This is a genomic window from Bradyrhizobium sp. CCBAU 11434, assembly GCF_028128895.1.
In the GTDB taxonomy this organism is placed as follows: domain Bacteria; phylum Pseudomonadota; class Alphaproteobacteria; order Rhizobiales; family Xanthobacteraceae; genus Bradyrhizobium; species Bradyrhizobium zhengyangense.
In genome coordinates this window covers 519045-576114 of sequence record NZ_LBJX01000011.1, presented here as the reverse complement: position 1 = coordinate 576114, position 57070 = coordinate 519045, and the positions used below count along the sequence as shown (strand labels likewise).

At 62.5% G+C, this 57070-nt stretch carries 53 protein-coding genes and 3 pseudogenes (2 of these 56 only partly in view); 20 read left to right on the top strand and 36 right to left on the bottom strand.

Features of this window, described 5'->3' with window-relative positions:
* From gor to rpiA, 3 genes are all read right to left on the bottom strand, one after another.
* Nucleotides 1-997, bottom strand: the 5' portion of a protein-coding gene (gor, locus tag XI06_RS10155) for a glutathione-disulfide reductase (protein ID WP_237858824.1). The gene continues 392 nt to the left of window position 1, outside the view; the window shows 997 of its 1389 coding nt (coding positions 1-997); its start codon is at nt 995-997; its stop codon lies off the left edge, out of view.
* Nucleotides 998-1077: 80 nt separating this feature from the next.
* Entirely contained in the window at nt 1078-1590 is a 513-nt protein-coding gene (locus XI06_RS10150; RefSeq protein WP_237858825.1) for a DUF2059 domain-containing protein, read from the bottom strand.
* A gap of 21 nt (nt 1591-1611) precedes the next feature.
* Entirely contained in the window at nt 1612-2310 is a 699-nt protein-coding gene (gene rpiA / locus XI06_RS10145; RefSeq protein WP_237869642.1) for a ribose-5-phosphate isomerase RpiA, read from the bottom strand.
* Between the two features lie 166 nt (nt 2311-2476).
* On the opposite strand from rpiA, the gene XI06_RS10140 reads away from it, so the two are divergent.
* The 6 genes from XI06_RS10140 to XI06_RS10115 all read left to right on the top strand — a co-directional run bounded on the left by XI06_RS10140 (nt 2477) and on the right by XI06_RS10115 (nt 8792).
* Nucleotides 2477-3166: an HAD-IA family hydrolase gene (locus tag XI06_RS10140; protein WP_237858827.1), complete on the top strand. Its 690-nt coding sequence runs from the start codon at nt 2477-2479 to the stop codon at nt 3164-3166.
* A 156-nt stretch (nt 3167-3322) separates the two neighbouring features.
* The gene (locus XI06_RS10135) at nt 3323-3805 is read left to right on the top strand and encodes a hypothetical protein (protein WP_271605453.1); all 483 of its coding nucleotides are present in this window, start codon (nt 3323-3325) and stop codon (nt 3803-3805) included.
* Nucleotides 3806-3926: 121 nt separating this feature from the next.
* Nucleotides 3927-4961 carry a GTP 3',8-cyclase MoaA gene (gene moaA, locus XI06_RS10130; RefSeq protein ID WP_271605226.1) on the top strand — a complete coding sequence of 345 codons (1035 nt, stop codon included), beginning with the start codon at nt 3927-3929 and terminating at the stop codon, nt 4959-4961.
* Between the two features lie 296 nt (nt 4962-5257).
* Nucleotides 5258-5797, top strand: a complete 540-nt coding sequence (locus XI06_RS10125) for a TRAP transporter small permease subunit (protein ID WP_128952461.1) — start codon at nt 5258-5260, stop codon at nt 5795-5797.
* A complete protein-coding gene (locus XI06_RS10120; RefSeq protein ID WP_237858829.1) occupies nt 5794-7395 on the top strand; it encodes a TRAP transporter large permease in 1602 nt (533 codons plus the stop codon). The genes XI06_RS10125 and XI06_RS10120 overlap by 4 nt, the downstream gene beginning before the upstream one ends.
* Nucleotides 7396-7505: 110 nt before the next feature.
* A complete protein-coding gene (locus tag XI06_RS10115) occupies nt 7506-8792 on the top strand; it encodes a M20/M25/M40 family metallo-hydrolase (protein WP_271605225.1) in 1287 nt (428 codons plus the stop codon).
* A gap of 3 nt (nt 8793-8795) precedes the next feature.
* On the opposite strand, the gene XI06_RS10110 is transcribed toward XI06_RS10115, so the two are convergent.
* Nucleotides 8796-10178 (bottom strand): sensor histidine kinase, encoded by a 1383-nt coding sequence (locus tag XI06_RS10110; protein WP_271605224.1) that lies wholly within the window; start codon nt 10176-10178, stop codon nt 8796-8798.
* Between the two features lies 1 nt (nt 10179).
* Entirely contained in the window at nt 10180-10854 is a 675-nt protein-coding gene (locus tag XI06_RS10105) for a response regulator transcription factor (RefSeq protein ID WP_237858833.1), read from the bottom strand.
* A 286-nt stretch (nt 10855-11140) separates the two neighbouring features.
* Here XI06_RS10105 and XI06_RS10100 point away from each other — a divergent pair, with 286 nt between their 5' ends.
* Entirely contained in the window at nt 11141-12130 is a 990-nt protein-coding gene (locus XI06_RS10100) for an alpha/beta hydrolase family protein (RefSeq protein ID WP_271605223.1), read from the top strand.
* Between the two features lie 226 nt (nt 12131-12356).
* On the opposite strand, the gene XI06_RS10095 is transcribed toward XI06_RS10100, so the two are convergent.
* The 4 genes from XI06_RS10095 to XI06_RS10080 form a co-directional block, all read right to left on the bottom strand.
* Nucleotides 12357-13445: a TRAP transporter substrate-binding protein gene (locus XI06_RS10095; RefSeq protein ID WP_237858835.1), complete on the bottom strand. Its 1089-nt coding sequence runs from the start codon at nt 13443-13445 to the stop codon at nt 12357-12359.
* A gap of 783 nt (nt 13446-14228) precedes the next feature.
* The gene (locus tag XI06_RS10090; protein WP_237869653.1) at nt 14229-15320 is read right to left on the bottom strand and encodes a TRAP transporter substrate-binding protein; all 1092 of its coding nucleotides are present in this window, start codon (nt 15318-15320) and stop codon (nt 14229-14231) included.
* Between the two features lie 194 nt (nt 15321-15514).
* Nucleotides 15515-16657 (bottom strand): Mrp/NBP35 family ATP-binding protein, encoded by a 1143-nt coding sequence (locus XI06_RS10085; protein WP_237858837.1) that lies wholly within the window; start codon nt 16655-16657, stop codon nt 15515-15517.
* A gap of 108 nt (nt 16658-16765) precedes the next feature.
* Nucleotides 16766-17203 (bottom strand): VOC family protein, encoded by a 438-nt coding sequence (locus tag XI06_RS10080; protein ID WP_237858839.1) that lies wholly within the window; start codon nt 17201-17203, stop codon nt 16766-16768.
* A 165-nt stretch (nt 17204-17368) separates the two neighbouring features.
* Here XI06_RS10080 and XI06_RS10075 point away from each other — a divergent pair.
* From XI06_RS10075 to XI06_RS10050, 6 genes and pseudogenes are all read left to right on the top strand, one after another.
* Nucleotides 17369-18265: pseudogene (locus XI06_RS10075) on the top strand (NAD(P)-dependent oxidoreductase); the annotation flags it as partial.
* Between the two features lie 192 nt (nt 18266-18457).
* Nucleotides 18458-19696 (top strand): cation:proton antiporter, encoded by a 1239-nt coding sequence (locus tag XI06_RS10070; protein ID WP_237858843.1) that lies wholly within the window; start codon nt 18458-18460, stop codon nt 19694-19696.
* 124 nt (nt 19697-19820) lie between these two features.
* Complete coding sequence (locus XI06_RS10065) at nt 19821-19976, top strand: hypothetical protein (protein ID WP_237858845.1); 156 nt, start codon at nt 19821-19823, stop codon at nt 19974-19976.
* 266 nt (nt 19977-20242) lie between these two features.
* Nucleotides 20243-21838: a sensor histidine kinase gene (locus tag XI06_RS10060; protein ID WP_237858847.1), complete on the top strand. Its 1596-nt coding sequence runs from the start codon at nt 20243-20245 to the stop codon at nt 21836-21838.
* A 45-nt stretch (nt 21839-21883) separates the two neighbouring features.
* Nucleotides 21884-22087 (top strand): DUF1289 domain-containing protein, encoded by a 204-nt coding sequence (locus tag XI06_RS10055; RefSeq protein WP_237858849.1) that lies wholly within the window; start codon nt 21884-21886, stop codon nt 22085-22087.
* Nucleotides 22088-22115: 28 nt separating this feature from the next.
* On the top strand, nt 22116-22670 hold the full coding sequence (locus XI06_RS10050; protein WP_237869662.1) for a TIGR02281 family clan AA aspartic protease: 555 nt from the start codon (nt 22116-22118) through the stop codon (nt 22668-22670).
* Between the two features lie 4 nt (nt 22671-22674).
* Here XI06_RS10050 and dusA read toward each other — a convergent pair whose 3' ends face one another.
* On the bottom strand, nt 22675-23670 hold the full coding sequence (gene dusA, locus XI06_RS10045; protein ID WP_271605222.1) for a tRNA dihydrouridine(20/20a) synthase DusA: 996 nt from the start codon (nt 23668-23670) through the stop codon (nt 22675-22677).
* Between the two features lie 425 nt (nt 23671-24095).
* Between dusA and XI06_RS10040 the strand changes: the two are divergent.
* Nucleotides 24096-24572 (top strand): annotated as a pseudogene (locus XI06_RS10040) (FAD-binding oxidoreductase); the annotation flags it as partial.
* A 284-nt stretch (nt 24573-24856) separates the two neighbouring features.
* The gene (locus tag XI06_RS10035) at nt 24857-25534 is read left to right on the top strand and encodes an FAD-binding oxidoreductase (RefSeq protein ID WP_271605452.1); all 678 of its coding nucleotides are present in this window, start codon (nt 24857-24859) and stop codon (nt 25532-25534) included.
* Nucleotides 25535-25751: 217 nt separating this feature from the next.
* Here the strand turns inward: XI06_RS10035 and XI06_RS10030 are convergent, their stop codons facing one another.
* The 9 genes from XI06_RS10030 to XI06_RS09990 form a co-directional block, all read right to left on the bottom strand.
* A complete protein-coding gene (locus XI06_RS10030; RefSeq protein ID WP_271605221.1) occupies nt 25752-27074 on the bottom strand; it encodes an NAD(P)/FAD-dependent oxidoreductase in 1323 nt (440 codons plus the stop codon).
* A gap of 170 nt (nt 27075-27244) precedes the next feature.
* Nucleotides 27245-28708, bottom strand: coding sequence for an aldehyde dehydrogenase family protein (locus tag XI06_RS10025; RefSeq protein ID WP_271605220.1), 1464 nt, complete (start codon nt 28706-28708; stop codon nt 27245-27247).
* A 22-nt stretch (nt 28709-28730) separates the two neighbouring features.
* The gene (locus XI06_RS10020; protein WP_271605219.1) at nt 28731-29924 is read right to left on the bottom strand and encodes an alanine racemase; all 1194 of its coding nucleotides are present in this window, start codon (nt 29922-29924) and stop codon (nt 28731-28733) included.
* 12 nt (nt 29925-29936) lie between these two features.
* On the bottom strand, nt 29937-30806 hold the full coding sequence (locus tag XI06_RS10015) for a GNAT family N-acetyltransferase (protein WP_271605218.1): 870 nt from the start codon (nt 30804-30806) through the stop codon (nt 29937-29939).
* A 172-nt stretch (nt 30807-30978) separates the two neighbouring features.
* Nucleotides 30979-32289: an NAD(P)/FAD-dependent oxidoreductase gene (locus XI06_RS10010; protein ID WP_271605217.1), complete on the bottom strand. Its 1311-nt coding sequence runs from the start codon at nt 32287-32289 to the stop codon at nt 30979-30981.
* A gap of 44 nt (nt 32290-32333) precedes the next feature.
* Entirely contained in the window at nt 32334-33212 is an 879-nt protein-coding gene (locus XI06_RS10005; RefSeq protein WP_271605216.1) for an ABC transporter permease, read from the bottom strand.
* Nucleotides 33213-33250: 38 nt separating this feature from the next.
* Nucleotides 33251-34201, bottom strand: coding sequence for an ABC transporter permease (locus XI06_RS10000; protein WP_271605215.1), 951 nt, complete (start codon nt 34199-34201; stop codon nt 33251-33253).
* 72 nt (nt 34202-34273) lie between these two features.
* On the bottom strand, nt 34274-35938 hold the full coding sequence (locus tag XI06_RS09995; RefSeq protein WP_271605214.1) for a peptide ABC transporter substrate-binding protein: 1665 nt from the start codon (nt 35936-35938) through the stop codon (nt 34274-34276).
* A gap of 9 nt (nt 35939-35947) precedes the next feature.
* Nucleotides 35948-37636, bottom strand: coding sequence for an ABC transporter ATP-binding protein (locus tag XI06_RS09990; RefSeq protein WP_271605213.1), 1689 nt, complete (start codon nt 37634-37636; stop codon nt 35948-35950).
* Nucleotides 37637-38274: 638 nt separating this feature from the next.
* On the opposite strand from XI06_RS09990, the gene XI06_RS09985 reads away from it, so the two are divergent.
* A complete protein-coding gene (locus XI06_RS09985; protein WP_271605212.1) occupies nt 38275-39600 on the top strand; it encodes an NAD(P)/FAD-dependent oxidoreductase in 1326 nt (441 codons plus the stop codon).
* A gap of 104 nt (nt 39601-39704) precedes the next feature.
* Nucleotides 39705-40181 (top strand): Lrp/AsnC family transcriptional regulator, encoded by a 477-nt coding sequence (locus XI06_RS09980; protein WP_084805038.1) that lies wholly within the window; start codon nt 39705-39707, stop codon nt 40179-40181.
* A 15-nt stretch (nt 40182-40196) separates the two neighbouring features.
* Here XI06_RS09980 and XI06_RS09975 read toward each other — a convergent pair whose 3' ends face one another.
* Nucleotides 40197-41573 (bottom strand): aspartate aminotransferase family protein, encoded by a 1377-nt coding sequence (locus tag XI06_RS09975; protein ID WP_271605211.1) that lies wholly within the window; start codon nt 41571-41573, stop codon nt 40197-40199.
* Nucleotides 41574-41919: 346 nt separating this feature from the next.
* Here XI06_RS09975 and XI06_RS09970 point away from each other — a divergent pair, with 346 nt between their 5' ends.
* Entirely contained in the window at nt 41920-42609 is a 690-nt protein-coding gene (locus XI06_RS09970) for a haloacid dehalogenase type II (RefSeq protein ID WP_271605210.1), read from the top strand.
* 135 nt (nt 42610-42744) lie between these two features.
* On the opposite strand, the gene XI06_RS09965 is transcribed toward XI06_RS09970, so the two are convergent.
* The 3 genes from XI06_RS09965 to XI06_RS09955 all read right to left on the bottom strand — a co-directional run bounded on the left by XI06_RS09965 (nt 42745) and on the right by XI06_RS09955 (nt 45702).
* On the bottom strand, nt 42745-44202 hold the full coding sequence (locus XI06_RS09965; RefSeq protein WP_271605209.1) for an NAD-dependent succinate-semialdehyde dehydrogenase: 1458 nt from the start codon (nt 44200-44202) through the stop codon (nt 42745-42747).
* A 206-nt stretch (nt 44203-44408) separates the two neighbouring features.
* The gene (locus XI06_RS09960) at nt 44409-44765 is read right to left on the bottom strand and encodes a cupin domain-containing protein (protein WP_271605208.1); all 357 of its coding nucleotides are present in this window, start codon (nt 44763-44765) and stop codon (nt 44409-44411) included.
* Nucleotides 44766-44778: 13 nt separating this feature from the next.
* Complete coding sequence (locus XI06_RS09955; RefSeq protein WP_271605207.1) at nt 44779-45702, bottom strand: 2-hydroxyacid dehydrogenase; 924 nt, start codon at nt 45700-45702, stop codon at nt 44779-44781.
* 327 nt (nt 45703-46029) lie between these two features.
* Between XI06_RS09955 and XI06_RS09950 the strand changes: the two genes are divergently transcribed.
* Complete coding sequence (locus XI06_RS09950) at nt 46030-46908, top strand: GNAT family N-acetyltransferase (RefSeq protein ID WP_271605206.1); 879 nt, start codon at nt 46030-46032, stop codon at nt 46906-46908.
* Between the two features lie 95 nt (nt 46909-47003).
* Here the strand turns inward: XI06_RS09950 and XI06_RS09945 are convergent, their stop codons facing one another.
* Nucleotides 47004-47387 (bottom strand): Crp/Fnr family transcriptional regulator, encoded by a 384-nt coding sequence (locus XI06_RS09945; protein ID WP_271605205.1) that lies wholly within the window; start codon nt 47385-47387, stop codon nt 47004-47006.
* A gap of 67 nt (nt 47388-47454) precedes the next feature.
* Here XI06_RS09945 and XI06_RS09940 point away from each other — a divergent pair.
* Nucleotides 47455-47607 (top strand): annotated as a pseudogene (locus XI06_RS09940) (LysR family transcriptional regulator); the annotation flags it as partial.
* Nucleotides 47608-47820: 213 nt separating this feature from the next.
* Here XI06_RS09940 and XI06_RS09935 read toward each other — a convergent pair.
* The 12 genes from XI06_RS09935 to XI06_RS09880 all read right to left on the bottom strand — a co-directional run.
* Entirely contained in the window at nt 47821-48864 is a 1044-nt protein-coding gene (locus XI06_RS09935) for a Gfo/Idh/MocA family protein (RefSeq protein WP_271605204.1), read from the bottom strand.
* Nucleotides 48865-48870: 6 nt separating this feature from the next.
* Nucleotides 48871-49320, bottom strand: coding sequence for a type II 3-dehydroquinate dehydratase (gene aroQ, locus XI06_RS09930; RefSeq protein WP_271605203.1), 450 nt, complete (start codon nt 49318-49320; stop codon nt 48871-48873).
* A 14-nt stretch (nt 49321-49334) separates the two neighbouring features.
* Complete coding sequence (locus tag XI06_RS09925) at nt 49335-50081, bottom strand: amino acid ABC transporter ATP-binding protein (protein WP_271605202.1); 747 nt, start codon at nt 50079-50081, stop codon at nt 49335-49337.
* 61 nt (nt 50082-50142) lie between these two features.
* Nucleotides 50143-50970, bottom strand: a complete 828-nt coding sequence (locus tag XI06_RS09920; RefSeq protein ID WP_271605201.1) for a transporter substrate-binding domain-containing protein — start codon at nt 50968-50970, stop codon at nt 50143-50145.
* A 51-nt stretch (nt 50971-51021) separates the two neighbouring features.
* Complete coding sequence (locus XI06_RS09915) at nt 51022-51678, bottom strand: amino acid ABC transporter permease (RefSeq protein ID WP_271605200.1); 657 nt, start codon at nt 51676-51678, stop codon at nt 51022-51024.
* An 11-nt stretch (nt 51679-51689) separates the two neighbouring features.
* Entirely contained in the window at nt 51690-52358 is a 669-nt protein-coding gene (locus tag XI06_RS09910; RefSeq protein WP_271605199.1) for an amino acid ABC transporter permease, read from the bottom strand.
* A gap of 51 nt (nt 52359-52409) precedes the next feature.
* Entirely contained in the window at nt 52410-53264 is an 855-nt protein-coding gene (locus tag XI06_RS09905) for a shikimate dehydrogenase (protein WP_271605198.1), read from the bottom strand.
* 15 nt (nt 53265-53279) lie between these two features.
* Complete coding sequence (aroE, locus tag XI06_RS09900) at nt 53280-54107, bottom strand: shikimate dehydrogenase (RefSeq protein WP_271605197.1); 828 nt, start codon at nt 54105-54107, stop codon at nt 53280-53282.
* 9 nt (nt 54108-54116) lie between these two features.
* Nucleotides 54117-55337 (bottom strand): CaiB/BaiF CoA transferase family protein, encoded by a 1221-nt coding sequence (locus XI06_RS09895; protein WP_271605196.1) that lies wholly within the window; start codon nt 55335-55337, stop codon nt 54117-54119.
* Nucleotides 55334-55804: a MaoC family dehydratase gene (locus XI06_RS09890; RefSeq protein WP_011089134.1), complete on the bottom strand. Its 471-nt coding sequence runs from the start codon at nt 55802-55804 to the stop codon at nt 55334-55336. The genes XI06_RS09895 and XI06_RS09890 overlap by 4 nt, the downstream gene beginning before the upstream one ends.
* 14 nt (nt 55805-55818) lie before the next feature.
* The gene (locus XI06_RS09885; protein WP_271605195.1) at nt 55819-56205 is read right to left on the bottom strand and encodes a VOC family protein; all 387 of its coding nucleotides are present in this window, start codon (nt 56203-56205) and stop codon (nt 55819-55821) included.
* Between the two features lie 4 nt (nt 56206-56209).
* Nucleotides 56210-57070: the 3' portion of a ketopantoate reductase family protein gene (locus XI06_RS09880; RefSeq protein WP_271605194.1), read on the bottom strand. The gene runs 84 nt beyond the window's last position; 861 of the gene's 945 nt are visible here — the last part of the coding sequence; its start codon lies off the right edge, out of view; it ends in the stop codon at nt 56210-56212.

Genomic DNA, 57070 nt, shown 5'->3' with positions numbered 1-57070 from the left:
CGCGCTTGCCGAACACGGTGTCGGCGAAGGCATGGCCCTCCCGGATCGCGACCGGCGTCAGGTTGAAGCGATGGGTGACGTCGCCGATCGCATAGATGCTGTCGACCGAGCTCCTGGAGAAATGATCGACCGCGATGCCACCGTTCTTCGGGTTGATGGCGACACCAGCGTTCTCGAGGCCAAGATTGGCCACGTTGGGATGGCGGCCGATCGCGAACATCACCTGATCGGACGCGAGGCTCGAGCCGTTCGACAGATGCGTGGTGAATTCCTCTCCGTGACGATCGACCTTCGTCACCGTGCAGCCGGTGAGAATGGTGATGCCCTGCTTTTCCATTTCGCTGCGGACATGGGCACGCACGTCTTCGTCGAAGCCGCGCAGGATGTTGTCGCCGCGATAGATCACCGTGACGTCGGAGCCGAAGCCGGCAAAAATGCCGGCGAATTCCAGCGCGATGTAGCCGCCGCCCTGGATCACGATCCGCTTCGGCAGCTTCTTGAGGTGAAACGCCTCGTTGGACGAGATCACATGCTCGATGCCGGGAATCGAGGCGCCATGATTGGGCGCACCGCCGGTGGCGATCAGAATGTATTTCGCGGTGATCTTCTTGTCGTCCGCGAGCAGGCGGACGGTGTGCTTGTCCTCGATCACGGCGCGGCTCTTGACGATTTGCGCGCCCGACTTCTCGACATTGGTCGTGTAGGCCGCTTCCAGCCGCGCGATCTCCTTGTCCTTGTTGGCGATCAGCGTCGGCCAGTCGAAGCTCGCGGGCGGAACGGTCCAGCCGAAGCCGGCGGCATCTTCCAGTTCGTGACGAAAATGCGAGCCGATCACGAACAGCTTCTTCGGCACGCAGCCGCGGATCACGCAGGTGCCACCCATGCGGTACTCTTCCGCGATCATGACGCGCGCGCCGTACCCGGCCGCGATGCGGGCGGCACGCACGCCGCCCGAACCGCCACCGATGACAAAGAGGTCGACGTCGAATTCAGCCATTATCCACCCCGACCTCTTCAACCCAAACCGCGACGCGCGTTTGGGGCTTCCTGATCAGCTATCCTCTCAGATAGGTGCTGTCAGATATCCTTGCCACGCTTTTTCATCTCGGCACGGAAGGCGCTGGCGACGACCTCCGAGAAGTGCTGCGCCCACTCGTTCATGACCTGCATGCTGAGGTTGATGGCCTTGGGTTCGGCGGTGAGCAGCTTCTGGCCGAGCGGCGACTTGTAGAAGGTGACGAGATCCTTGAGCTCCTGCTCGGTGAACATGCCGGCATAGACCCCCACCATGCCGTCGCCGATCTCCTGCTCGCGGCCGGCCAGCTGCTTGGCGATAACAGGAGCGAGCTCGTTGAGATCCTTCTGGTAGTTCAGGTTCTGTCCGATCAGCGTGGCCTTGACCTTTTCGACCATGCCGGGCACGGCGCCGGCGTACATCGCGCTGGCGTTCTTCAGCGTCAAAATCTCTTTTGCCGCGGCAATGGCCCCCGGGGTCAGCGGCGGCTGCGCCGCCTGCTGTTGCGCGGTCGCGGGCACGGCCCCCAGCGCCAGCGCGAAGGCGAGGCACACGATCATCAAAACGCTCTTCATTCCTAGTCTCCTTTTGGCGGCTTATCGCCGTTCAATCACGCGGATTCCCTCGCCACCCGCCAAAACAGCCGAGCTGGCCAAGCCGATGAACAACCCATGCTCGACCACGCCGGGGATCGCGCTCAGCGCCTTGGCGAGGCTCGCCGGATCGGCAATACGTCCGAGCTGGGCATCGACGATCCAGTGGCCGCCATCGGTGACGAAAACGTGGCCATCTTTGGCCCTGCGGACCGCCATTTGCCCGGAAACGCCGCATTCCGCAAATGCCTTCTCGATGCCGCGGCGGGTGGCCCCGAGGCCAAACGGGATCACCTCGACCGGCAGCGGAAAGCGACCGAGCGTCGGCACCCATTTGGTGTCGTCGGCAATCACGATCATGCGATCCGACGCGGCCGCCACGATCTTCTCGCGCAGCAATGCCCCGCCGCCGCCCTTGATCAGATTAAGCTCTGGATCGATCTCGTCGGCGCCGTCGACGGTGATATCGAGATGGTCGATCTCGTCAAGCGTGGTCAACGGCACACCACAGCGCTCCGCATCCGCCCGGGTCGCTTCCGAGGTCGGCACGCCGATCACATTGAGCCCGGCGGCAACGCGCTCTCCCAGCAGCTCGACGAAATGCTTGGCGGTCGAGCCGGTCCCGAGCCCAAGCTGCATCCCGTCACGCACCTCCTCCAGCGCGCGCGCCGCAGCCTGCCGCTTCAACTGGTCCATATTCACGTTTGCGCCTGCCTCTCAAAGTCAGGTGTGCCGCGGATAGAGTCGCTTGCGGCGGCCTATGTAGCCTCGTTTTCCCCGGGAGAACAGGGCCCGGAAATAGGCCTATAAGCTGATCTTATGGCCCTGCCCCTTGCGTCGGCCCGGGCGGATCGATAGCGCTTTTTGCATGACCTCCAAAGACAAGACCGGCCCCTACACCCTCGTCTTCGATCTCGACGGCACGCTCGTGGATACGGCGCCGGACCTGATCACGGCACTGAACTACGTGCTCGACCGCGAAGGCCTGCCGCCGGTGCCGATGGCCTCGGCCCGTAACATGATCGGCGCCGGCGCCCGGAAGCTGATCGAGCGGGGCCTGGAGGCCGAGGGGCGGATGGTCACGCCTGCCGACATGGACCGGATGACGGCCGATTTCATCGCCTATTACGGCGACCATATTGCCGTCGAATCCCGCCCCTTCGAGGGGCTGCTTGACGCGCTCGACCTGTTCGCCGCGCAGGGCCATCGGCTGGCAGTCTGCACCAACAAGCTGGAATGGCTGTCGAAGCGGCTTTTGGACCAGCTCGACCTGAGCCGCCGCTTCGCGGCAATCTGCGGTGCGGATACGTTCGGCGTTCAGAAGCCAGATCCGACCATTTTTCGCGAGACCGTGGCGCGGGCGGGCGGCGAGGTCAAAGCCAGCATCATGGTAGGGGATGCCGGAACCGACGTCGGCGTGGCCCGGCGCGCCGGTGTGCCCGTCATCGGGGTCAGCTTCGGCTATACGGACGTGCCCATCGTCGACCTCAAGCCGGACCGGCTGATCCATCACATGCGTGACCTGCCGGCCGCCGCCCACAGCCTGATGACCGCCTAGCGCCCGGCAAGGACCTGAGACAGCTCGACTATCCCAGGGAATCCCGCATTAACCATCTATTAACTATGCATTGTCCGCCGGTTGCTTGCCCGGAACGACGCTCCTAAGGTCCGCGCGGGGTTATGTGGCGGTTCGTCGCAGAAGAAGTGGATGGTCATGCGTCGTGTCATCGCGATTGCGTTAGCGGGAGCGAGCCTAGGTGGCTGCTCCTCAATGTCTTGGGACATGTTCAAATCGGCGCCGCCGACTCTCCAGGTCCGGCTCGAATCCAATCCCCCGGGGGCCGATGCGACGACCTCGCTGGGTGGGGGCTGCAAGACCCCCTGCTCCGTCTCGATTCCGGCCCCTGACGCGCCATTCACGGTCACCTTCGCGCTGCCCAAATATCAGCCGACCACCGTGCCGGTGAACGTGATCAAGAATCCCGGCGATCTCACCACGTCGGCTACGGTCTCCACCGACCCGAACCCGGTCTTCGCGGAACTTCCCCCGGCAGTGCCGCCGAAGCCCGTGAGGAAGAAGCCGCACCGGCCGAAGAAGCCGAAGCCGGCCGCAGCCGCGCCCGCCGCGGCGCCCGCCGATGCTGCACCGCCCGCAGCCGGTTCGGCGTTCCCCGATCCGAACGCGGGCAAGCGCTGATCTTCCGTGCACTGCACGATTGTCCTCGTGGCATACCATGCTTAGATTGGCCGCAGAGCACCGCTGAAGCAAAGGTGCGCCCGTCGCCGTAAGTGACAAGGCATTTGGCAAGGCATTTGGTATGAACGGACCTGTCGCGACCCCAAGCGCTGCGCTGTCGAGCGCGATGACCGATCCGTTCGGTCGCACCATCTCTTATCTGCGCGTCTCCGTCACCGATCGCTGCGACCTGCGCTGCTTCTATTGCATGTCGGAAGACATGACGTTCCTGCCCAAGGCGGACCTGCTGACGCTGGAGGAACTCGACCGGCTCTGCTCCGCCTTCATCGCCAAGGGCGTGAAGAAGCTGCGGCTCACCGGCGGCGAGCCGCTGGTCCGTCGCAACGTGATGACACTGGTGCGCTCGCTGTCGCGCCATCTGGCGAGCGGTGCGCTCGGCGAGCTCACGCTGACCACCAACGGCACGCAACTGGCAAAACATGCGCAGGAGCTTGCCGATTGCGGCGTCCGCCGCATCAACGTCTCGCTCGATACGCTCGATCCCAAGAAATTTCGTGAGATCACGCGCTGGGGCGAGATCGACAAGGTGCTGGAAGGCATCGAAGCGGCGCGCGCTGCAGGACTTGCCGTGAAGATCAACGCGGTCGCGCTGAAGAATCTCAACGAGGACGAGCTCCCCGAGCTGATGCGCTGGGCCCATGGCAAGAACATGGGCCTCACCCTGATCGAGGTGATGCCGATGGGAGAGATCGGCGCGGGCCGCATCGACCAATATCTGCCGCTCTCGCTGGTGCGCGCACGGCTCGCCCAGCAATTCACGCTGGCGGATCTGGCCGAGAGCACCGGCGGGCCGGCGCGCTATGTCAGCGTTGCCGAGACCGGCGGCAAGCTCGGCTTCATCACGCCGATGACCCACAATTTCTGCGAATCCTGCAACCGGGTGCGCATCACCTGCACCGGCACGCTGCACACCTGCCTCGGCCACGAGGACGCGTCCGATTTGCGCAAACCTCTGCGTGCATCCAGCGACGACACCCTGCTTGCAGCCAGCATCGACCGCGCCATCGGGCTGAAGCCCAAGGGCCACGATTTCATCATCGACCGCCGCCACGACCGCCCCAGCGTCTCCAGGCATATGAGCGTCACCGGCGGCTGAGGATTCGCCGCCTGCCGGCTCGCTTAACCTTTTGACCGGTCGTCAATTTGTCCATTTTCCGATTGACGGCGCACAAGCCCGCTGATTTGGTGCGACCGCCTTTGCTTGCCCGGCAGCCATAAGCCGGCCCGCCCCTTTGGCGGTCGCGGTCAAGACAGCAAGGCACGAGGGGAGGACTGACGCCGCAATCGCTTTCGGACTGCGATCCGTGGGGTCGCGTGCTTTTCGCACGCCGGCCGGGCGTTGCGTGCTGAAGCCTCCCGTGAAGTGTTGGGCCGCGACGGAGAGAAGGTAAAATGCGTCCATTGCTGGCGATGAGCAACGCCATCGACGCCCTCAATGAAAAGATTGGGTACGTCTGTAACCTGCTCGTGCTCTTCGCATGCTTGGTCAGCGCGGCCAATGCCATGATCCGCTACGCGTTCAGCTACTCGTCCAACGGCTGGCTGGAGCTGCAATGGTACATGTTCGCGATCCTGGTGATGTTCGGATCGTCCTATACCTTCAAGCGCAACGAGCATGTGCGGGTCGAGATCTTCTATCTGACCCTGTCCGAACGCGGCCAACTCTGGCTCGACCTGATCGGCACGCTGTTCTTCCTGATCCCTTCCTGCCTCCTGCTCGCCTATCTGTCCTGGCCGTTCTTCATGCAGGCCTATGACGTCGGCGAAATGTCGGGCAATGCCGGCGGCCTGGTCCGCTGGCCCATCAAGTTCGTGATCCCCGCCGGCTTTGTGATGCTGGCGCTGCAGGGGGTCTCCGAAGTCATCAAGCGTATCGCGGCTCTCCAGGGCTATGTGACGATCGACGCCAAGTACGAGAGGCCGACCCAATGATTACGCTGGAGATGATGCCGCCGTTGATGTTCGGCGGCCTGGTTCTGGCGATGCTGATCGGCTTCCCCGTCGCGTTCACGCTTGCGGCAGTCGGCCTCTCCTTCGGCTTCCTCGCCATCCATCTCGGATTCTTCGACCTCAACTTCCTGCAGGCGATTCCGGGCCGCGTGTTCGGCAGCGTGCTCTCCAACGAGCTGCTACTCGCGATCCCGTTCTTCACCTTCATGGGCGCCATATTGGAGAGATGTGGCCTCGCCGAAGACATGCTGGACTCGATGGGCCAGCTGTTCGGCCCGGTGCGCGGCGGCCTCGGCTATTCCGTCATCATCGTCGGCTTCATCCTCGGCGCCATCACCGGCACGGTGGCGGCGCAGGTCATCGCCATGGCGCTGATCTCGATGCCGGTGATGATCCGCTACGGCTACAACATGCGCTACATCACCGGCGTGCTGGCTGCCTCCGGCACCATCACGCAACTTGTGCCGCCGTCACTGGTGCTGATCGTGCTCGCCGACCAGCTCGGCAAATCGGTCGGCGACATGTATCTCGGCGCCTGGGGCCCTTCGGTGTTCCAGATCATGCTGTTCGCCGGCTACACCTTCATCCTCGGCCTGATCAAGCCGGGGCATGTGCCGCCGGTGCCGAAGGAGGCGCGCACGCTGACCGGCTGGGCGCTGTGGAAGAAATGCCTGATGGGCATCATCCCCTCGGCCGTGCTGATCTTCGTCGTGCTCGGCACCATGATGATGGGCTTGGCCACGCCGACCGAGGCCGGCGCCATGGGCGCGGTCGGTGCCATCGTGCTCGCCGCGATCCACCACAAGGATTTCACCTCGACCGACCGCAAGGTGCTGATCATCGGCGTGATCGCCGCCGGCATCGGCACCATCATCGCGATGCTGTTCACCGAGAACATGATCTTCAAGATCGCCTTCGCCGTGACCTATCTCGCGGTCGCCTGGATCTGCATCCAGGCCGCCCGCATCCCCGAGCTGCGCGACCTGATCAAGCAGGGCTATGAGTCCACCATGCGCCTCACCTGCATGGTCACCTTCATCCTGATCGGTTCGACCTGCTTCTCGGTGGTGTTCCTCGGCGTCTCCGGCGGCGTCTGGCTGGAACACCTCCTGACTTCGCTGCCAGGCGGCGTCTGGGGCTTCCTGATCTTCATCAACCTCTTCATCTTCTTCCTGGCGTTCTTCCTCGACTTCTTCGAGATCGCCTTCATCATCCTGCCGATGATCGCGCCGATTGCGCAGAAGATCCTGGGGCCCGTCGTCGGCGACGGACCGGCGCTGATCTGGTTCGGCGTCATGCTCTGCGTCAACATGCAGACCTCGTTCCTGCATCCGCCGTTCGGCTTCGCGCTGTTCTACCTGCGCGGCGTTGCACCGAAGGAAGTGAAGAGCTCGGACATCTATTGGGGCGCGATGCCCTGGATCGGCCTGCAGATGATCATGGTGCTGATCGTGATCGCCTTCCCGATCACGGTGACGGGCCTCCTGGACAAGCCGGTCAGCGTCGACCTCGACAAGGTCAAGATCGAGGTGCCGCAGATCGACCTGCCACCGCTGGATCTCGGCCCGCCGCAGAAGTAGCGGACACATCGCTCACCGTCATGCTCCGCCAACGCGGAGCATGACGCGCGTGACACGTGCAGCAAACACGGGCATACCGGACGTTCCTTCCACTTCCGGGAATGCCGCGCATGTTCCGATCGTACCCTGCTCCCCTCGCCGGTTCGTTGGTTGCCTCTCTCTGGCTCGCCTGTGCCGCGGGCCTGGCGCATGCGGAACCGATGGCCGACATCCAGGCGCTGGCGCAGAAGGAGCAGCAGCCGCTGCTCGACACGCTGCGCGATCTCGTCAACATCGAAACCGGCAGCAGGGACATCGAGGGCCTGAACGTGATCGCAGGCCGCGTCGCCGATCAGCTCAAGCAGCTCGGCGGCGAGGTGGAGATCCTGCAACCCACCGACATCTATCGGCTCGACGACACGCCCGAGAAGATCGGCCCTGCCGTGCACGCCATCTTCAAGGGCACCGGCACCAAAAAGATCATGCTGATCGCCCACATGGACACGGTGTATCTGAAGGGCATGCTGAAGGACCAGCCGTTCCGCATCGACGGCGACAAAGCCTATGGCCTCGGCATCGCCGACGACAAGCAGGGCGTCGCGCTCATTCTCCACACCGTCGCGATGCTGCAGAAGCTGAACTTCAAGGATTACGGCACGCTCACGGTGCTCACCAACAGCGACGAGGAAATTTCCTCACCCGGCTGGCGCAGCACCATCACCAAATTCGCCGCCGATCAGGACGTGGTGTTCTCGTTCGAAGGCGGCGGCACCGATGGCGCGGTGCGGCTTGCCACCAGCGGCATCGGCTCGGCCTATCTGACCGTAACAGGCAAGTCGTCGCATGCCGGCGCCAGGCCCGAGGGCGGCATCAACGCGCTGTACGAGCTCTCGCACCAGGTGCTGCAGATGAAGGACCTGTCCAGGCCCGAGCAGGGCCTGAAGCTGAACTGGACCGTCTCAAAGGCCGGCACCAATCGCAACGTGATCCCGGCCGAAGCCACGGCGCAGGCCGATGCACGCGCGCTCAAGGTCTCCGATTTCGACGAGCTGGAAAAGATTCTCCAGGAAAAGATCAAGAATCGCCTGCTGCCGGACTCAAAGGTTGCGCTGAAATTCGAAGTGCGCCGCCCGCCGCTCGAGGCCAACGACGCCTCGCGTCGCGTGGCGGCCTACGGCAAGACGATCTATCAGGAGCTCGGACTATCCATGAACGTTGCCGAGAAGGCGACGGGCGGCGGCACCGACGCCGCCTTTGCCGCACTCAAGACCAAGGGCGCCGTGGTCGAAGGCATGGGCCTGTCAGGCTTCGGCGCGCATTCCAATGACGCCGAATATGTGAGGCTCGACAGCATCGGGCCGCGCCTCTATTTGACCACGCGAATGATCATGGATCTGTCGACAGGGAAGCTGAAATAGCGGTCAGCTTCGGCCAAGGGCGGAGGCATCCTTCTCCGCCAGGCGGAACCGCAGCGTGAACTCGGCACCACCGCCGGGGAGATTGTCCACCGCAACTGTTGCGGCGTGATCGTCGGCAACGCCGCGCACGATCGAAAGGCCGAGGCCCGCACCGTCGCTGCGCTGGCGATCCCTGCGCCAGAAGCGCTGGAAGATCAGCTCACGCTCCTCTTCGGTCACGCCGGGGCCGCAATCGCGCACGCGCACCGAACCGTCGTCGCCCACCTCGACGTCGACGGACGTCTCCTTCGCGGTGAACTTGATGGCGTTTTCGGCGAGGTTGAAGACCGCGCGCTGAAGCATCTCGGAATTGCCGTGGATGAACACGGGCGCCTCGGCGCCTTTGAGCGCGATGTCCTTGTGCTGCGCAATCGCCAGGGGCGCGATCGCACCGACCACCTCGGCGCAGACGGCGCGCAAGTCGGCGGTCTCGCCGGGATCGAGCACCAGCGTGTCGAGCTCGGCGATCTCCAGGAGCTGGGCGACGATCCGGCTCATGCCTTCGATATCGTCATGCAGGAGTTGCCTGACCGCACTGTTGCCGAGCGTCTCGATCCGCGTGCGCAGGATCGCGAGCGGCGTGCGCAGCTGATGGGCTGCGTCGGCCGTGAACCGGCGCTGCACGCGAAAGCCGTCCTCGAGGCGGTCGAGCGCCTGGTTGACGGCGGTGACGAGCGGCATGATCTCGCGCGGAATCTGCTCCGTCGGCAGACGGACGTCCGTGCGTGACGGGCCGATATTGCTGGCCTCTTCCGAGGCCTTCCAGAGCGGCGCGACCGCGCGGCGGAAGATGAAGATGTCGATGGCGAGCAGGATCAGAAGAATGGGAATGGTGATCCACCCGACCCGGCGGAAGAAGTTGGACACGATGTCGTCGGTGATGACGTCGCGATGGGACAGGTCTTCCCCGACCCTGATGTGGAAGGTGGAGCTGTCGATCGTCTGCGTCACTTCGGCACCCGAGATCGTGTCCGACCTCGCATCACCGGTCTTCTTGTGCGAGGAGAACAGCAGGTGGCCGTCGTCATCGCGGATATCGTACTGATAGCGGCCATAGGCTTCCGAATAGAGGCCTCGCAGACTCTCCGGCAGATTGAACGTCACCTTGCCGTCGGGCCGGACAACGATGCGTTCGGCGAGCGTCTCGGCCTGGGTCCGCATCGCCGCTCGATGCAACTGGTCGATCTCGGAGTTCAGCAGCCAGAACAGGACCAGCGGCAGGAAGATCGCCACCACCGCGACCGCGATGATGTGCAAGAACACGATGCGCGAGATCAGCGATTTGAACGACGGCGCCCGGATTTTGGATCCGGTCAGGGACCTGATCTGGAATCCGAGCCGGGCCACGTTATTTCTCCTCGGCCATCATGTAGCCGACGCCACGAATGGTGTGGATCACGACTTTGGCGCCATGTTCGGTGAGCTGCTTGCGCAGCCGGGAGACATAGACCTCCACCGCGTTGGAGGCGACCTCGCCCTCGATCCCGAAGATGTGATCTTCGACGTTCTTCTTCGGCACCACCCGCCCCTGCCGGCGCAGCAGTATCTCCAGCACGGAGGTCTCGCGCGAGGAGATGATCCGCGGCTTGTCGTCGACGAAGATCTGGCGGCTCTCGGTGTCGTAGACGAGATTGGCAAGCCGCAATGAACGGCCGAGCAATTGCCCCGGACGGCGCAAGATCGCCTCCAGCCGCGCCACCAGCTCCTCCATCGCGAACGGCTTTGCCAGATAGTCGTCGGCGCCGCTGCGCAGGCCGTTGACGCGGTCCTGCAAGCCGCCGCGCGCGGTCAGCACCAGCACCGGCAGCGGCTCCATCTGCCGTCGCAGCTCGCGCAGCACCGACAGGCCGTCGCCGTCGGGCAGGCCGAGGTCCAGGATCATCGCGGCATAGCTGACATTGTGCACCGCCTCGCGAGCCTCCTCGGCACTACCGACGATATCGCTCTCATAGCCGGCCGCTGCCAGCCCGTTGGCAACGAGCCGCGACAACTCGGCGTTGTCCTCGACGATCAGAAGGCGCATGCAGTGAATCCAAACTTCCGGCATTTCCGACCGCGCGTACGCGGCGATTGCCGATCTCTTCCACCAATCGGCAGATTGGGCCAGCGAAAAATGGCGCTCGCGAGGTGGACGCGCTCCTGCCGACCCGTGCTCGGCCAGATCACCCTGGTTTGGCCGGCGCAGTACACTACGCCAGTCTGGCGGGAATGTGTGTTGGCGGATCCGCCTGCCGCTGCCATGAAGGGAAGCAAGGCCAAGTTGCCGTCACGGTGATGCGGTCGTGGCGGACCAAGCGCGGGAGCAGCACATGTCTATTCTGAAGTTCGCGCTCGCATCCGTTTTTTGTCTGATCGCCACCCTGGCCCATGCCGCCGGCTTTCGCCTCATCGAGGTTCCGGCCGTATCAGGCTTTCCGGCGATCCAGGCGGCCGTGTGGTCGCCCTGTCGCGAGCCTGTCGGCGAGGTCAAGCTTCGCACGTTGACGTTGCCTGCGACGGAGAACTGCGCGATCTCAGGCGACAAGCTACCTCTGATCGTGATTTCGCATGGCTATGGCGGAGGCTTCACCGGCCACCATGATACGGCCGAGACGCTTGCTGACGGCGGCTTCGTCGTTGTCGCGCTCAGCCATCCCGTCGATACCGGTGGCGGCGACATGAGCCGTGCCGACACGCTCGCCGCATTCACCGAGCGCCCCGCCGACATCAAGCGCGTGATCGACTACATGCTGACCGCATGGCCTGATCATGCAAAGCTTGCACCCGAACATATCGGCTTCTTCGGCTTTTCACGCGGCGGCTACACCGGCCTGGTCGCCGCGGGCGGCAATCCCGATCTGCGCAAGATGACCGCCTTCTGCCCGGAGAGTTCGCCCAAACCGGATTGTGCACAACTGCGACGCAACGAGATCCCGTCGCTGGCCTTCACTCACGATCCGCGCATCAAGGCGCTCGTCATTGCCGACCCGGCGTTCGGCCCGCTGTTCGACCCTGACGGCCTGAAAGAGGTGAACATCCCGGTGCAGCTCTGGGCCTCTGCACTGAGCGGAGAGGACCGGACCGGCGGCGAAGTCACGCCGGACTATGTGTCAACGATCATGCGCGATCTTCCGGCCAGGCCCGACTATCATCTGGTGCAAAATGCCGGTCATTTCGTCTTCCTTCCGGCCTGCACGGAGGATCTGGCGAAGAGGCGCCCCAACATCTGCACCGACAGGCCGGGATTTGATCGCGTCGCGTTTCATGCGCAGCTCAACGCCGCCGCATTGGCGTTCTTCCGGGCGCACCTGAAGGACTGACGTGTAGCGCAGCCGCTTATGCGAGATTGCCTGACACGCCATCCCACACAGCTCGAGCGTTCACCACCAATAACCACCTCCCCGGCGCTCTTACGAAGCGCGTGGGCGCGACGTGTCTTCGCTCCAGAAGGGATTGCGCTCAGAGGTTGGCCTCTCGCGTGGGTGCCCTCGAGCAAAAGCCCCGGAGCGTTTGCTCCGGGGCTTTCCCTCACGCGGGACGCCGCGCTCAGCTCTGCGAGTGTCGCGCCATGAAGATGTCGTAGCCGACTTCGGCGACCTGGAACCAGGCATAGCTGTCGTTGGAGAATTTGGTGAGGGACTCGTAGACCTTCTTGAAGTTGGGATTAGTCGCCGAGACCTCGTCGTGCAGCTCTTTCGCCGCCTTGTAGCAGGCGTCCATGATCGGCGGCGAGAAGGCATGCAGCTTGGTGCCGTTGGCGAGCAGCTTCTTCAACGCCAGCGGATTGGCCTGATCGTAGCGCGCCATCATGTAGTTGTTGGAGTAATGGCCTGCCTGCGTGAGTACGCTCTGGTAATATTTCGGCAGCGCGTTCCATTTGTCGAGATTGACGAAAGCGAGCAGCATCGGACCGCCTTCCCACCAGCCGGGATAGTAATAGTGCGGCGCGATCTTGTAGAAGCCGAGCTTCTCGTCGTCATAGGGGCCGACCCATTCGGCGCCATCGATAGTGCCCTTCTCGAGCGCCGGATAGATGTCACCACCGGCAAGCTGTTGCGGTACGACGCCAAGCTTCAGCAGCACGCGGCCGGCGAAGCCGCCGATGCGAAATTTCAGGCCCTGGAGATCGTCGACGGTGTTGACCTCCTTCCTGAACCAGCCGCCCATCTGGCAGCCGGTATTGCCGGCGAGCAGCGAGGTGACGTTGTAGCTCTTGTAGAAGTCGTTGAGGATTTCCTTGCCCCCACCCAGCATGTACCAGGCCTGGTTGACGCGCATGTTCGGACCGAATGGCACCGACGAGCCGAAGGTGAAGGTCGGGTCCTTGCCGAAATAATAGTAGGACGCGGTGTGGCCGATCTCGCAGGTGGCGTTCTGCACCGCGTCGAGCACCTGGAGGCCCGGCACGATCTCGCCGGCTGCGAAAGGCTGGATCTGAAATTTGTTGTCGGTCGCCTCCGCAACCATCTTGCACATCAGCTCGGCGCCGCCGTAGAGCGTGTCGAGCGATTTCGGCCAGCTCGTCGGCATGCGCCATTTGATCTCCGGCATCGACTGCGCGATCGCGGGAGAAGCGAGCGTGGCGGCACCGGCCGCAGCAAGCCCCGTGACCTTGATAAAGTCTCGTCTCTTCATGATTTCCTGCCCTGATGTATCAGTGATTGTGGGCCTTCTTGCCGAGGCTTGAGGCCTAGAATGGCGCAAGGGCGATGCGAATGCCATCGTCATCGCACTGCGGCATGGAAAAATGGGCCCGGCCTCGCGGAGCGAGGTCGGGTCGTTGGTCTTACGACTTAAGCCGTAGACGATACGCGCTGATGCTCATCGCTTCAAAAATTTTGCGCCACAGCATAATTCGGATTAAGCGATTATGGATTCACGGCTGTGTTTTGCCCGAATTATCAACCGCCTGCGCGCCGTCCTACCATCTTGCTAAATTTCTTCCGCGCGGAGCGGCACAATTGTCCCGGCGGGATGAGTTCTTCCGGGCCAATGGCCCCAAACGACTTTCGCGTCGAAATCCCTGCCGCGACAGCGAACGTTTATTACGTCACCCACCACGGGCGCGACATCCAAAGAATAGTTCTCGTCGGGACCAAGCTCCCTCTCAGTCACAATCTCTCCCGACTTGAGGCGAATTCGTTTGACCCAGTATCGCACGCGCTGATCCTCTCGCCTCGCCTATCGGATAGCCGCCGCGTCGCCAATTTCGGATTATACGATTATTGCATTTTGCTCCTGTTTTGCCCGACGAGTCAAACGGCTTCCGCGAATGCTGAGCGGTTGGCACGCCCTCCCCCAATTTCTACTGTGCATGGGGTTGTTTTCGGATTTCGCGTGCGCCTGCCCCTCACCCACGAAAAAGCCCGGCCTCGCGAACGAGGCCGGGCCATTCCGTCTGACAGCTTGAGCCGACGATCAGCCGCGGGTGCGCGAGCGGATCATGAAGCTGTCGTAGGTGTACTCGGCGACCTGCCACCACAGATATTCGTCGGAGCGATAGGCCTGCATGGCGTCGATCGACTTCTTGAAGTCGGCGTTCTTGGCCGACAGCTCGGCCCACAGCTCGTTGGTCGCCTTCAGGCAGGCTTCCAGCACTTCGTTGGTGAAGGGACGGAGCTGCGTGCCGCCGGCGACCAGACGCTTCAGCGCCGACGGGTTCTGCATGTCGTAGCGCGCGGCCATCCAGCTGTTGGCGTTGGCCATCGCGTTGGTGAGGATCGCCTGGTAGTTCTTCGGCAGCGAATTCCACTTGTCGAGGTTGGTGAAGGCGTGGACCATCGGACCGCCTTCCCAGAAACCCGGGTAGTAGTAGTACTTCGCGACCTTGGCGAAGCCGAGCTTCTCGTCATCGTACGGGCCGACCCACTCGGCCGCGTCGATGGTGCCCTTCTCGAGCGCCGGATAGATGTCGCCGCCGGCGAGCTGCTGCGGCACCACGCCGACCTTCTGAAGCACCTGGCCGGCGATGCCGCCGATGCGGAATTTCAGGCCGGAGAGATCCGCAACGGTCTTGATCTCCTTGCGGAACCAACCGCCCATCTGGGTGCCGGTGTTGCCGCAGGCAAAGCCGATCACGTTCGACTTCTTGAAGAACTCATTGCCGAGTTGCTCGCCGCCGCCCTGGTACCACCAGGAGTTCTGCTGGCGCGCGTTGAGGCCGAACGGCACCGAGGCGTAGATTGCCCAGGTCGGGTCCTTGCCGACGTAGTAGTAGGACACGGTGTGGCACATCTCGACCGTGCCGTTCGAGGTCGCATCGAGCGCCTGCAGGCCGGGAACGATTTCGCCGGCCGCGAACACCTGGATCTGGAACTTGTTGTCGGTCATCTCGGCGACGTACTTCGCCACCTGCTCGCCACCGCCATAGATGGTGTCGAGCGATTTCGGGAAGCTCGACGTCATGCGCCACTTGATCTCGGGCGAGGACTGCGCAATCGCCGGCGAGGCTACCGCGGCTGATGCCGCCGCGCCTGCTGCCGACACTTTCAGAAAATCACGACGCTTCATCTTCAGGTCTCTCCTTGCTGGGGCGTGTCCCCGAACTTCCTCTTTGTCGCCGCTCATTCCGGCGAGGCGATCTCAATCCGCGTCGAACCGAAGGGGCTTTGTGCCGTGGCGTTTAACACGGAAGCCCTTGCCACGGAACGCGACATTGGCATGACAGGGGGCGACGAAAGTCGCATGTCCCCAGATGATCGGCGTCAGGCTGCGGAAACCGCGCCCTTGAGCTGGTCCCGGACCTGTCCCGCAATGGCGCGATAGATCGCCGCATGCGGGCCATCGGGTTCGCTGTCCACGACGGGATTGCCGGCGTCGGATGTGGCGCGAATCGCCATGTGCAGCGGGATCTCGCCCAGGAACGGTACCCCGAGCTTCTCGGCCTCGTGGCGCGCGCCGCCGTGGCCGAAGATGTCGGATTTCGTGCCGCAATGCGGGCACTGGAAGTAGCTCATGTTCTCGACGATGCCGAGCACGGGCACGTTGACCTTCCTGAACATTGCGAGCCCCCGCCGCGCGTCGATCAGCGACAGGTCCTGCGGAGTCGAGACAATCACGGCGCCCTTCAGCGGCACGTTCTGCGCCAGCGTGAGCTGCGCATCGCCCGTGCCCGGCGGCATGTCGACGACGAGTACGTCAAGCGTGCCCCATGCGACGTCGCGCAGCATCTGCGTCACCGCCGACATCACCATCGGGCCGCGCCAGATCATCGCGGTCTCTTCCTCGACCAGGAAGCCGATCGACATGATGGCGAGGCCGAAGCGCCGGAGCGGAATCATCTTGCGCTCGCCGTCGAGCTCCGGCTTCTCGTGCAGCCCGGTCAGCCGCGGCACAGAAGGACCGTAAATGTCGGCATCGAGCAGCCCGACCTTGAGACCGAGGTCGCGCAGGCCCAGCGCCAGGTTGAGCGCGGTGGTCGACTTGCCGACGCCGCCCTTGCCGGAGGCGACCGCGATCACGGCAGCGACGCCCGGAATCTCGGACTGCCGCGCCATCGGCGATTGGGCGCCGCCCTGTGGCGGCGGCTTGTGGGCGTGGACCGGCTGCACGCCTGGTGTGCCACGGCTCGGCTGCGGGGGCGGTGGAGGCGTGCTGCCGGGCTTGCGCTCGGCGGTCAGGGCGACCATCACTGTGGTGACGCCGGGAATGGCCCGCACGGCGGCCTCGGCCTCGGCCCGGACCGATTCCCAGGCCCGCGCTTCGGCGGCATCGACGTTGATCGAGAAGAGCACCTTGCCGTCGGAGGCGCTGATCGCGCTCAGCACATTGGCATTGGTGAGCGCGACCCCGCGGGGCGACTTGATCTTGGCGAGGCTGTCGAGGACCTGTTGCTGCGTCACGCTCAAAGCGCATCTCCTAGAGGGAGCATGATCCGGAAAAGTGTGAAGCGGTTTTCCGACCAGATCATGCTCAAGATATCAGGATGCCCCATTAGAGCGGAAACGGCCAAAAGGCTACTGCCTGCCGATATCGTCAGCCATCTCGGCCGGGGCTGCCCCCTGCTCCTGCGCCGCTTCGTAATTGAGCTCGATCATGACCCCGTTGGGGTCGTGGACGAAGATCTGCCAGAGCTCGCCGCCTGGCACCTGACGGGAGTCAAATTTCATGCCCCTGGACGTCAGGCGCTGCTTCATGCCGTCGAAGCCCCGGCTGGCGAAGGCGACGTGGTGGACCACGCCGGAATCCGGCTTTTGCGGCTCGGAGGTCGGGGAAATATCGACGAGGTGCACCACCGGCTTGCCCTCGCTGTACATCCAGGCCCCCGGGAAGGCGAAATTCGGCCGGGCGCCTTTCTCCAGGCCCAGCACGTCCTCATAGAAGCGGACCGTCTCGGCCAGATTCCGGGTCCGGATGTTGAAATGATCGAGGACACCAACGCTCACGCCGCCCATTGTTTCGCTCCCTTGTTTTGAAGTCCTTTAGTCCCGCCATCCTAGCACAGGGGGCGGCCAAACGAAGCCGTTGCCCTCAGCCCTTAAGGGTTTATGGTGCGCCCGGCCGCCCTTGGGCGGAACCTCAAGGACCCCGGCTGGCGCCCCTCGCCCGGCTGCAACCGTAAAACTCAAGCTACGGACACACACATGGCTAAAGTCGCTTTCCTCGGTCTCGGCGTGATGGGCTTCCCCATGGCCGGACACCTCGTGAAAAAAGGGGGCCATGAGGTCACCGTCTACAACCGCACCGCCGCCAAGGCGAAGGAGTGGGCGGACAAGTTCGGCGGCAAGACGGCACCGACCCCGAAGGCTGCAGCCGAGGGCCAGGACTTCGTGATGTGCTGCGTCGGCAATGACAACGATCTGCGCGCGGTCACGATCGGCCCCGACGGTGCATTCGCCGGCATGAAGAAGGGTGCGATTTTCGTCGACCACACCACCGCCTCTGCCGAAGTCGCACGCGAGCTCGACGCGGCCGCGACCAAGGCCGGCTTCAAGTTCATTGACGCCCCCGTCTCCGGCGGCCAGGCCGGCGCCGAGAACGGCGTGCTGACGGTGATGTGCGGCGGCGCGCCGGATGACTATGCCGGCGCCGAGCCGATCATCTCCGGCGCCTATGCACGGATGTGCAAGCTGCTGGGGCCCGCCGGGAGCGGCCAGCTGACCAAGATGGTCAACCAGATCTGCATCGCCGGACTCGTACAGGGCCTCTCGGAAGGCATCCACTTCGCCAAGAAGAGCGGCCTCGACGTCGCGGCCGTGATCGAGACCATTTCCAAGGGCGCGGCGCAGTCCTGGCAGATGGAAAACCGCTACAAGACCATGAACGAGGGCAAGTACGATTTCGGCTTCGCGGTCGAATGGATGCGCAAGGACCTCTCGATCGCGCTCGCCGAAGCCCGCCGCAACGGCGCCAACCTGCCGGTCACCGCGCTGGTCGACCAGTTCTATGCTGAGGTCGAGAAGATGGGCGGCAAGCGCTGGGATACGTCGAGCCTGCTCGCGCGTCTCAATCGCTGACGACTGACGGACGATCGTCCCAAGCTGAGCGTCATCGCCACAATCCACGTTGTGGCGGTGACCTGCGGCAAACTCGCCCGAGCGTTCGTTTTCGCTTTTTGGGCCACGCGATGGCAGGTAACGTCGCAACGAGCGAAACAGGCCGGCGGGGCACCGAACTCGGCCAAATCTCAAACATTTCGGAATTGCCAGGTGGATACGTCGGCCTCAGTCGAGATCGCCAAGCACACGCTGTTGAGTTGCGGGCTGATCCTAGCGGTCGGTACCGTCATCGGACTGCTGGCGCAGAAAATCCGGATTCCGGATATCGCGCTCTTCCTGCTCGCTGGAATCGCGATGGGGCCACGCGCGCTCAAATTGATCGACATCCCCGCGGACTCGGCACTGAACCAGATCATACTGCTGTTTGGAGCAAGCTACATCCTGTTCGACGGCGGAGCGGCACTGCGGCTCGATGTCATTAAGCGGGTGTGGATCACCATCGTGACGTTGGCAACGATCGGCGTCCTGATCACGGCAACTATCACCGGACTTGCCGCGCATCTCGTGTTCGGCATTCCGCCGGTGCTGGCGCTGCTGCTGGGGGCAACGGTTGCGTCGACCGATCCGGCGACGCTCATGCCGATCTTTCGCCAGATCCGAATTCGCGATCGTATTGCGCAGACCGTGATGAGCGAGTCCGCGTTCAACGACGCCATGGCCGCGATCTTCACCTTTTCGGTGCTCGGGCTAGCAATGGGGAGCGGCGTATTTTCGCCGATCGGCGCGCTGTTCGACCTCGTCAAACAGGCCGCGATCGGAATCGCCGCCGGCGTTGCCCTCGGTTATCTGGCTGCACTACTGATCGCGCATGAGCGCTGGGCGATGCTCGCAGAGTATGCGCCGGTCGTGACGCTTGTTGCCGTGATCGCCGCCTATTTTGCCGCAAGCGGCCTGCAGGCATCGGGCTTTATGGCCGTGTTCGTTTTCGGCATCGTGCTCGGCAACAAGGAAGCCCTGGGCTTCCGAATGGAGCCGGGCGAGGCGCAGAAGCTCAACGATTTCGTGTTCACGACCGCCTTCATCATGCGCCTGTTCATTTTCACCCTGCTCGGCGCCCAGCTCGACTTTGCCCAGATGGGCCAGCACTGGAAAGGCGGAGTGGCGGTCGCGCTTGCTCTGATGTTCGTGGCACGCCCGATGACGGTGTTCCTCTGCGCCTTGCCCGACCGCCGCGCACGCTGGAACGTGCGCGAACTCATCTTCATGTGCTGGACCCGCGAGACCGGCGTCATCCCGGCCGCACTCGCCGGTCTCCTGCTCGGCACTAAAGCACCGGGCGCCGAGCTGATCGCTTCCGTAACCTTCGTGATCATCCTGATCACAATCTTGATCCAGGCGCCGACGACGGAATGGCTTGGACGCAGGCTCGGCCTCCTGGAAAAGGACTAGCAGTGATCGGCTGCGCAATCGGCGGGCACTTATGGCCCATTTATATCACTGGTTGCTACTCCATCTCGAATTTGAATGCGATTGAGAGCACCTTTCCGGCAGCCAACGAATTTCGAGATCTGTCATGGAAACCGCTGCTATCGATCCGGAACCGGCCAGCAAACGTCACTATCTCGGGCACGCGCGGAGCTGGGCCACGAGCGCAAGCCGGCCCTATTCTCCGGTGGTTTGCCTGTCATTACTCCTCGCGATCGGGCTTGCCCTCGAGATCGGCTTCTGAGCCAAGACTCTTTCTGTTGGCGCCTAAGCTTGCTCTGCTTGATTTTCCACTGCGAGCCTGCATTCTCCGCTCGGTAGCCTACCGGAGCCACGCACGCATGACCGCCGTCGCGCAGGGCGAAACCGATCTGGCAAGTGCCGACCGCCGAGTTAACCTCCCGTTAACGTAATTCTTTAGCTCCTTAAGTCACCTCTTAAGGATTTCTTGCCAGAGATAGACAATGCAGAAGGCCCGCGTCCGACGCGGGCAGGAATCGTTGTTGCTTGATGAGTAACCCCGCTGAAAAGCCTGAGGTAGTGCAGCTTCCGGCCGAACCGGTCAGCGCTCCATCAGCGAGCAGCCGACGGGCTGCGTCGCAGCGGGTCCGCGAAGCACGCGATAAGTTAACGTCGACCAGCGGAACCCGGCCGGCCTTCGACGCCGAGCTGTTGCGCCAATATGCCCAGACGCGGCTGTCGGCCTCCTATGTCGTGATGCTGCTCGTGGTCGCGACCGGTGTGCTGTTCGGACTGTGGATGCAGCCGATCCCCGCCGCCGCCTGGACCGCTGGCATGATCTGCCTGCATGCGGCGATGATCCGCAGCTGCCGCCGCTTCCTGGGTGAACCTGCCTCCCCAGCGGCAACGCGCGCCTGGCGGACGCGTTTCGTCGTGCTCGACCTGCTCTATGGCCTGTGCTGGATGGCGATCCTGATCCATCCCGTGCTCGACATGGTAACGGAAACGCTGATGATGTTCCTGATGCTGCTGGTGATCGCAGTGTCGAGCATGCTTGCCGCCAATCTGCCGATCGCAGCACTCGCCGCCACAGCGCCGGTTGCGGTCGCCATGGCGCTGAGCTTTGCAATGACCGGCTCGCTGGACAATTACATCCTGGCCGCACTCGCGCTCGCGGCCGAAGGCTATTTCGTGCTGCTGGCGCATCGTCTTCACTCATCGACCTTCGCGACGCTGGAGGCGCGGGCCGAGAAGGACGCGCTGATCGGCGAGCTCGAACAGGCCAAGGCGATCTCGGACGAGGCACGCCACCGCGCCGAATCCGCCAACGTCGCCAAATCGCGTTTCCTCGCGCAAATGAGCCACGAGCTGCGCACACCGCTGAACGCCATTCTCGGCTTCTCCGAAGTCATGAAGAGCGAGATCTTTGGCGCGCATGCGGTACCGGTCTACAAAGAATATTCCGCCGACATTCATAATTCCGGCGTGCACCTGCTCAACCTCATCAACGAGATCCTCGATCTGTCGCGGATCGAGGCCGGCCGCTACGAATTGAACGAGGAAGCGGTGTCGCTGGTCGGCATCGTCGCCGACTGCCATCATCTGATGAAACTGCGTGCCTCGAGCCGCGGTATCACCATTCACGAAGTGTTCGAGCAGGCCATGCCGCGGCTCTGGGCCGACGAGCGCGCGATCCGCCAGGTCGTGCTCAACCTGCTTTCCAACTCGATCAAGTTCACTCCGCAGGGCGGCGAGATCTGGCTCAAGGCCGGCTGGACCGCCTCGGGCGGGCAATACCTATCCGTGAAGGATTCCGGCCCAGGCATCCCCGAAGACGAGATCCCGGTCGTGCTTGCCTCGTTCGGCCAGGGCTCCAACTCGATCAAATCGGCCGAACAGGGCGCGGGCCTCGGCCTGCCCATCGCGAAGAACCTGATCGATCTGCATGGCGGCACCTTCACGCTGAAGTCGAAACTGCGCATCGGCACCGAAGTGATCGTCACCTTCCCGCCCGAGCGCGTGATGAGTGCGCTGGCGCCGCTGTCGGAGGATTCGCCGCCACTGCAGCCGGACAGTTCCGCCGTTCCCGACGAGAAGCGCCGGCCGCGCCACAGACCGATCATGAGCGCGGGCACGGGCTCGTAAAACACATGCTTGCCGACATGCCCGATATTCCTTCACTATGTCCGTATGAGCAAAGAAACGCCGTGCCTCGCCGTCTGCATGATCGATCCCAAAACCAAGCTGTGCTTCGGTTGCGGCCGGACCTTGCCGGAGATCGCACGCTGGCACGCCATGGAGAGCGTCGAACGGCTCGCGGTTATGGCGCTGTTGCCGGCGCGCATGGCGGACGCTGGCCTTGCGCCACCGGCGGGATCGCCGAGACGCGCCTGACCGGTGTCCGCGCCGTCGGAGGCGCGCGATGATCCGCCTCCTGCTCGTTCTCATCTTGCTGGCCGGCACAGCGGGCGCCGTGGTCGCCTATGGCGATCCCGACCAGATTGCACGCGCGAGTCACAAGGTCTCATACATGTTCCGTGGGCAGGCCGCCTCGCCCGCGCCAGAAGTGCAAATCCAGCGCGGCCAGGGCGGCGAGTTTGCGCTGCGCGCCAAGATCAACGGCGTGGCAACGCCAATGGTGATCGACACCGGCGCCACCTCCGTGGTGTTGACCTGGGAGACCGCAAAGGCGATCGGCCTGCCACTTGAGATGCTCGAATACGACGTCGACCTCGAAACCGCCAGCGGCCACACCAAGGCGGCCCGGCTGACGCTCGATCGTCTCGCCGTCGGCCATCTCGTCGAGAAATCGGTGCCGGCACTCGTGGTGCAGCGCGGGCAGATGAAGACGAATTTGCTCGGCATGAGCTTCCTCGATCGCCTGGAGAGCTGGGGCGTGCGCGCGGACAAGCTCATGCTGACGGGCTATCCAGAGCTGCAAGGCAGCCATCGGCGCGCGCGCACGGCGGTGGATTGAGGCCCTAGGCAGCCGCCTCTGCCTGCGCGTCAGCACTGACGCGAGCGATCGCATCGCGCAGGACGTCGACGCCAGCCCCCGGCCTGACACCTTGTTCGGCAAGATGGCGACGGAAGGCCCGCGCGCCCGGCACCGCGTGGAAGGCGCCGACGAAATGCCGGGTCATGGCGTGCAGCCGCGTGCCGCGCGCGAGCTGCGCCTCGATATAAGGCATCATCGCCTCGAACGCGTCCTGCATCGTCGCGTGCGGCGCAGCTTCGCCAAAGACATCGCTGTCGACCGAGAGCAGCCGCCACGGCTCCTGATAGGCCGCCCGGCCGAGCATCACGCCATCGACATGCGCAAGATGCGCTTTCGCCTCCTCGATACTCAGGACGCCGCCATTGATGATGACTGGCACATCCGGCATCGCATGCTTGAGCCGATAGACGCGATCATAATCGAGCGGCGGGATATCGCGGTTTTCCTTTGGCGACAGACCGTTCAGCCACGCTTTTCGCGCATGCACGATCAGCGCGTCGCAGCCGGCAGCCACGACGGCACGCGCGAGCGTATCCAGCGCGACTTCGGGATCCTGGTCATCGATGCCGATGCGGCATTTCACCGTAACGGGAATGGAGACCGCGCGCTTCATCGCGTCGACGCATCTCGCAACGAGCTCAGGCTCCGCCATCAGGCAGGCGCCGAAGCGGCCATCCTTCACGCGGTCGGATGGGCAACCGACATTGAGATTGATCTCGTCGTAGCCGAACTGTTCGCCGATCCGCGCCGCCTTCGCGAGCTCGGTTGGATCCGACCCGCCAAGCTGAAGCGCCACCGGATGCTCGCTCGCGTCAAAGCCGAGCAGCCGCTCCCGATCGCCATGAATGATGGCACCGGTCGTCAGCATCTCCGTATAAAGCAGCGCCCGTTTTGTCAGGTGACGGTGGAACACCCGGCAGTGCCGGTCCGTCCAATCCATCATGGGTGCCACAGAAAAGAGATAGTCTTTATATTCCAACGAGTTATCCTATCCTTACAATGGACTAGAGCAGGAACAAGTGCACACATGTGCACTCCAAACTAGCCGAAATTGCACACGTTTGTACCGCATTTGATCTCCCGGTGCACACGTAGCGCACACGAAATCGCGGTGGAGTGCACACGCAATGCCGACCTTTACGAAGCTGAAGTCCGGGAGCTGGCGCGTTCAGGTTAGGAGGAAGAACCAGTACGTTGCGAATACGTTTGCACTGCCTGACATCTGAACACGCGCTGCCCTGGCTTACGGGAGCTAACTGCAACTACAAAGCCATTGGATGCAGCAGCGCAAACTGTCGACAATCCTGGCATTTCGGCATCGGTGTCTTCGAAACCGCAACCGAACGGCAAGCAATGCCGCACAAAGCACGCAAAGATGCTCGGATGCCAATCGGGAGCTGAAGCATGTTCCAGTCAGTACACGCTCGAGCCTTTCGCGACCTTCTGGACAGCGGGGGCGTCGTTGAGGACCCGGAGCGGATCGCCACCTACACAATGGATCAACGTCACCTCTTCACCGGGGCGACGTTTGCCGTGCTGAGGCCGGCCACGACACAGCAAGTCGCCGACATCGTACGGCTGGCGGCGCACCTCGGTATCGGAATTGTTCCGCAGGGCGGCAACACTAGCTACTGCGGCGGCGCGACGCCGGGCGCCTCAGGGCGGCAGATCATCGTGAGCCTCGAGCGGATGGATAGGATCCGCGAAGTCGATCCCGTCTCCATGAGCATCTCTGTCGACGCCGGCGTCATCCTGAAGAACGCACAGGACGCCGCAGCGGCTGCCGGTCTTCTGTTGCCGCTCAGCCTCGGCGCGGAAGGCAGTTGCCGGATCGGAGGCAACATCGGCACGAACGCCGGCGGACTGTCGGTCGTCAGGTATGGGATGACGCGCGATCTGCTGCTCGGACTCGAGGCGGTGCTGTCGGACGGCATGGTGGTCTCCGACATGCGCAAGCTGCGGAAGAACAACACCGGCTACGATGTCAAGCAGTGCTTCATCGGAAGCGAGGGGACACTCGGCATCGTCACCGGCGCAGTGTTGCGTCTCGCGCCCTTGCCGACCCGCCGCGCGACTGCCTGGCTGAAGCTCGCGAGCGGCGCGCCGCTCGCCGAACTTCTCGCCTTGCTCCGCCGCGAATCCGCTGACCTGCTGACCACGTTCGAATTCATGGCGGCCCGAGCCATCGCGCTCGCGACCGACGCGATGACCGACCCGCCCCCCTCGGAGCGGGCTCAGCAGGCGCCGTCCTCGTCGAGCTCGCCTCTTCCTCACGCCATCTCGATCTCGACGAACTGATGGAAGCCGTTCTGGCCGAGGCGATCGAGTCCGGATGGATCGAAGACGCATTGCTGGCGCAGAGCGGATCGCAGCGTACCGCGATGTGGCGGCTCCGCGAGACCATCCCCGAGGGCGAGAAACGCCGGAATGGATCGGTCAAGCACGACATCTCGGTACCGCTTTCCTCCATTCAGCGCTTTCTGGATTTAGCCGGCGCGCAGGTGCGATCGCATGATGCCGACCTCGAGCAGTCCGTTTACGGCCATGTCGGCGACGGCAATCTGCACTACAACGTGCTCGTTCCTCCCGATGTCGACCGGCTGGAGTTCACCAAGCGGATCGAAAGCAGCCTTTCGTTGCAACTCTACGACACGGCCGCATCGCTCGGCGGCACGTTTAGCGCGGAGCACGGCGTCGGGCGGTTCAAGAAGCACCTTCTGGAGCAGTATGGCGATGTCGGGCGTATCGCGGCGATGCGCCGGATCAAGACCGCCTTTGATCCGGCTGATATCATGAACGCCGGCGCGGTCGTTCGTCCGTTGGGAGAGAAGTCTTCCCGTTGAACCATCGACCGGCGAGCTGGCGATGCTTTCGTCCGGACCCAAACGGTGCATCTTCGGCTGAAGCACCTCGATCATACAAATCGTCTCGTCCATAAAGAAAGAGCCACTCCAAAGGAGTGGCTCGAGTTGGGGAGGAAACGCTCTTGAGGGACTGCTAAATCGCGATCAGGCCTGTGCTCGCCACGGTGCGCGTCAGGCCTGACTTCCGGCTCGATCTTCAGATGGCGGCGATGTCCAGCTTCGAGCCGTCGACCAGACGCGACAGCCGGAATGGTGTGGGATCGACGCAAGGCGTGTCGTTGGCGACGAGCTCTGCGGCCAGATAGCCGAGCCCCGGGCCCAAACCGAAGCCGTGACCCGAGCAGCCCGCTGCGAGGACGAGGCCCTTCACCCCGTCCACCTGCGACACCACAGGCACTGCATCCGGCGTGCAATCGACAAAGCCGCCCCAGGCGCTGTCGATCTTGATTTCGCCGAGTTGGGGGAAGGTTTTCCGGACACTCTCCACCACTTGGCTCACCAGCCATTTCAAGGGCGGAGGATCCAGCACGCGATTCTGTTCGAAGATCCTGTTGTCATTGGTCAGCAGCGCGGGCAATGAATCCGGCCCCGAAACGAACGATTGGCCGACGCCAATCCTGACGTTCTTCAGGCGACGCAAGAACTGCGGCATGAATTCCCGGCTATACCGGATAGCCTGGGGCGTGATTTCGAGGTTCGCCTTGCCGCTGATCGCAAACGTATAGCTGCCGTCCAGCCGGCGTGTGATCGTGCAGTAAGGTGTGGAGACCGCCTCGCCTATGTTGATTGTCGGGGTGGAACGCAGCGCGGTCTGACGGATGCTCGCCTGGGCGAAACTGATCCCGAGCGGCCGAAGGAAGCGCGAGGACCAGGCGCCGGCGGCGCACAGCACCGCGCTGGTTCTGATGTAGCCCTTCTCCGTGTGCACGCCCGCTATCATGCCATTGGCCAGGTCGAGCGCCCGAGCAGCGCATCCCTGGTGGATCGTGGCGCCCAGAGTTCTGGCCCCCTCGGCGATAGCCGGCGCGGCCAGCGCAGGTTCGGCCTTGCCGTCCCGCTCCGAATAGGTCCCGCCGACCCATTTGTCGCGCGCTTCGGGGACGCGCTCGGCCACCTCCGCCCGGCTCAGGACGCGGGTGTCGACGTCGTACTCCCTGGCGACCTCGCGCCACTTTTCCCAGCCAGCGAGCACAGCCTCGTCGTGGGTCGCATAGACGAGGCCGCAGCGCCGAAATCCGAGGTCCCGATTGATATCGCGCGTGAGTTCGTCCCACAGCCGCATGGAGAGCACCGAGAGCGGCAGTTCGCGCCGGTCGCGGTTCTGCTGGCGGCACCAACCCCAGTTTCGGCTCGATTGCTCGCAGGCGACGTGGCCCTTCTCGAGCAGCGCCACAGAGAGGCCGCGCTTCGCCAGGTAATAGGCGGCCGTAGAGCCGAGGATTCCGCCGCCGACGACGACGATTTCGGCCTCGGCGGGGAGACGCTCATCGCTGTGAATGCGCTCGACGTGGGGCGACATGCTTCAACGAACCTCGGCTACCAAGAATGCGAAAGCAAAGTTCCGATCAGCCCTTCATCGCACTGAGCGGTCGATAGAATGTGCTGAATTCATCTCGGATCTCGCAGGATGTTCGGGTTCTTGGCCGCCTGAGTGATACAAGCTACTTCAAGCCCCGACGTGGCACTGAGCTATCCGTAAAATCCGAGAACGGCCTTCGTCTCCAGATACTCCTCCATGCCCTCGATGCCGTATTCGCGACCGTTGCCGGAACGCTTGTATCCGCCAAAGGGAGCGTTGGGGTCCCAGTCAGGATAGTTGAGATGCACTTGACCCGACTGAATCTGCCTGGCGACGGTCCGCACCATCTCCATGTCGGTGCCCTGCACATGGGCGCCGAGGCCGTAGACGGTGTCGTTGGCGATCGCGATCGCCTCGTCCACAGTGTCGTAGGGAATGATCGACAGCACCGGGCCGAAGATCTCCTCCCGTGCGATCCTCATGTCGCGATGGACGTGCGAGAAGATGGTCGGCCGCGCGTAGAGGCCGATCCGCAGGTCGCCAGGCCGCCCGCGGCCGCCGATGACAAGCTTGGCGCCTTCATCCAGGCCGACGCCGATCATGGTCTGCACGCACTCGAATTGCGGCCGGTTGGCGATCGGGCCATGGGTCGTGCTTTCCGCAAGGGGATCGCCGACCACCAGCTCTGAAGCGGCCGCGGCCGCGAAGGTCTCGACCTCCTCGATCCGTGAACGGGGCACAAGCATGCGCGTCGGCGCGCTGCAGGATTGGCCGAGATTGCGGAAGGCGGCGGCAACGCCGAGAGGAACGGCGCGGCTCAGATCGACGTCCGGCAAGATGATGTTCGGCGACTTGCCCCCGAGCTCCTGGGCGACGCGCTTGACGGTGGGCGCGGCTGCCTGCGCGACGAGGACCCCTGCCCGCGTGGAGCCGGTGATGGAGATCATGCCTACTTGCGGATGCGACGCCAGAGCCGCACCCACGATTGGACCGGTCCCGTTGACGAGGTTGAATACGCCGGGCGGACAGCCGGCATCGTCCATCAGCTCGGCAAACAGCAATGCGCTCAGCGGCGACAATTCGCTTGGCTTGAGGACCACCGTGCAGCCGGCTGCGAGCGCGGGACCGACCTTGGCAGTGATCTGATAAAGTGGCCAATTCCATGGCGTGATGAGGCCGCAGACGCCGATCGCCTCGCGCATGATCGCGGTGCTGCCGCGCGCGGCGATGAACGGATAATTCGCGAGATTGTCGCGGGCGACGCGGATGTGTTCGGCGGCCAACGGCACCTGAGCGCGGCGCGCGTAGGTGACCGCAGCTCCCATCTCACACGTCAGCGCCTGCGCGAACAGTTCCAGCCGCTCCAGCAGCAAAGCGTGAATCCGGCCGAGCAGTGCCGCCCTCCCAGCAGGCGGTGTCATGGACCAACCGGCGAAGGCTCGTCTGGCGGCCGCGATGGCGCAGTCCACGTCGTCGTCATCGCCGAGCGCGACGTCTGCGATCGGCTGCTCCGTCGCCGGATTGACGACGGTTGCTGCTGCCGTGACAGATCCGATCGGCTTCCGCCATTCTCCGTCGATGTAGAATTTTCCGAGGAATCCGGCTTCCGTCAAGTGTCGAAGGGGCGAGGTCATTGCAAGCGATCCCTTCGACGACCTACCAGCCACGCATCCGGGGCCATCGCGCTTCGATCGCGTCGCTGCCGGCGGAGACGACGTTGTACAATTCGTGTTGCGACGCCGTCGCGCAGGCGTGATTGGGAAGAATCCTGACCTTCGCGCCGATCAGAAGATCGGGCAAAGCGCGCACCGAACCGGATCTGACGGCGAGGATGCCGTGCTCCTGGCTCGCTTGCGAAACGATCAGGTCCGGATAGACCTTGCCGGCCACATCGCAGACCAGACCGTATCCCTGGTCGACCCGCTGCGCCGCGGTGCCGCGGTCGCGCGACAGCGCCATCCACCCGGCATCGACCAAAATCCAGCCCTTCTCGAGTTTGGCGCCGATCACGGTGGCGAGCACCGAGATCGCGATGTCGTCGGTCGTGCAGACACCAACGCCGCGCATGACCAAGTCGAAGAACATGTAGACGCCGGCGCGCATTTCCGTGACGCCGGTCAGGTCTTCGGCGAAATGCGCTGTTGGGGTCGAGCCGACGCTGACGACAGGACATTCATGGCCGGCCGCCCGCAATGTCGTTGCAGCGGCGACGGCCGCGGCACGCTCGTTCTCCGCAGCCGCGACAAGGGCCGCGGGCGTGCTGAGGCCATAGGACTCGCCGGCGTGGGTGAGAATGCCGGCAAGCTTGACGCCGGCCTCGGCCATCGCGGCCGCAACGACCGCGAGTTTCGGATCGGTCGCGGTCAGTCCGCCGCGATGACCGTCGCAATCGATCTCGATGAAGGCGGATGGCGTCACACCGACGGCGCGCCCAGCCGCGCCAAGCATGGCGGCCTGCTCCGGCGACTCCAGCAGCAGCTTGATGTCGATGCCTGCTTTCCGCAGACGCATTGCTCTGTCGGCGGTGTGAGGCCCAAGTCCCACGGCATAGGTCATATCGCGGAAGCCGCGCTGCGCGAAATACTCGGCTTCAGCCAAGGTGGAGACGGTGATTGGTCCCGCCTCCGCTGGATGAGCGCGTCGCGCGACATCGATGGATTTCGCCGTCTTCATATGAGGACGCAGCACGACGCCTTGCCCGACCATGCGGGAGGACAGACGGGCGAGATTGCGATCCAGGCGGTCCTTGTCGAGCAGGAGCGCCGGCGTTGCCAATGTGCCGATCGTTGCGGCCGTTTCGCCCGGAGCGGCGTCCGGGACATCTGACCTGTCCATCTCCACCCGCAGCATCTCGACGTCCCCCTAGCCGAATGATTGGTTAGCGAGCCCGAATATGCGCGCCGGCCCTGTCCACGGAGCCGGCGCTCCCAGCACCATTGTCGTAGCGTCGCTGACGCGCTGCAGGCCAATGCTTTCGAGCCATTCCCCGAGCTGCGAGGAGGCAGGAACATCAATCCGGACGAAGACAGGCCCGAGCCGCGCGATCGCAAAATCAATCAACGCGCGCGCATCGCTTGGGCTCTCGGCCACCACGGGGCCGATGACATGTCCGCGGCCGAAAAGGCGAGAGATAGCGTAGCCGCAAGGTAAGCCGTCACGCAGCAGGACATAGCCGTCACCGCTGTCAAACAGCCGGTTCAGCATCTGCCGCCGCTCCAACCCTGTAGCCGCGCGGTCGAGCCGCGCGATCGCCTCGAACTCCGATGCGGCCATTGGTCTGAGGTCTGATCGCGGCGTGCCGTGGCTTTGGCGTGGAATTCCGTGATGCTGGTGGATGATCCCGATCGGGACGAAGCCGCGGCGGCGATACAGCGTCATGCCTTCGGCCGTCGAATTCAGCGCGATGGTCCGCGGATGGGCCGACGTCAGCAACGCATCCATGAGCCAGGCCCCATAGCCGCGGCCCTGAGCGGCCTTTGCGACAATGATCATGCCCGCCGAAGCGTGAGTCTCGCCGTACGGCCACCAGGCAGCGGTTCCGATCACCGTCCCGGCGCGCTCCAGAACAAAGCCCTTGCCCAACTGCAGCGCGACATCCCAATCCTCCAGCCGATAGGGCCAGGACATCTCCTGCGAGAGCTTCAGGGCGCCTTCCAAGTGCTCTCTGGTGAACGGGACGAGGACCGCATCTTCAGCGTTGCGGCCTAGGGCTTGATAGGCTGTGGTTGTCATGATGCGTCGGCGCCTTTTGCTCGGATTGCCAGCAGCTCCGAGACGAGGACCATCTGGATGATCCTCGCATCGCCTGCAGCGTACCTTCGGCTCGGCAGCATTTCGCAATCAAGCAGGCGCGACGTTCAGCAGACTATTTCGTTGATGATGCGGCAGAATGGCCAATCTGCTGTCAGCGGCTGGCACGCCACAGCGCGATCCGGTCACGCATGCGATAGGTCTGGATGAAAGCAGGCATGAACCAGGGATTGCCTCGATAGAACGGGATGAAGGCCGGCGGCCGGAAGTCAAAGGCCGTGCGCGCCTGCTCCTCATGTCCCATGAGCTTGTGGGCCGCATGCATGCCGATCCACGGCGCCCAGACGACGCCCGAACCGCAAAAGCCGGTAGCATAGACGATGCCGTCCCTCTCGAAGATGCGAGGAATCATGTCGCGATTCATCGCCACGTTGCCGAACCAGCTGTGCGAAAGGCGAACGGCTTCCAGCTCAGGAAACAGATTAATCAGGCCCTCGCGGAGTAGCAGCTTCGGAGCCACGGGATCGCCGACGCGGGAGCTGTCGCGGCCACCGAGCAGAATGCGTTTGCCATCGGGCGAAGACCGGTAATAGAAGCCGACCTCCCTGTTCTCGGTGATCGTCATGCGCTTCGGCATCAGCCGCGCCATGACCTCGGACGCGAGCTCCTCGGTCGCAATGATCCGGCTGCGAACGGGCACCAGCCTGCGACGCAGGAAGGGCACGGCGCCATCGGTGTAACCGTTCGTGCAGACCAGCACCTGACGGGCCTGTACCGAGCCGACCGCGGTGACGACGCGGAATCCGGCGCCATCTCTTTCGATCGAGATCACGGGCGTCCGCGCGTGGACCGTCACGCCAGAAGCGAGCGCGATCCGCAGGAGTTCGGCGTGGAATTTCGCTGGGTGCAGCCCGCCGATGTCCATCCGAGCCGTGCCGCCACGATAGACATCCGTGCCAATGTACTTTCGCTGCTCGGCATAGGGAACTGCATAGGCCTCTATTCCCAGCTTCGTCGCAAGCCTCTCCGCAGTGCGAGCCATGGCTTCGTATTGTTCATGTCCGAACGCGCCTTTGAACTGCCCGACCGGTTGGAAGTCGCACGCGATCCCTTCCGTCTTGATGAATTCGTACAGGAACTCGCGTGCAGCCTTGCCTTCTGCTTCGATCGCCAGCGCCTTCTCTTCGCCAAACCGCCGCGTGAGCGTCGCATAATCCGGACGAATGCTTCCACTGGTGATCCCACCATTGCGCGTGGAAGCCCCTTCCCCGGGATGCATTGCATCGAAAGCTGCAACTGAACGTCCCTCGCGCGCCAATACCAGACCGGCCGAAAGTCCGGCGTAGCCCGCGCCCACAATCAGCACGTCGAGCTGTTTGGACAATGGCTGCGGAGACAGCGGCTTCAGCGGGGCGGCTTCCCACCAATAGGGCGTCGCCTTCTCGTCAATTCTCGGCGCGTGCATGGCGTGTTCTTCTCTTATGTCTTCCGCGGATTGGCCCACAGCGATCAAAAGTTGTCGTTTCGAACGTCGAGGGCATCTCGCAAGCCATCGCCGATGAAGTTGAAGCTCGTCACGGCGATCGTGATCGCGGCACCGGGAATGATGGCGAGCCATGGGGCGCTCGCCAGATATTGCTGGGCGCCGTTGAGCATGTTGCCCCAGCTCGGCAGCGGCGGCTGGATGCCGTAGCCGAGGAAGCTGATATAGGCTTCCAGAAGAATCGCGCGCGCGACCGCCAGGCTGGCGGCGACGATGATGGGACCGATGGCATTGGGCAGGATCTCGCGGAACATGATATGCTTCCGGCTCAGTCCCACCATGCGCGCGGCCTGGACAAACTCGCGCTCGCGCAGCGATCGGACCTCCGCCTCGACGATCCTGGCAGTCTCCATCCAGCTCGTGACGGCAATGATCACGGTGATCATCACCGGGCTCGGCCGCAAGGTCGCGGCCAGGGCCAGCACGAGGAAGATCGAGGGATAGGAAAGAAACCCATCCACCACGCGCATGAGTACCGCACCAATCCAGCCTCCGCGATAGCCGGCCGTCACTCCGATCAGCGTGCCGATCAGCGTTGACAGCAACATAGCGGAGAACCCGACCAGCAGCGAGACGCGTCCGGCCATGAACAGCCGCGCAGCCAAGTCGCGCCCGAGCGGGTCGGTGCCAAGGTAATGCTGACCGCTCAGAGGCGGAGCAAAGCGGGCGCGCAAGTCTATGTGGAGGGAATCGTATGGCAGAGCATAGGGGCCAAGAATGCACGCCAGCACAAGCACGGAGATCATCACGATTCCCGCGAGCGCCAAATGGTGACGCATGAAGCGATATGCCGCGCGGCTGTGCCACCAGCGTGTGGGGGCTGCGTCTGCTACCATGGCGGTCATACCTGCTGCCTCCTTTTGACAGACGAGAACGCCTGGCCTCAGCCTAGGCGAATGCGCGGATCGACTGTCGCGATGACGATGTCCGCGATCAGGTTGCCGAGCACGACCATGACGGCCGAGAAGATCAACAGCCCCATCACGACCGGATAATCGCTGTAGCCGAGGCTGTCGAGAAACAGCCGGCCCATTCCGGGCCAGGTGAACACCGTCTCGGTGACCAATGCGCCGGTCAGAATGCTGGGCAATTGCATCCCTGCCAGGGTGATCATTGGCAGCAGCGCGTTGCCAACCACGTGTTTCAGCAAGATGCGGCGTTCGCTCACGCCCTTGGCGCGCGCCGTCTTGACGAAATCCTGGCTCAGCGCATCGAGCGTTGCCGTGCGCATGTACCGGCTCCAGACAGCAACATGAACGAGCGACAACACCAGACTCGGCAGGATCAGGTGATGCAGATAATCCAGCACCGAAGCGTCGCCGATCGTGTACATGTTGCCTGCCGGCACCCAGCCGAGCTTCAGCGTGAAGATGTAGATGCCGATGAGCCCGAACCAGAACGTCGGGACCGACAATGCGACCATCGCACAGATCGTCGCAGTGTAGTCGAACAGGGTATAGCGATGGGTGGCACCGCGGATTCCGATCCAGGTGCCGACCGCGATCGCCAGGGCGGTGGACGTGCCCATCAGCAGCAGCGTCGCCAGCAGATGCCGGCCGATCACCGCCAGCACCGAAGAGCCATCACGGAAAGAGTGGCCCCAATCGCCCCGAACCAGCCGCCAGGCCCAGTCGAGATACTGGATCCACAGCGGACGGTCCAGCCCCAGCTGGGCTGTGAGCCGCTGCACGTCCTTCTGAGACATGCCGGGATCAAGTCCGAATTGCGCGAGGGGACCACCCGGCATGAGGTTGAGAACGGTGAAGCCGATGATCGAGACGACCACCAGCAGCACGATGCTCTGCGAGCAGCGATTGAGCAGGAACCTCGGCATAGGAGTCACCATGTTGGCGTTGCAGCATCACTCCACCGCCGGCCTGGCCACAGGGCCTCGGCCGGCAGCACATCAGCTCGCCCAATACCAGGCCAGCGCGTTCCAGGACTCCGTGCGCGTATTGCCGTTCGGCACGAAACCGTTGATCCCCTTCTTGAGGCCCTCGACCGCGTTGCTCTGATACAGCGGTAGGAAAGGCAGGTCGCGACGCACGAGTTCCTGGACCTTGAAGTAGATCGCGCGCCGCGCTTCCGGATCGAAGCTGCGTGCGCCCTTGTCGAGCAAAGCGTCAACCTCCGGATTTGCGTATTGCGCATTGTTCGAGCCGCGGCCGCCCTTCGCTGCGACCGAGCGCGAGTGCAGGCGATTGGTGACGTCTGGATCGGCGCCAATCAGATAAGAGCTGCCGACGATCACGGAATCGAACTGCGATTGCACCCAGAAATCGCCCCACATCACGGCGGCGGGCAGGTTCGAGATCTTCATCTCGACGCCGAGTTGCGCAAAGGTCTGCTGGAGGAACTGCTGCACCTGTTCACGAAGGGGATCGCCCGACGTGGTCGAATTGGTAAAGGACAGGCGAACGCCGTTCTTGGCACGAATGCCGTCCGCGCCCTTTGCCCAGCCAGCCTGATCGAGGATCTTGCCCGCGCGATTCACGTCAAATTGGTGCAGGGGCAGATTGGCGTTGAAGAAGTAGGACTGCCGCGGCATGAACGTCTCTGTCGGGGTCGGCACCCCGTAGTAGAGCCCCTGGATGATCGAGTCCTTGTCGATCGCCGCGTACAGCGCTTCTCGTACCGCAAGCTCCTTGAATTGCGGCCGCTCGAGGTTCAGGTAGAAGGATTCGAACGAGGTCCTTGGGACGAGCGTCACCACACGGTTCGTCAGCGTCTTGGCTTCCCCGTAGTGATCAGGCGTGATGTAGGGCTGACCTACCAGATCGACGTCGCCACTCTTGAACTGGGTGTAGAGGACGGTCAGATCTGGAATGTATTTGAAGACCAGCGTCTCGATGTGAGGGCCTTCTCCAAAATAGTCGGGGTTCGCCACGAGCTCGAGATGATCGCCGGCGACCCGCTGGCCCCACTTGAACGGCCCGGTGCCAACCGGCGCCTGGTTGAAGGCGGCGCTGTTCGGATTGGCCTCTTTCTCGAGGATGTGCCTGGGCACGATGAAGGTTTCGGTCAGGAACGACAGATACGGTGCAAAGGCCTCTTCCATTCGCCATGAGATCTCCGTGGGCGAGATCACCTTGATGTCACGCACAAGAGCATGGCCGGCCGTGCGCCAGCTGCGGAAGTTGGGATTCATGATCAGCTCGAGCGTGAACTTCACGTCCTCGGCGCTGAAAGGCGTGCCGTCGTGCCAGCGAACGTCGTCACGCAGGCGGATGCGCCACTTGAGACCGTCCTCCGAAATGCCGCCATTCTTCTGGTCCGGCACTTCCAGGGCAAGGTTGGGTTGAACGACGCCTTGAGGATCGATGCGGAACAGCGCATCGAAAACCGAAAAATGCACACCATCATCGACCTCGATGTGCACCATCAGCGGATTGAATACGGTCGGCTCTTGACCAAGGCCGACGATCACGCGGCCGGTTTGCTTCGCTGGAGACGTGCGCGCGAGGGCGGGTTTGTCCAGCAGATTCGATCCGGCAAAACCGGCCGCGCCGGCAATCATCAACTGGAGAGCGCTACGCCGCGAATAGATCGATGCAGTCTTTGCTTCAGTCATGACGCCTCCTCATTTGTGACTGTGTCCGGCCAATGTCGATTGACTTCCAATGGCGCGGGCGCTGCCCTGCCGCTCGCCGGGGATGGCAGCGACCAGTTCCCGCGTATAGGCGGATTTCGGATTCAGGAAGATCTGCGACGGGGGTCCGTGCTCGACGACCTGCCCCCGATGCATGACTGCGATTTCATCGCAGATCTGGCCGGCCACGCGCAGATCGTGTGTGATGAAGATCATCGACACACCCGTCTCCCGCTGAATCTGGTCCAGCAGCTTCAGGATCTGCGCCTGGATCGATACGTCGAGCGCGGAAACCGCTTCGTCAGCGATCAGCAGCTTCGGCTTGAACATCAGCGCCCTGGCGATTCCGATGCGTTGACGCTGGCCACCCGAGAACTCATGGGGATAACGATCGAACGTTCCCGCATCCAGGCCGACATGGGCCAGGAGCTCTCGCGCCTGCTCACATGCGTCCTTGCGAGGCACTCCATGCGCGATTGGACCAACCGTCAGTATTTGCCCGACCGTTGATCTCGGATTGAGCGAGGCAAATGGATCCTGGAAAATCATCTGGATCTTTGGCCGAAGTGGCCGAAACTCGGCTTCGGAAAGCCGGGCAATATCGCGTCCCTCGAACAGGATAGAGCCGCTGTCGCTGTCGAGGAGCTTGATCAACAATCGCCCGAGCGAGGATTTGCCGGAGCCGCTTTCTCCGACCACGCCCAGCGTGCGTCCCGGCGAGAGGTCGAACGACACCCCGTTAACCGCGGGCACGATCCGCTGCTTGCCGAACAGCCCACTGCCACTGCGGTAAGTCTTGACCAGACATTCGACCTTCAGAATGGAAGACTCCGCCGCAACTTCCGCCGGCACGCGATCCTTGCCGGTCAGATGCGGTACGGCTGCGATCAGGCGGCGCGTGTAGAGATGGCTCGGGGACTTCAACACCTGCTCGGCGTTTCCCTGCTCCACGCAGTGACCCTTCTCCATCACCACAACGGAATCGGCAATCTCGGCCACGACTCCGAAGTCATGGGTAATGAACATCACGCTCATCCCCTTGCGGCGTTGGATGTCGCGGATCAGTTGCAGGATCTGCGCCTGGGTCGTCACGTCAAGTGCGGTGGTCGGCTCGTCCGCGATCAGGATCGCAGGCTCGAGGGCCAGAGCCATGGCGATCATCACCCGCTGCCGCTGCCCGCCCGAGAGGCGGAACGGATACTGATGATACATCAGCGGCGGATCCGGCAGGCCCACCTCGGTTAACAGTTCCATGGCGCGGTTACGGCGGGATTTCGGCGTACCCATCCGGTGCGCCGCCATCACTTCCTCGATCTGCGCGCCCACTGTCATCAGCGGATTGAGCGCGGACAGCGGGTCTTGGAAGATCATCGAGACGACACGGCCGCGGAGATCGCGCAGACTCTCCGGCGAGAGCCCTACGAGGTCCACGCCTTCCAGACGGATTGCTCCCGAAGACACGCGGATCGATTTGGGCAAGAGGCCCATGATCGCATTGGCCGTGACTGACTTGCCAGAGCCGGATTCTCCTATGATGCAGAGGATCTGGCCGCGCTTCAGCTCAAAGGAGACGTTCTCGACCGCGTGCGCCCGCTCCATGCCCGCCGGCAAGCTCACGGTAAGATCGCGGACCGCGAGCGCTACTTCTTCCGAGGCCACACACTGCGGGGCAGAGGTCATCTGAACATTCTCCCCTTTCAAGCGCGTCCCATGATCCCGTTGCGGATCGGCACTTCGGCCCCGTTTGCCGCCGCCACGCTCGAACAGATCAACAACTCGTCGCTCATTCTGCCATTCTCCGCGGGGTGAATACGACATGATTCAGAATGGCTGCGCTACAGGTAAAGGCGTCGCTGAGTGCAGGCGACAAAGTCGAGCGGATTGTTCGAACAATGAGTCGAGGTCCGAGAGGCTGCCATTGGCGCCCAGCTCGATCGCTTCGGCAGAGGTCTCCTCCCAGACAAGGCACATCGCGCGTCACCTTTTGAATTCTGCCCGTTGATCGCCATTGATCCGGTATTCGCAAGTCTGGCTGCTTCAATCATCCCGGAGTCGCCGAAACGCGACGGATCAGCAGCATGAAGTTCTAAAAACAAAGCTCGATTTGGCATTTCGGTCTGCGGCTACCGGCGCGCGTGTTCGGGGGTTGCCGTCGATCTCCTCATCTACGATTTGCCCGTGCAAGCGAAATATCCCGCAATAATTGCCTGTGCCAAAAGCAGCAAACCGCAGGATATTCCGCCTGACCCTGAAAGTCCGCAGCGTGTCTGCCGTGCCTCCTCGGCTACGATACAGCCCTCACCGGAGATTCCCGCCCAATGAGCGCGCCGCTCATGCATATCGAATCCAGTCCGACACTGCCTCGGGAGGCCGACGTCGTCGTCATTGGCGGCGGAGTGGTTGGCGTGTTCACAAGCTATTACCTGACGCGTCGAGGCCTCAAGGTCGCGCTGCTCGAAAAGGGCCGCGTCGCCGCCGAGCAATCCAGCCGCAACTGGGGATGGTGCCGTCAACAGAACCGCGATGCACGCGAGTTGCCAATCGCAACCAAGAGCCTCGATCTCTGGGAGAAGGTTGCCAAGCAGACCGGTGAAGATACCGGCTTCCGCCGCTGCGGCCTGTTGTATTTGTCGAACGACGAAAATGAGCTGGCGGGTTGGGCAAAGTGGCGAGACTTCGCCAGGACGGCGGGCGTCACGACGCACATGTTGAGTGCGGAGGAAGCGAATGAGCGAGGCAAGGCGACGGGCCGCAGGTGGAAGGGGGGCGTCTTCTCTCCAACCGATGGGACGGCAGATACCTCGAAGGCCGTGCCCATTGCCGCGCGCGCGATCATGGCGGCGGGTGGCACCGTGCACCAGCAATGCGCGGCGCGCGGCTTGGAGCTCATTGGCGGCCGGGTCAGCGGGGTCGTGACCGAAGCCGGCACGATCCGGACCAAGACAGTGGTTATGGCAGGAGGCGCATGGGCCTCCTCATTCTGCAACCAGTTGGGAATTCGTTTCCCTCAGGCATCCGTGCGTCAGTCCATTCTCGCTTTGGCTCCTGGCGCTGTGGGCCTGCCTGATGCCCTGTACGCCGGGCTGGTGTCGGCCACGCGACGCGGCAATGGCGGATACACGCTGGCAATCAGCGGGCGCGCGCGACTAGATCCGACACCGCAGCAATTCAGGTTCGGCCGCGAATTCCTGCCGATGTTCGCCCGCCGGTGGCGAAGTCTCGGCGCCGGAGCCTTCGAGGGCTGGAGGCAGGGTCATGAATCCCTGGCGAAATGGGCCCTAGACGAAGTCACTCCTATGGAGCTGAACCGGACGCTCGATCCTCGCCCTCACATGAGGCAGATCCGGCAGACACATCGACGAGCTTGCGAGTTGCTGCCGGAACTCCGGGGCCTTACCATCTCAAACGCCTGGGCCGGCTACATCGACAGCACGCCGGACGGCATTCCCGCAATCGGCGAAGTTGAGTCTATTCCAGGGTTCATCCTTGCGGCGGGATTCAGTGGCCACGGCTTCGGGATTGGGCCCGGCACCGGGCACATGATCGCCGACATCATCACCGGTCGTGCGCCGATCGTCGACCCGCGTCCCTACAGGCCGGAGCGGCTGAAAGGGAGCGCCTGGGGCAAGGTCAGCGAGTTCTAGATCCCCCGGTTGGGAAAAGATGCTGGTGATGTTATGACAGTGTGCTTGATGCTGAAGCCTCGGAGCCTTGACGCCATTGTCTCACCCTATCTCATGGCATTGCGATGAAGCTCGATAAGATCGACATCAGGATTTTATGCGAACTGCAAAAGAACGGGCGGATCTCCAACGTCGAGCTCGCGGAGCTGATCAACCTTTCGCCGAGCCCGTGCCTGATGCGCGTCAAGAGGCTCCAGTCGGAGGGCTTCATTACCGGCTACTCCGCCCAGATCGACGTTGCCAAGCTCGGACAAACCCTGACGGTCTTCGCTGAAATCACCCTCAAGAATCATCGGCAGATTGATTTCGCACGCTTTCTCACGACGATCGAGAAGATCGATTCCGTGGTCGAATGCCATCTGGTCTCGGGCGGGTACGACTATCTGGTCAAGTTCATCACCGCAGGGATCAGCGAATACCAGGCGGTCATGGAACGCCTGGTCGAGATGGATATCGGCATCGACAAGTACTTCAGTTTCGTCGTGCTGAAGTCCCCGATCGTGAAATCCCATCTGCCGCTCGAAAGCATCTTCAACGGCTAGAGAACAGCTCGGTCCTTATCCTTTCATGGCCGCGCGGACGTCCTTGTCCTCGAGCGTTTGGTCGAGCGTGGTTCTCGTCCGCTCAATAATGGCATCGATATCGCCATCCGTGCAGCAGAGCGGGGGCGCATAGCCCAGCACGCCCTGGGCAAAAGCGCGGATCACGAGACCGTTGTCCCATGCGCGGTCGAAAATGCGGCGCGCCGGGTCGGCTTCCGCCGGCAGCGGCGTCTTGCGCTCCTTGTCCGTCACGAGCTCGATTGCAGCCAGCATGCCGCGCCCCCTGATATCGCCGACGAGCGGATGATCGGCCAACGCGCGAAGGCCCTGCATCAGGCGATGGCCGGCCTTGCGGCCGTTTTCCAACAAGCCGTTTTCATAGAGGTCAAGGCAGGCAAGTCCAACGGTCGCGCTGACGGGGTGGGCCGAATAAGTGTAACCGTGGCCCACGGCCGCCTTGCCGGCGCCGTCGGCAATGGTGTTGTAGACGCGGTCCGACATCAGAACGGCCCCCATCGGCACGTAGCCCGAGGTCAGTCCTTTTGCCGTCGTCATGAGGTCAGGCACGACGTCGTCGTCTTCACAGGCGAAGAGCGGACCGACACGGCCAAAGCCGGTGATGACCTCATCGGCAACAAACAGAACATCGTGTTCCCTGCAAACAGCATGCATCGCCTTCAGCCAGGACGGCGGCGGAACGAGGACGCCCCCTGATCCCTGGATCGGCTCGACATAGAAGGCGGCGACGCGCTCGGCGCCAAGCTCGGCGATCTTCGCCCGCAGCGCGGCGACCGATGCCGCAATGATAGCCTGGGGATGCGAACCAACGGGATTGCGGTAGGCGTAGTGCGACGGGATCTTATGCTGCCAGTCGTAGGGTACTCCGAAGCCTGCATGAAAGGCCGGCAGCGCGGTCAAGCCCGCGCCTGCCGTCGACGATCCGTGGTAGCTAGACTCGAGCGAAATGAACTGGTCCTTCTGCGGCCTACCCGTGACATGATAATAGAACCGAATGAACCGGATCGTGCTGTCGACGGCATCGGAGCCGCCCAAGGTGAAATAGACATGGTTCAGATCGCCAGGCGCCAATTCGGCCAGCCTGGCGGCCAACCGGATGGCGGGGTCGGAGCCCAATCCGAAATAGCTCGTCGCATAAGGCAGTTCGCGGAGCTGCCTCGTCGCCGCTTCAATGATAGTGTCCTGTCCGTAGCCGGCATTGACACACCACAAACCCGCGAAGCCGTCGAGCAACTGACGCCCCGAGACATCGGTCAACGTCGCCCCCTTCCCTGACTTCAGCACGCGGACGCCCGTGGCCTCGTGGCTGCGATAGGACGAGACCGGATGGATCAGATGCGCGCGATCGAGTTCAATCAGCGAGTTGCTCAACATGTCGTCCTTCCAGATTAGCCGCAATGCTTGTGGGGGCCACCCCGATGTCTTCAGGCGTAGCGTAGGCTGACCGCGACAGCAGTTGCTCCCAGGCAGGACAGCGACGAAGGGCATTTTGACTTTCATGGACGACCGACGCGGCATCTTATGCCGGCATTCAGCGGCGCACGTAGGTCGGGGGCTCAGCGTCGAGATCCCTGTTCCCGCAACTCTCTGCCAGATCTCCGATCCGATACGACACAATCTGCTCCCGGCCGCCGCGACATCGGCGCTTTGTCATGGCTGCCGCTCGCTATGATGCCTGTCGTACCGGCAAGCGGTGCGTGAGATCGCAAGGATTGGAGCTATGGCGACGTTCAGACCCAAATACATCACCTTCGACTGCTACGGCACGTTGACGAATTTCGACATGGCCGGCGCTGCCACGCGCGTCTATGGTCGGGAGCTGTCGTCCGCAGCGATGGCAAAGCTGATCAAGGATTTTTCGGCCTATCGCCTGGACGAGGTTCTCGGCGCGTGGAAGCCCTATCTCGACGTCGTGCACGATGCGCTGGAGCGCGCCTGCAAGCGCAACGGCATCGCGTTCCGGCCGGAGCATGCCGAGCGCATCTATCGGGAGGTACCAACATGGGGCCCGCATCCCGACGTTCCGGCAGGCTTGGCTCAGGTTGCAAAGGAAATCCCGCTGGTCATCCTGTCGAACTCGATGAAGAATCTCATCATGTCGAACGTCGAAAAGCTCGGCGCTCCCTTCCACATGGTCATCACGGCGGAGGAAACAGGCGCCTACAAGCCGCACATGAAGGGCTTCGAATATATGCTGGACAAGCTGAGCTGCGGGCCGGAAGACATTACTCACGTCTCCTCCTCCTTCCGCTACGACCTGATGACCGCCTACGATCTCGGCATCAAGAGCAAGGTGTGGGTGAACCGCGGTCACGAGCCCGGGAATCCATTCTATGAATACACCGAGGTCGCTGGCATCGATGGGCTTGCTGCGGCAGTCGGCCTGGAGCCCCTGCGCAAGAGCGCCTGAGCGCAGTTTCTTTTCGGAATCTCTCGCGGCACTTCAGTTCTTGTAAAACTTCAATAGAGATCTGCGCTGCAAATGAAAAAGGGGGCGGTTCAGCCGCCCCCTTTTCTTGTTTCAGATACCGATCCGATCAGTTGCTCAGTCCAGTCCGCCGACGTGGAGCGCCTTGGTCTCGAGATATTCTTCTATCCCGAGCTGAGATCCCTCGCGTCCGAGGCCCGATTGCTTGACGCCGCCGAACGGCGCAACCTCGGTCGAGATCAAGCCGGTGTTCAGGCCGACCATGCCGAACTCCAGCGCTTCGGCAACACGCCAGGAACGCTTCAGGTTTTCAGTGTAGAAATACGCCGCAAGACCGAATGGCGTACCGTTGGCGATCGCAATCGCCTCGTCCTCGGTCTCGAACCGGAAAAGCGGTGCGACCGGCCCGAAGGTCTCCTCCGAAGCGAGCAGCATCTCGGTGGTCGCGTCGCCGAGCACGAGAGGGCGTGCAAATTGCCGACCTTCCGGCACCGCCTCACTCTTCGCGATGATCTTTGCACCCTTATTCAAGGCGTCGGCGACGTGCCGCTTGATCTTCTCGATCGCCGCGGCATTGATCATTGGCCCAATCGCAACGTCGTCTTCCGTGCCGGGACCGACCTTCATTTTTGCGACCTTGCTGGCAAGCTTCCGGGCGAAGGCGTCGAAAATGCCTGATTGCACGAGAATGCGATTGCAGCAGACGCATGTCTGCCCGCCATTGCGGAATTTCGACGCGATCGCTCCTTCGGCAGCCCGATCGAGATCCGCATCGTCAAAGACGATGAACGGCGCATTGCCGCCGAGCTCGAGGCTGAGCCTCTTGATGTTGTCGGCAGCGCCCTTCATCAGCAAAGCACCGACGCGGGTCGATCCGGTGAACGAGATCTTGCGGACGGCTTCGTTGGCCATCAGCTCCTGGCCAATTTCCGTCGGCATACCCGTCACGACGTTGATCACGCCCGCCGGAATTCCGGCCCGCTCAGCCAAAACAGCGATGGCTAGAGCCGAAAAAGGCGTGAATTCAGATGGTTTGATCACCACCGTGCAGCCCGCGGCAAGCGCGGGTGCCACCTTCCGCGTGATCATCGCATTTGGGAAATTCCAGGGCGTGATGATCCCGCAGACGCCGACCGGCTCTTTCAGCACCAAGATACGGCGATCGACGGTGGGCGCGGGGATCGTCGATCCGTTGATGCGGCGGGCTTCTTCCGCGAACCATTTGACGAAGGATGCGCCGTAACGGATCTCTCCGAGCGATTCAGCGAGCGGCTTGCCCTGTTCCAGCGTCAACAGGAGCGCCAGATCCTGCTCATGGTGCCGCATCAGCTCGTACCAGCGCTCCAGCAGCGCGGCGCGCTCTGCATGAGCCTTGGCCTTCCAATGCTTGAATGCAGCGGCCGCTGCGTCGATTGCTGCCCTGGTTTCGTCTCGGCCCATATCGGGGATGGTGCCAAGCACTTTCTGGCTCGCAGGATCGATGACATCGACGGTGACTCTCGCGCACGCATCCCGCCAACTGCCGCCGATCAGCGCTTGCTGGCGAAACAGATCCTTGTCTTTCAACGCAATCATGGCCTTGCTCCCTCATGGGGCCTCTCCCGCCATCACCGCCTCGATGTGCGATTGGCGAGACGAAGCCGTCTCGTACGAGCAGTACAGGACCGCACGCCGCATTTTTCATTGAGAATGAAGTGACCGGCCGCGTTGAATCTGGTCAGTCGCGGCTCCGGAGGTCGAATATTCTGAGGGCCGCTCGATCATGCTGCCTCAGCATCGTCTCAGTCATAATGGCAGACGTAGATCTTCCGCACGGTTTCGATCGTGCGCCAGACGCCGACGAAGCCAGGTTTCATGACAAAACTGTCGCCGGCGCGGTACCTCCTGATCTCGCCACCCTTTTCCTCGATTTCGATCAGCCCCGAGAGGATGTGGCAGAACTCGAAGGTGGTGCCCTTGATGGAATGGGTCTCGCCGGGTGTCGCTTCCCAAACGCCGGTCAGCACCTTCTCGCCTTTCGAGGCGTCCTGGGCCCAGGTCTTGAACGATGGGTTGCCGGAAATAAGCCGTTCTGGAGCAGGCAAGGCGTTCTTCGGTGCAAAGTCCGGATTGGTGTCGATGGTGACCAGAAGTGACATGGCGCTTTTCCTGTTAGTAGCCGAGTGCTCGATCGACTAGGCCGATCGGGTTTTGTCCAGCCCGGTGCCGCCGGATGTTCTCTATGACCGATTGTGCGGCCGTATGCGGTTGCGTCACGGACGCAATATGCGGCGTGATGATCACCTTCGGATGCGACCAGAGTGGATGACTTTCCGGCAGCGGCTCGGGATCGGTAACGTCAAGCATGGCTGCGTTCAGACGCCCGCTGTCCAGCGCCTCGATGAGCGCGCCTTGGTCAAGCTGCGGGCCACGGCCGACGTGCAGCAGCCTCGCTCCCGCTGGCAACAGCGAGAAGAGCCTTTCGTTCAGGATGCCGCTCGTTTGCTCCGTCAGGGGAAGAAGACAGACGAGGATATCAGTTCTTTGCAGGAAGTTGCCAAGCTGATCCGCCCCATGGAAGCAGGTGACACCCTCGACCACCTTCTTGCTTCGGCTCCACGCGGCAAGGGGAAATCGAAACGGCTTCAAGCGGTCAATCGCGGCTTGGGCCAGCATGCCAAATCCGAGGAACCCGACACGCCGATCAGTCGCCTGGAACGATGCTAGCGCGTGCCAACGGCCCCCTCTCTGCTGCTCCCGATAGGCCAGCATCTCGCGATGCAGCGTCAGCACACCAAGGACGACGTATTCCTGCATCATGCGCACGATGCCATCCTCGACCATACGCACCAGCTTCACATGGTCGGGTATGGTCTCTGGCTTGAACTGATCAATCCCCGCGCCGAGAGAAAAGAGCACTTCCAGATTGCGAAAGCGTGAGACATCGTCCGGCGCGTTCCACGTCAGCAGATAGCGCACCTTCTCCGGATCGACAGATTCGCTGGAATGGTAAAATTCCAGATCAGGGAGCTCGCTCGCAAAAGCCTCCCGAAAGACTGCCCCCCTGGCAGCATCAAAATTGAAAAGAAATGCCATCGATGCACGACCCTGCCTCGCTCGGCATGTCGACGACGCCGGGAAAAGCGATTAGCCTTGCAGGACTTTTCGGGGATTCACGGCGACCCGCTCTGCCTGCACAGTTCTTGCCGAACACCGGGAGGGTAGCTGCAAGCCGGAGCTTTCCCTGCCGAATTACGGTGCAAGACAGGCCGAAGATTTCGAAAAGCAAGCCCAAACAGGGGAAACCTGCTGGCTTTCCGTGCGATAGTGCTGCGAAATACGCCCGCTGCCCTGTTGTGGCGAGAGAGAAAAAGGCGCGATGTGCAAGAGATTGGCATCCCGCGAAGGAACGGACGAGCCGAGATGGGACGAACGGTACGCGTGAAGTCCTTTAAACTGGCCGCGAAAGATATCAACGACGTTGATGTGACGCTGCTCCACGCGCTCTCGACCGGGGTTGGCTGGCCGCATCGACCCAAGGATTGGGATTTCTTACGCCGCGCAGGGCATGGCATCGTAGCCGTTGATGGCATAGGACGCGTCTTCGGCAGCGCAATGTGGTTCCCACATGGCCGCGAGTTCGCGACGATTGGCCTGGTGATCACATCGCCTCGAACCCAGGCTCAGGGTACTGGCCGCTGGCTCATGGAACAGGTGTTCGAGCGGTGTGGCGACCGGAATTTGACCCTCAACTCGACCGATGCCGCGTATCATCTGTATCTTTCTCTGGGCTTCACGAAGGAAGCCACGGTGTATCAGTGGCAAGGCGAGGTCGTGTCACCGCCCCCGTCGGTGCCGGCTCTGGACGGCGAATTGAGCTCGCTGTCCACCGAGAATATCGAAGAGATCGCAGCACTGGATGAACGGGCGTTCGGCACCAGCCGTCAGAGGCTGCTTGGATTGCTTTCTGAAGGCGCATCAATCAGCGTCCTGCGCCGCGGCGGGGAAATCGCCGGCTATTCGATGAAGCGCGAATTCGGGCGCGGTCATGTAATCGGCCCCATCGTCGCCAGCAATGATTGTGACGCGATCCATCTTACGGCCGTGCATCTCAAGGATCTCGCCGGAAAGTTCGCCCGCGTGGATACGCGGGAGCAGACGGGTCTGTTTGCGGACTTTCTTCAACAGAGCCGCCTCGGGATGAACGACACCGTCACGACCATGTCCAAGGGACGGCGATTCCTGAACCGAAAGGAAAACGAGCCGTGGGTCTACGGATTGGCCGGTCACGCCTTGAGCTGAAGCTGTGAAGCGAATGTCCGTTGAAGGTAGCCGCGCACTACAGAGCCCAGTATGTTTTTTCTCGGCAGTGCCACGTGCGTTGACCTTGGTTCGTGCTAACTATCTACCGCCTCACTCACGCTGAGACGCTCGATTGCCTCCAGGTTGTGAATCGTAACAGACGTGTACTTTGCCGTCGCAATTCCATCCTGCTCGAGACTCTTGAGCAACCGGTTGATCGTTTGGCGACCGACGCCGATCATCACTGCCATATCCTCCTGGGACAAGCGCAGATCGATGACGAATCCCGTCTTGGTCTGGCGGCCGTGGCGCTCCGCAAGCCTGCACAATTCCTGCGCGAGCCGATGAAGCGGACGGCGATTGCGGACGATGATCAGGTTCTGAATCGAAACGCGCAGGTGATCGCACACCATTCGGACAAAGGCCGAATAGTACTCGTTGCTCTCGCTGACGAGCGCGTCGAACCACTCCTGGCTCAAGTGAAAGCCTCGGTCTTGCCGATGGCGAATGCATCATAGCCATAGGGACGCCCGTCACACGGTCAGGTTGACCGAGCCGGAGGTGTCGCGGACGATCGGAATCGTGCGCAGGCGCGGGTCGACGCTATCCCCTCATGCCGGCCAATTTCTCAAGATGCTCCTCGAAGCGTGGCGCTCGCCTTCACGGATAAGCAGTCGAGGCAAACCGCGGCCTCGCTAAGGCTTCGAACTTGAAACCAGCTCTATTGAGAGCCGCGACGCGCAAATGATCGCGCAAATCAGCCGGAACCGATGTTTCGCTGTGCACCAACACTTGCATCTATTCCCAGCCGGCTGCGATAGGCCCGGAGCTAAGTAGGACTTCTGCGGTTCTCAAATTCAGCTCGAGCAGAATATCAATAGCTTGGCGGTTGCTTCCAAATGAAAAAGGAGCTTACGAATTTCGGACCGATACGAAATCTTTGGTTTCCGCTGCACGTTTGACCGCGTCAATCACTCGAAGGGTTTTCAGCCCTTCACGCCCGCTCACCACAGGCTCGGTCGTACCGCGGATGACGCCGCAGAGATTTGCGATCTGCAGGCCGAGCGGGTCTTCCTTCTCATAGCTCAGCCGCTCACGCTCGATCGGCGCCCACCAACTGGCCTTGCTCGGGTGACGCCATAGATCGAGTTGCGGAATTGCGAGCGATGCTCTGGTACCGCCGATCTGGTAACAGGCCTCCTGCGTGTGACTGTAAGCCGGGTTCTCACCGGCCGTGAACTCCCAGCTCCAGGGCGACTGGATGGCGTCGGAGACATTGACCGTTCCGAGCGCGCCTGAGGCGAAGTGCAGGATGATCACCGCGGTCTCTTCGACCGCGTTTCCACGCAGTCGATTGGATTGAGCGGCTTGCACCGCGACGATATCTCCACACAAGTACCGCAGCAGGTCGACATCGTGGATGAGATTCAGGAAGACAGGCCCCGCCCCTTTCTCGCGGCGCCAGGCCACGTCGAAATAATCGTCCGGCTTGATCAGCCAGAACATGCCGTGCACCGACACGATCGGGCCGAGCCGGCCGCTGTCGATCTCCGCCTTGGCGCGTTGGATCATCGGGTTATGCCGGCGATGATGGCCCGTGAGCAGCGGCACGCCCGCCCGCTCCGAGGCTTCGACCAGGGCCGCTGCAGCAACCACGTCATCCGCCAACGGCTTCTCGATCAACGCTGGGATCCCCGTTGCGATACAATCCATTCCGTTGGCCACATGCATCTGATTGGGAGTGGCGACCACCACCCCCTCCGGCCGATTTTCGGAGAGCATGTCCTGAAAGGACGGATACCAGTCCACCTTCAGCGACGCCGCCAACTCTCTGGCCGCCGGCATCGGATCGACGATCGACGACAGCATCGCCTCGGGTCGCGCGAGAATGTGCTCGATATGTCGCTTGCCGATGAGACCCGCTCCCATCACCGACAGGCGGACTGGTGAATTCATACAATGCTATCCCTTCATCTCATCAAGCAGCTTGGCCACACGACGCAGGCCGAGCTGATAACCTTGGGTGCCGAAGCCTGCGATGACCCCATCAGCTCGTTTGGAGACAAACGAGTGGTGGCGGAATTCCTCGCGCTTGTGCACGTTGGATATGTGCACCTCGATCACTGTCCCCTCGAACGTGTTCAAAGCATCCAGGATGGCGACCGACGTATGGGTGAAAGCCGCGGGATTCATCACGATACCGGCTGCCGTCTCACGCGCCTCGTGGATCCAGTCGATCAGCTCGTATTCCCGGTTGGATTGATGGAAGCGAAGCTCCAGGCCAAGCTCCTTGGTCAGCGCCCGGCAATCCCGCTCCACGTCCGCAAGCGTCTCGTGACCGTAGATGTGGGGCTGGCGCTTGCCGAGCAAATTGAGATTTGGTCCGTTGAGGACATAGACAAGGCGACTCATGGGAAGAACTCCGTTCAATGATGGGCGAGGATCTCGCCGAGGAACTGCCTGGTGCGGGCCTGCTGTGGATTGCGGAAGAAAGCGTCGGGCGCGCCCTCTTCGATGATCTGCCCTTCGGCCATGAAGATAACCCGGTCGGCAACCTGGCGGGCGAAGCCCATCTCATGGGTGACGCAGATCATAGTCATGCCGTCGTTGGCGAGGCCGATCATCGTATCGAGCACCTCCTTGACCATCTCAGGATCGAGTGCCGAGGTCGGTTCGTCAAACAGCATGACCTTGGGCTGCATGCAGAGCGCACGCGCGATAGCGACGCGTTGTTGCTGACCGCCCGAAAGCTGAGCCGGATACTTCTCAGCCTGGTCACCGATGCGCACCCGCTCGAGGTATTTCCGCGCAATCGCCTCCGCCTCGGTCTTTCCGATGCGGCGCGCGCGGATGGGTGCGAGCATGCAGTTCTGCAAGACCGTCATATGCGGAAAGAGATTGAAGCTCTGAAACACCATGCCGACGTCCTGTCGTACCACATCGATCGCCTTGATGCTGTCGTCGAGCCGATGACCGTTCACCACGATACTGCCTTGCTGGATCGGCTCGAGGCGGTTGATACAGCGGATCAGCGTCGATTTGCCCGACCCGGACGGGCCGCAGAGCACGATCTTCTCGCCCTTGCGCACGGTGAGATTGACGTCGCGAAGAGCCTGGTACCCGCCGTACCACTTCTGCACGCCCTTCATTTCGATCAGGATATTGTCCTGCATGGATTCGGCTCCGCTATCGGACGGCGGCCAACGCGGATCGTGCGTCGGCCGCTCGCAGTGGCTACTGAACTGTGAAGGGAACGCCGGCGACCGCCTCCGGGAAGATCGGCACGGGCGCCTTCATCCATTTGGCGTAGAAGCTGGCCAACTTGCCGTCCGACTTGATCTGGTCGATGAACTTGTTGGCCGTCTCGTTCCAATCCTTGTCGCCGAGGCGGGTGCAGGCCCCGTTGTACAGCGCGGTGAAGTGAAGCTTGGGCTCGAACCCAAGCTCGGGCTTTGCGGCGTTCAGACGCTGCGGGTAGAAGCTGTTTGCGCCGACAGCCTGCACCTGACCCGAGAGCAGCGCCTGGATCGTGGCCGCGTCATCATCAAACCTGCGGATTTCTGTGCCCGCCGGAGCGCTGTTGGTGACCTGGGTGTCCTGCGTGGACGACCTCGGAACGCCAATCACGTACTTTCCCATATCGGCATTGCTGTTGATCGGCGTTGCCTGGGCTGCGACCAGCGTAATCTCGTTCGCAACATACGGCTTGGAATACTGCACCGCCTTTGCACGCTCGGGCAGCATGGCCATGGTTGCGAACAGAATGTCGACGCGGCCTGTCGTCAGCGCCGGAATACGATTGGCCACCGCCAGCGGAACGAACTCGGCCTTCACGCCGAGATAGTCAGCGAAGGCGCGCCCCATATCGGCATCGATGCCATCCTGCTTTCCCGAGCTGTCGACATAACCCCAGGGCGGATTGTCGCCCTGAATGCCGATGACGACGACGCCCTTCTTCTTCACGTCGTCCAACGTGCCCGCCTGCGATTTGCCTGGGATGGCGATGGCTGCCAATGCCATCAGCGCGACCCCGAACTGGCGACGATTGGGTGAAAACAACATAAGTATCTCCTCCTGGTGATGGCTGTTTGTGATTGGATAGGTGCGCCGTTCCTACCTTTGACTGGCCAGGGCGAGCCTGGCCTCCATCCGACTGCCCCACCACGACAGTGGCCAGCAGAGGATGAAGTACATCGCGCCGACCACGCCGAAGACGAGCAACGGCTGGAAGGTCTGGTTCGATACGATTTGACCGGCGCGGGCGAGTTCGATGAAACCGACGATGGCGGCGAGCGACGTGCCCTTGATGAGCTGCACGAGGTAGCCGATGGTCGCGGGAAGCGAGATGCGGATTGCCTGTGGCAGCACGATGTCGCGCATGCGGGAGGAATAGTGCAGCCCGAGCGCCATCGCCGCCTCGGTCTGCCCGCGCGGCACGGCCTGGATTGCGCCGCGCCAGATCTCACCAAGGAAGGCCGAGGCATTCACGGTGAAGCCGATCGCCACCGCGACGAAGGCGTCGAGCTTCAGCCCAGTCAGCGCCAAGCCGTAATACACGACGAAAAGCTGCAGCAGCAGCGGCGTGCCCTGGAATACCCCGATATAGATGCGGGTGATCCATTCCACGCTCCTGTGACCGCAGGTGCGCAGCAATGCGACGGCCAGCCCCGCGGTGCAGCCGCCTGCGAATGCGACCAGCGTCAGCAGCACCGTCCATTGCAGCCCACGCAGCAGGAAGCCGAACTCGGGAAGACCAAAATGCGGTGTCATGATCGCCTCCCTCAGCGTGTCGGATAAGAGAAGAAGCGGTGAGAGACGACCGCAAAACCCAGCATCAACAGCCAGGAGATCGCGAGGTATAGGAATGTGACGGAGAAATAGACCTCGAAACTGCGGAATGTGTCGCTTTCGATGCGCTGGGCAACCGAGGTCAATTCGTAGGCCGACACCGCCGAGCAGATCGAGGAGGTCAGCGTCAGCATGATGAACTGCCCCGTGAGCGAAGGGTAGATCGCTCGAAGTGCAGGCTTGAGCACGATGAACCGGAACACCTGCCCTTTGTGCAGTCCGAGCGCGTAGCCCGCTTCCACCTGTCCCTTGTGAATGGACTGCACCCCGCCGCGGATGATCTCGATGGCGTAGGCGCCGCCATTGACACCGAGCGCGATGATGGCGGTGGCTGTCGGATTGAGCTTCAACCCGATGAGCGGCAGGGCAAAGAACAGAAAGAAGATCTGCACCAGGAAAGGCGTATTGCGCACGATCTCGACGAAGCCGATCACGAGAGCACGTAACCATGCCGCCTTCGCATCGCGTGCCGCGACGCCGGCGACACCGATGATCATTGCGAGCGTCATGCCGGCAAGCGCCAGACCCAACGTACCCACGCACCCCCACAGCAGCGCGGGCATCGCATGCCAAACCACCGAGAAATCGAGCGTATAGCCCATCTTGCGTTTCCTCTCGGGCGTTGTGCGTGCCGCTCGCCCATCGGCCTGACGTCACCCTCCCAGGGATGCAAAAGTGGCGAAGAAGACGTCCGGATCAGGCGAGATGCCCGTGAACAGGCGAAATGCCTCGGTCCCCTGGAAGATCGCCATGCCGCCGCCATCGACGGTGCGGCAGCCCAGGGTACGCGCCGCACGCAGCAGTGCGGTTTCCAGTGGGAAATAGACGATCTCGGCGACCCACAGATCGGGACGCAGCAGATCCGTCGGCAGCGGCGTGCCCGGATATTTGTCCATGCCGATCGGCGTCGCATTTACAATCCCGTCTGCGGCAGCCACGTCCGCAGCGATATCCCGGCCGGCCCTTAAGCGCCCTTCGGCAAATCGGGGGGACAAGCTATCCACCAAACTCTGTGCCTTCGCCAAGTCGACGTCGATAATGGTCAGTTCCTGCAGGCCGAGCTTCATCAGCGCGAAAGCGACCGCGGCGCCCGCTCCGCCGGCGCCGAATTGAACGACCCGACCGAGTGGTGCACCCTGCATGTTGCGGCGAAAATTCTCGGCGAAGCCGAACCAGTCGGTGTTGTGGCCGGTCATTCGACCGCTCCTGATGACCACGGTGTTCACGGCGCCAAGCGCCTCCGCGTCGGGCGAAAGCTCGTCCAGGAGCGGAAGAATCGCCTGCTTGCAGGGATGGGTCACATTCAGCCCGTCAAAGCCCATCCACCTTGCAGCCGTGAGCAAGTCGGGCAGCGCTTCGGCACCAAGCTTCAACTCGGTCAGATCGATCTTCTTGTAGAGATAGCGGATGCCCGCGGTGTCAGCCGCCGCTTCGTGCATGGGCGGGGTGCGGGACGCAGCGATGCCGCTGCCGATCAGGCCGACGAGAAAGCTGGACTTCTGATGCATGCTCGGCATCGCCCGTCAGCTCAAGGGGACAGTCAGTTCGGCGATGACCTGAGCCGTGCTCGGTCGAACGCCGCGCCACCAGGCAAAAGCTTCGGCCGCCTGCTCGACCAGCATGCCGACGCCGTCGGCCAGCTTGGCTACGCCTTCGACGCGGGCCGCTTGCAGAAAGGGAGTCAATCCCTTGCCGTAGGCAAGTTCGTACGCCAGCTCCGCACCGCGGAAGACATTGCCGGGAAGTGGCGGCATCTCACCTCGCAGGCTGGCCGATGTCGCGTTGACCACGACGTCATAGCCCTCGGCAAGATCGGCCAGTTCAGCATAGCCGCTGACGATCAGGGGGCCGCAGCCGGCAGACTCTTCGGCCAATGCCACCGCTTTCGCCAGCGTCCGGTTGACGAGAACCAGCTCGGACGGCTCCTGGCGCAGGAACGGCAGCAGCGCGCCACGCGCTGCTCCCCCTGCGCCGAGCATCAGGACGCGCCGGCCGGCCATCTTGACGCCGAGATTGACGGTGATGTCACGCACGAGGCCAATCCCGTCGAAATTCTCGGCAATGATCCTATCGCCGTCGAACTTCAAGCAGTTTGCGGCGCCAGCTCGGTCGGCGCTCTCTGAAAGCTCGTTTGCGTAGGCGAAAGCATCGAGCTTGAACGGGGCCGTGATGTTCAGCCCCTTGGCGCCCTCTTTCCGGAATTGATCAACTCGTGGGTTGAAGCCATCGAGTGGGGCCTCGATCGCCTCATAGACAAGGTCCTGTCCCGTCATCTTGGCGAAAGTGCCATGGATGAGGGGCGATTTGCTGAAGCCGATCGGATTTCCGATCACCGCGTAACGATCGCTCATGGCTCACTCCTACACCGCAGCTTCGTTGTAGAGGACGCCGTCGCGCACCATTTCGTCGACCTGTTCGGTAGAGAATCCCAGCGAGGCTGCGATGCGGCGATTGTCCTGACCGAGCAACGGCGCCGGCGTGCGCACCGTCGTGTCGCAATCGGAGAAATGAAAAGGCAGGTTAGGCAATGTCACCTTGCCGAGCACGGGATGCTCCTGCTCGACCAACATACCGCGGGCGTGGATCTGTGGATCCTTCACGACTTCCGCGATGGTCTGCACCGGGGCGGACGGCACACCTGCGTCTTCAAGAGCGGCAAGACACGCGTCACGCGAAGGCTGTGACAGCGTCCAGTTGCGCACGATCTCCATCGCGTCAGCATAGTGCGCGTTGCGGGAGGCCGGCTTGGCGAAGCGCTCGTCGGACGCCAATGCATTCCCGCCGATCAGCGTCGCCAATCTTTTCCACGCATCATCGACCTGCGCGGCGATCACGAGATTCCCGTCCCTGGCCGGAAAGACCCCGTAGACGGTCGAATCCGGCTGGCCGCTGCCGGTCTGCTTCGGAACATCGGTGCCGCCTGAGAGGAAGTAGCGCTGCACGGCGAAGTCGTGCATCGACACCATGCAGTCGTAGAGTGCCAGATCGATGTGTTGGCCATGGCCGGACGAAGTACGACCGACGAGCGCCGCGTTGATCGCAGCCACGCCATGAATGCCGGTATACATATCGGCCAACGGCATACGCAGCAGCGGCGGCGCTTCACCGGGATTGCCGAGTTGCGCCATAGCGCCGGACATCGCCTCGGCAATCAGCCCGAAGCCCGGACGGTCAGCGTACGGGCCGGTGTGGCCATAGGCGGAAACCGAGCAATAGACCAGCCTCGGATTGCGCTCAGACAATGCCTTGTAGCCAAGGCCGAGGCGCTCAAGTGCGCCAGGGCGATAGTTCTCGATGAACACGTCCGCGGTTTCGACCAGCTTCAGCATCAGCTCGAGGCCGCGTTTGTCACGCAGGTCGATGCAAAGTCCCTGCTTGCCCATGTTCTGCTGCAGGAAGTAGCCGGACTGTCCGTCTTTGAAATACGGATGCGCGCGCCCGGCATCGCCCTCCTTCGGGCGCTCCACCTTGATCACCTCCGCCCCCAACGCTGCGAGGCAGCGGCCCATGAAGGGGCCAGCCAGAAAGTGGCTATAATCGATGACACGAATGCCCTTCAATGGCAGGCGCTGTGTGTTCATGCCGGCTCTCCCTCGACCTTCGCCTTTGGGCGCATTGGGATCATCAGCCGATGCTCACCCAGCTGCACCACCTGGCCATGCTGGTTGATCAGTTCGGAAGGGAGCACCACGATACCCCACCCCTCGCGCTTGGTGGTCCGCATCGAGCCGACGCGGAATTTGACGTGGACGGTGTCGCCGAGCTTGATCGGCAGCTTGAAATCCCAGGTCCAGCCGAGTGACATGCCGGGCAGGAAGCGGTATTCAGCGCGGGTTTTCAGGCCGTCGGCGAGCGAAAGCCCAAACAGCCCGTGCGCGACGCGGGTGCCGAACGGCGTGGTCCTGGCGTATTCCTCGTCGACATGAACAGGGGTGAAGTCGCCGGTGAGTTCTGCGTAGCCGTTCACCATCGCCTCGGTAACTGTCACTGACGGGGTGATACATTCGTCACCGACAACGGCATCATCCCAGTAGCGTTCGTCGCTCATTGATCGACCTTCCTTCAGGCACGGGGATTGATTGCGAGGGCGGCTTCCACCGCGCCGACGCTGGCTTGCAAGATCTCGACGTTGAGCCCGCCCGGCAGCTCGAGCCAGTTCGGCCCGGCTGGCAGTGCCTTGGCTCCCCAAGCGGCGGCACGGGCGAGCACACCCTCGTAGTCGTCGACCATGATGCCGAGATGGGCGAGACGCCCCTCCGGTCCGACGAAGTTCGGATCCTCGATGAGTTGCACGCTTCCGAGCACCCACACCTGACGCGGGCGCGCGCCGTCGGCCGCTTGCTCGTCGCGGATACCGAGGCCAAGCACATGGCGGAAGAAATCGACGTGGCGGTCGACATCCGCCACCCGGATGGCAACGTGCTCGATATAGGCGCGGGGGAGCGTCATCGCCTCAGGCCTTTCCGGGATAGTCGCTGCGGGCATATTCGAGCCCCTTGACCAACGCGACGAGGGCCGCATTGACGGGGGTCGGCACGTTGAACTTGGCACCCCAACGCACGACGGAGCCGTGAATGTACTCGACCTCGGTCAGACTGCCGGATTGCAAGCTCTGCAACATCGACGTCTTGAACTCGGCAGGTAGACCAGCGGATGCCATCGTCCAGGCACGGCGCGGGTCGACAATCGAGATCTTGACGCCGGCAGCCTGCGCGACCGCGATGCCTTCTGAGATCGCGGCCAGCGCGCAATCTTCCAGGATGGGGAGCGAATAGAGACCACCATAAGTCAGCCCGGTAATGGCGGTAATTCCGCCTCCGGCGACGTTGATGAACAGCTTGTCCCACATCGTGCCCAGGATGTTGTCGCTGAGCAGCGTGAGAATTCCGGCACGATTGAAGGTGTCGGAAATTCGCTGTGCGCGTTCCGTCAAGCGCCCATCAAGTTCGCCGATGATTGTTTCCTTGCCGATGACGCCAGAGCGAACATGACCGGGGCCCAGCAGCACGCCACCGACATATGTCTTGCCTGCCATGACGCGGCCACGGCCGACTTCCTCCGATAAAATTTCCTCGTGGCCAAGACCGTTCTGCAGCGACATCACGACCGTCTGCGGCCCGATGATCGGCGCGGCGGTGCGGATCGCGTCGCGCGTATGGTAGGATTTGACGAGCACGATCACGAGGTCGGCCACCCCATCGACCTCGGCCGCGGAGGTGCACGCGGTGACCTTTGCAACGCTCTCGACCTCGCCCTCCAGCATGCGGAGGCCATGCGCATTGATCGCTTCGACGTGAGCACGGAATGGGTCGAT

Excerpts from the sequence above, each read along its gene's own strand:
- XI06_RS10150 (WP_237858825.1), bottom strand. The coding sequence starts at position 1,590 with ATGAAGAGCGTTTTGATGATCGTGTGCCTCGCCTTCGCGCTGGCGCTG.
- XI06_RS10140 (WP_237858827.1), top strand. The coding sequence starts at position 2,477 with ATGACCTCCAAAGACAAGACCGGCCCCTACACCCTCGTCTTCGATCTC.
- XI06_RS10135 (WP_271605453.1), top strand. The coding sequence starts at position 3,323 with ATGCGTCGTGTCATCGCGATTGCGTTAGCGGGAGCGAGCCTAGGTGGC.
- moaA (WP_271605226.1), top strand. The coding sequence starts at position 3,927 with ATGAACGGACCTGTCGCGACCCCAAGCGCTGCGCTGTCGAGCGCGATG.
- XI06_RS10125 (WP_128952461.1), top strand. The coding sequence starts at position 5,258 with ATGCGTCCATTGCTGGCGATGAGCAACGCCATCGACGCCCTCAATGAA.
- XI06_RS10120 (WP_237858829.1), top strand. The coding sequence starts at position 5,794 with ATGATTACGCTGGAGATGATGCCGCCGTTGATGTTCGGCGGCCTGGTT.
- XI06_RS10115 (WP_271605225.1), top strand. The coding sequence starts at position 7,506 with ATGTTCCGATCGTACCCTGCTCCCCTCGCCGGTTCGTTGGTTGCCTCT.
- XI06_RS10105 (WP_237858833.1), bottom strand. The coding sequence starts at position 10,854 with ATGCGCCTTCTGATCGTCGAGGACAACGCCGAGTTGTCGCGGCTCGTT.
- XI06_RS10100 (WP_271605223.1), top strand. The coding sequence starts at position 11,141 with ATGTCTATTCTGAAGTTCGCGCTCGCATCCGTTTTTTGTCTGATCGCC.
- XI06_RS10095 (WP_237858835.1), bottom strand. The coding sequence starts at position 13,445 with ATGAAGAGACGAGACTTTATCAAGGTCACGGGGCTTGCTGCGGCCGGT.
- XI06_RS10090 (WP_237869653.1), bottom strand. The coding sequence starts at position 15,320 with ATGAAGCGTCGTGATTTTCTGAAAGTGTCGGCAGCAGGCGCGGCGGCA.
- XI06_RS10080 (WP_237858839.1), bottom strand. The coding sequence starts at position 17,203 with ATGGGCGGCGTGAGCGTTGGTGTCCTCGATCATTTCAACATCCGGACC.
- XI06_RS10065 (WP_237858845.1), top strand. The coding sequence starts at position 19,821 with ATGGAAACCGCTGCTATCGATCCGGAACCGGCCAGCAAACGTCACTAT.
- XI06_RS10060 (WP_237858847.1), top strand. The coding sequence starts at position 20,243 with ATGAGTAACCCCGCTGAAAAGCCTGAGGTAGTGCAGCTTCCGGCCGAA.
- XI06_RS10055 (WP_237858849.1), top strand. The coding sequence starts at position 21,884 with ATGAGCAAAGAAACGCCGTGCCTCGCCGTCTGCATGATCGATCCCAAA.
- XI06_RS10050 (WP_237869662.1), top strand. The coding sequence starts at position 22,116 with ATGATCCGCCTCCTGCTCGTTCTCATCTTGCTGGCCGGCACAGCGGGC.
- XI06_RS10030 (WP_271605221.1), bottom strand. The coding sequence starts at position 27,074 with ATGTCGCCCCACGTCGAGCGCATTCACAGCGATGAGCGTCTCCCCGCC.
- XI06_RS10025 (WP_271605220.1), bottom strand. The coding sequence starts at position 28,708 with ATGACCTCGCCCCTTCGACACTTGACGGAAGCCGGATTCCTCGGAAAA.
- XI06_RS10020 (WP_271605219.1), bottom strand. The coding sequence starts at position 29,924 with ATGCTGCGGGTGGAGATGGACAGGTCAGATGTCCCGGACGCCGCTCCG.
- XI06_RS10015 (WP_271605218.1), bottom strand. The coding sequence starts at position 30,806 with ATGACAACCACAGCCTATCAAGCCCTAGGCCGCAACGCTGAAGATGCG.
- XI06_RS10010 (WP_271605217.1), bottom strand. The coding sequence starts at position 32,289 with ATGCACGCGCCGAGAATTGACGAGAAGGCGACGCCCTATTGGTGGGAA.
- XI06_RS10005 (WP_271605216.1), bottom strand. The coding sequence starts at position 33,212 with ATGACCGCCATGGTAGCAGACGCAGCCCCCACACGCTGGTGGCACAGC.
- XI06_RS10000 (WP_271605215.1), bottom strand. The coding sequence starts at position 34,201 with ATGCCGAGGTTCCTGCTCAATCGCTGCTCGCAGAGCATCGTGCTGCTG.
- XI06_RS09995 (WP_271605214.1), bottom strand. The coding sequence starts at position 35,938 with ATGACTGAAGCAAAGACTGCATCGATCTATTCGCGGCGTAGCGCTCTC.
- XI06_RS09990 (WP_271605213.1), bottom strand. The coding sequence starts at position 37,636 with ATGACCTCTGCCCCGCAGTGTGTGGCCTCGGAAGAAGTAGCGCTCGCG.
- XI06_RS09985 (WP_271605212.1), top strand. The coding sequence starts at position 38,275 with ATGAGCGCGCCGCTCATGCATATCGAATCCAGTCCGACACTGCCTCGG.
- XI06_RS09980 (WP_084805038.1), top strand. The coding sequence starts at position 39,705 with ATGAAGCTCGATAAGATCGACATCAGGATTTTATGCGAACTGCAAAAG.
- XI06_RS09975 (WP_271605211.1), bottom strand. The coding sequence starts at position 41,573 with ATGTTGAGCAACTCGCTGATTGAACTCGATCGCGCGCATCTGATCCAT.
- XI06_RS09970 (WP_271605210.1), top strand. The coding sequence starts at position 41,920 with ATGGCGACGTTCAGACCCAAATACATCACCTTCGACTGCTACGGCACG.
- XI06_RS09965 (WP_271605209.1), bottom strand. The coding sequence starts at position 44,202 with ATGATTGCGTTGAAAGACAAGGATCTGTTTCGCCAGCAAGCGCTGATC.
- XI06_RS09960 (WP_271605208.1), bottom strand. The coding sequence starts at position 44,765 with ATGTCACTTCTGGTCACCATCGACACCAATCCGGACTTTGCACCGAAG.
- XI06_RS09955 (WP_271605207.1), bottom strand. The coding sequence starts at position 45,702 with ATGGCATTTCTTTTCAATTTTGATGCTGCCAGGGGGGCAGTCTTTCGG.
- XI06_RS09950 (WP_271605206.1), top strand. The coding sequence starts at position 46,030 with ATGGGACGAACGGTACGCGTGAAGTCCTTTAAACTGGCCGCGAAAGAT.
- XI06_RS09935 (WP_271605204.1), bottom strand. The coding sequence starts at position 48,864 with ATGAATTCACCAGTCCGCCTGTCGGTGATGGGAGCGGGTCTCATCGGC.
- aroQ (WP_271605203.1), bottom strand. The coding sequence starts at position 49,320 with ATGAGTCGCCTTGTCTATGTCCTCAACGGACCAAATCTCAATTTGCTC.
- XI06_RS09925 (WP_271605202.1), bottom strand. The coding sequence starts at position 50,081 with ATGCAGGACAATATCCTGATCGAAATGAAGGGCGTGCAGAAGTGGTAC.
- XI06_RS09920 (WP_271605201.1), bottom strand. The coding sequence starts at position 50,970 with ATGTTGTTTTCACCCAATCGTCGCCAGTTCGGGGTCGCGCTGATGGCA.
- XI06_RS09915 (WP_271605200.1), bottom strand. The coding sequence starts at position 51,678 with ATGACACCGCATTTTGGTCTTCCCGAGTTCGGCTTCCTGCTGCGTGGG.
- XI06_RS09910 (WP_271605199.1), bottom strand. The coding sequence starts at position 52,358 with ATGGGCTATACGCTCGATTTCTCGGTGGTTTGGCATGCGATGCCCGCG.
- XI06_RS09905 (WP_271605198.1), bottom strand. The coding sequence starts at position 53,264 with ATGCATCAGAAGTCCAGCTTTCTCGTCGGCCTGATCGGCAGCGGCATC.
- aroE (WP_271605197.1), bottom strand. The coding sequence starts at position 54,107 with ATGAGCGATCGTTACGCGGTGATCGGAAATCCGATCGGCTTCAGCAAA.
- XI06_RS09895 (WP_271605196.1), bottom strand. The coding sequence starts at position 55,337 with ATGAACACACAGCGCCTGCCATTGAAGGGCATTCGTGTCATCGATTAT.
- XI06_RS09890 (WP_011089134.1), bottom strand. The coding sequence starts at position 55,804 with ATGAGCGACGAACGCTACTGGGATGATGCCGTTGTCGGTGACGAATGT.
- XI06_RS09885 (WP_271605195.1), bottom strand. The coding sequence starts at position 56,205 with ATGACGCTCCCCCGCGCCTATATCGAGCACGTTGCCATCCGGGTGGCG.